The 57,671-nt window shown below is 69.6% G+C and carries 44 protein-coding genes, 2 tRNA genes and 1 pseudogene (1 of these 47 running past the window's edge); 34 read left to right on the top strand and 13 right to left on the bottom strand.

From position 1 onward, the window contains the following. From ACFCZF_RS18085 to ACFCZF_RS18075, 3 genes and pseudogenes are all read left to right on the top strand, one after another. Window positions 1-233: the 3' portion of an EamA family transporter gene (locus tag ACFCZF_RS18085; protein ID WP_376672492.1), read on the top strand. It extends 721 nt beyond the left edge of the window; only the last 233 of its 954 coding nucleotides appear in the window; its start codon lies beyond the left edge, outside the window; it ends in the stop codon at window positions 231-233. Between the two features lie 43 nt (window positions 234-276). Beyond that, window positions 277-1,215, top strand: coding sequence for a DMT family transporter (locus tag ACFCZF_RS18080; RefSeq protein WP_376672491.1), 939 nt, complete (start codon window positions 277-279; stop codon window positions 1,213-1,215). A gap of 29 nt (window positions 1,216-1,244) precedes the next feature. Next, window positions 1,245-2,132 (top strand): annotated as a pseudogene (locus ACFCZF_RS18075) (LysR family transcriptional regulator); the annotation flags it as partial. Between the two features lie 333 nt (window positions 2,133-2,465). On the opposite strand, the gene pepN (ACFCZF_RS18070) reads toward ACFCZF_RS18075, so the two are convergent. Continuing rightward, window positions 2,466-5,054, bottom strand: coding sequence for an aminopeptidase N (gene pepN, locus ACFCZF_RS18070; RefSeq protein ID WP_376672490.1), 2,589 nt, complete (start codon window positions 5,052-5,054; stop codon window positions 2,466-2,468). A 112-nt stretch (window positions 5,055-5,166) separates the two neighbouring features. Here pepN (ACFCZF_RS18070) and ACFCZF_RS18065 point away from each other — a divergent pair, with 112 nt between their 5' ends. After that, window positions 5,167-5,652 carry a DUF1203 domain-containing protein gene (locus ACFCZF_RS18065; protein ID WP_376672489.1) on the top strand — a complete coding sequence of 162 codons (486 nt, stop codon included), beginning with the start codon at window positions 5,167-5,169 and terminating at the stop codon, window positions 5,650-5,652. A 10-nt stretch (window positions 5,653-5,662) separates the two neighbouring features. Here ACFCZF_RS18065 and ACFCZF_RS18060 read toward each other — a convergent pair whose 3' ends face one another. Next, window positions 5,663-6,679 (bottom strand): aspartate-semialdehyde dehydrogenase, encoded by a 1,017-nt coding sequence (locus ACFCZF_RS18060; RefSeq protein WP_376672488.1) that lies wholly within the window; start codon window positions 6,677-6,679, stop codon window positions 5,663-5,665. Between the two features lie 350 nt (window positions 6,680-7,029). Here ACFCZF_RS18060 and ACFCZF_RS18055 point away from each other — a divergent pair, with 350 nt between their 5' ends. Next, window positions 7,030-7,566, top strand: coding sequence for an RNA polymerase sigma factor (locus tag ACFCZF_RS18055; protein WP_375912820.1), 537 nt, complete (start codon window positions 7,030-7,032; stop codon window positions 7,564-7,566). Between the two features lies 1 nt (window position 7,567). After that, a complete protein-coding gene (locus ACFCZF_RS18050; protein WP_376672487.1) occupies window positions 7,568-8,317 on the top strand; it encodes a hypothetical protein in 750 nt (249 codons plus the stop codon). 66 nt (window positions 8,318-8,383) lie between these two features. Here the strand turns inward: ACFCZF_RS18050 and ACFCZF_RS18045 are convergent, their stop codons facing one another. Further along, a complete protein-coding gene (locus tag ACFCZF_RS18045; RefSeq protein ID WP_376672486.1) occupies window positions 8,384-11,692 on the bottom strand; it encodes a S8 family serine peptidase in 3,309 nt (1,102 codons plus the stop codon). A gap of 250 nt (window positions 11,693-11,942) precedes the next feature. Here ACFCZF_RS18045 and ACFCZF_RS18040 point away from each other — a divergent pair, with 250 nt between their 5' ends. Both ACFCZF_RS18040 and ACFCZF_RS18035 read left to right on the top strand, forming a co-directional pair. Then, window positions 11,943-12,428: an NUDIX domain-containing protein gene (locus ACFCZF_RS18040; RefSeq protein WP_376672485.1), complete on the top strand. Its 486-nt coding sequence runs from the start codon at window positions 11,943-11,945 to the stop codon at window positions 12,426-12,428. Window positions 12,429-12,556: 128 nt separating this feature from the next. Next, window positions 12,557-13,693 carry a serine hydrolase domain-containing protein gene (locus tag ACFCZF_RS18035; protein ID WP_376672484.1) on the top strand — a complete coding sequence of 379 codons (1,137 nt, stop codon included), beginning with the start codon at window positions 12,557-12,559 and terminating at the stop codon, window positions 13,691-13,693. A gap of 104 nt (window positions 13,694-13,797) precedes the next feature. On the opposite strand, the gene ACFCZF_RS18030 is transcribed toward ACFCZF_RS18035, so the two are convergent. Beyond that, entirely contained in the window at window positions 13,798-14,874 is a 1,077-nt protein-coding gene (locus tag ACFCZF_RS18030; RefSeq protein ID WP_376672483.1) for a hypothetical protein, read from the bottom strand. A gap of 205 nt (window positions 14,875-15,079) precedes the next feature. Beyond that, window positions 15,080-17,659 (bottom strand): aminopeptidase N, encoded by a 2,580-nt coding sequence (gene pepN / locus ACFCZF_RS18025; protein ID WP_376672482.1) that lies wholly within the window; start codon window positions 17,657-17,659, stop codon window positions 15,080-15,082. A 161-nt stretch (window positions 17,660-17,820) separates the two neighbouring features. Between pepN (ACFCZF_RS18025) and ACFCZF_RS18020 the strand changes: the two genes are divergently transcribed. Next, entirely contained in the window at window positions 17,821-18,459 is a 639-nt protein-coding gene (locus ACFCZF_RS18020; protein ID WP_376672481.1) for a DsbA family protein, read from the top strand. An 18-nt stretch (window positions 18,460-18,477) separates the two neighbouring features. Here the strand turns inward: ACFCZF_RS18020 and ACFCZF_RS18015 are convergent, their stop codons facing one another. Further along, on the bottom strand, window positions 18,478-18,705 hold the full coding sequence (locus tag ACFCZF_RS18015; protein WP_376672480.1) for a hypothetical protein: 228 nt from the start codon (window positions 18,703-18,705) through the stop codon (window positions 18,478-18,480). A gap of 370 nt (window positions 18,706-19,075) precedes the next feature. On the opposite strand from ACFCZF_RS18015, the gene ACFCZF_RS18010 reads away from it, so the two are divergent. Then, a complete protein-coding gene (locus ACFCZF_RS18010; RefSeq protein WP_375912796.1) occupies window positions 19,076-19,861 on the top strand; it encodes an SAM-dependent methyltransferase in 786 nt (261 codons plus the stop codon). Between the two features lie 137 nt (window positions 19,862-19,998). Here ACFCZF_RS18010 and ACFCZF_RS18005 read toward each other — a convergent pair whose 3' ends face one another. After that, complete coding sequence (locus ACFCZF_RS18005) at window positions 19,999-20,640, bottom strand: superoxide dismutase (protein WP_375912793.1); 642 nt, start codon at window positions 20,638-20,640, stop codon at window positions 19,999-20,001. A 170-nt stretch (window positions 20,641-20,810) separates the two neighbouring features. Further along, complete coding sequence (locus ACFCZF_RS18000; RefSeq protein WP_376672479.1) at window positions 20,811-22,196, bottom strand: amino acid permease; 1,386 nt, start codon at window positions 22,194-22,196, stop codon at window positions 20,811-20,813. Window positions 22,197-22,525: 329 nt separating this feature from the next. Between ACFCZF_RS18000 and ACFCZF_RS17995 the strand changes: the two genes are divergently transcribed. Next, the gene (locus ACFCZF_RS17995; RefSeq protein ID WP_376672478.1) at window positions 22,526-23,107 is read left to right on the top strand and encodes a biotin transporter BioY; all 582 of its coding nucleotides are present in this window, start codon (window positions 22,526-22,528) and stop codon (window positions 23,105-23,107) included. A gap of 72 nt (window positions 23,108-23,179) precedes the next feature. On the opposite strand, the gene ACFCZF_RS17990 is transcribed toward ACFCZF_RS17995, so the two are convergent. Then, on the bottom strand, window positions 23,180-24,667 hold the full coding sequence (locus ACFCZF_RS17990) for an amino acid permease (protein WP_376672477.1): 1,488 nt from the start codon (window positions 24,665-24,667) through the stop codon (window positions 23,180-23,182). A gap of 218 nt (window positions 24,668-24,885) precedes the next feature. Between ACFCZF_RS17990 and ACFCZF_RS17985 the strand changes: the two genes are divergently transcribed. Both ACFCZF_RS17985 and ACFCZF_RS17980 read left to right on the top strand, forming a co-directional pair. Then, window positions 24,886-25,371 (top strand): ribose-5-phosphate isomerase, encoded by a 486-nt coding sequence (locus ACFCZF_RS17985; RefSeq protein ID WP_376672476.1) that lies wholly within the window; start codon window positions 24,886-24,888, stop codon window positions 25,369-25,371. Between the two features lie 349 nt (window positions 25,372-25,720). Beyond that, a complete protein-coding gene (locus tag ACFCZF_RS17980) occupies window positions 25,721-26,545 on the top strand; it encodes an Fpg/Nei family DNA glycosylase (RefSeq protein ID WP_376672475.1) in 825 nt (274 codons plus the stop codon). A 12-nt stretch (window positions 26,546-26,557) separates the two neighbouring features. Here ACFCZF_RS17980 and ACFCZF_RS17975 read toward each other — a convergent pair whose 3' ends face one another. Beyond that, complete coding sequence (locus ACFCZF_RS17975) at window positions 26,558-27,820, bottom strand: GNAT family N-acetyltransferase (protein WP_376672474.1); 1,263 nt, start codon at window positions 27,818-27,820, stop codon at window positions 26,558-26,560. 162 nt (window positions 27,821-27,982) lie between these two features. On the opposite strand from ACFCZF_RS17975, the gene ACFCZF_RS17970 reads away from it, so the two are divergent. Both ACFCZF_RS17970 and ACFCZF_RS17965 read left to right on the top strand, forming a co-directional pair. Continuing rightward, on the top strand, window positions 27,983-29,185 hold the full coding sequence (locus tag ACFCZF_RS17970; RefSeq protein ID WP_376672473.1) for a PP2C family protein-serine/threonine phosphatase: 1,203 nt from the start codon (window positions 27,983-27,985) through the stop codon (window positions 29,183-29,185). A 13-nt stretch (window positions 29,186-29,198) separates the two neighbouring features. After that, window positions 29,199-29,699 (top strand): HD domain-containing protein, encoded by a 501-nt coding sequence (locus ACFCZF_RS17965; RefSeq protein WP_376672472.1) that lies wholly within the window; start codon window positions 29,199-29,201, stop codon window positions 29,697-29,699. Between the two features lie 50 nt (window positions 29,700-29,749). Here ACFCZF_RS17965 and ACFCZF_RS17960 read toward each other — a convergent pair whose 3' ends face one another. Continuing rightward, on the bottom strand, window positions 29,750-30,931 hold the full coding sequence (locus ACFCZF_RS17960; protein ID WP_376672471.1) for an acyltransferase family protein: 1,182 nt from the start codon (window positions 30,929-30,931) through the stop codon (window positions 29,750-29,752). 664 nt (window positions 30,932-31,595) lie between these two features. On the opposite strand from ACFCZF_RS17960, the gene ACFCZF_RS17955 reads away from it, so the two are divergent. Beyond that, on the top strand, window positions 31,596-31,790 hold the full coding sequence (locus ACFCZF_RS17955) for a hypothetical protein (protein WP_371671544.1): 195 nt from the start codon (window positions 31,596-31,598) through the stop codon (window positions 31,788-31,790). 62 nt (window positions 31,791-31,852) lie between these two features. Here ACFCZF_RS17955 and ACFCZF_RS17950 read toward each other — a convergent pair. Next, window positions 31,853-31,923, bottom strand: a tRNA-Gly gene (locus ACFCZF_RS17950). A gap of 163 nt (window positions 31,924-32,086) precedes the next feature. Between ACFCZF_RS17950 and ACFCZF_RS17945 the strand changes: the two genes are divergently transcribed. The 5 genes from ACFCZF_RS17945 to clpX all read left to right on the top strand — a co-directional run bounded on the left by ACFCZF_RS17945 (window position 32,087) and on the right by clpX (window position 37,336). Continuing rightward, a tRNA-Pro gene (locus ACFCZF_RS17945) sits at window positions 32,087-32,163 on the top strand. A 325-nt stretch (window positions 32,164-32,488) separates the two neighbouring features. Then, window positions 32,489-33,916 carry a trigger factor gene (tig, locus tag ACFCZF_RS17940; protein WP_376672470.1) on the top strand — a complete coding sequence of 476 codons (1,428 nt, stop codon included), beginning with the start codon at window positions 32,489-32,491 and terminating at the stop codon, window positions 33,914-33,916. Window positions 33,917-34,458: 542 nt separating this feature from the next. Next, a complete protein-coding gene (locus ACFCZF_RS17935) occupies window positions 34,459-35,064 on the top strand; it encodes an ATP-dependent Clp protease proteolytic subunit (protein WP_193776311.1) in 606 nt (201 codons plus the stop codon). A gap of 123 nt (window positions 35,065-35,187) precedes the next feature. Continuing rightward, window positions 35,188-35,868, top strand: coding sequence for an ATP-dependent Clp protease proteolytic subunit (locus ACFCZF_RS17930; protein ID WP_310873402.1), 681 nt, complete (start codon window positions 35,188-35,190; stop codon window positions 35,866-35,868). Between the two features lie 181 nt (window positions 35,869-36,049). After that, a complete protein-coding gene (clpX, locus tag ACFCZF_RS17925; RefSeq protein ID WP_376672469.1) occupies window positions 36,050-37,336 on the top strand; it encodes an ATP-dependent Clp protease ATP-binding subunit ClpX in 1,287 nt (428 codons plus the stop codon). A 73-nt stretch (window positions 37,337-37,409) separates the two neighbouring features. Here clpX and ACFCZF_RS17920 read toward each other — a convergent pair whose 3' ends face one another. Beyond that, window positions 37,410-38,381, bottom strand: coding sequence for a hypothetical protein (locus ACFCZF_RS17920; protein WP_376672468.1), 972 nt, complete (start codon window positions 38,379-38,381; stop codon window positions 37,410-37,412). Window positions 38,382-38,519: 138 nt separating this feature from the next. On the opposite strand from ACFCZF_RS17920, the gene ACFCZF_RS17915 reads away from it, so the two are divergent. The 13 genes from ACFCZF_RS17915 to ACFCZF_RS17855 all read left to right on the top strand — a co-directional run bounded on the left by ACFCZF_RS17915 (window position 38,520) and on the right by ACFCZF_RS17855 (window position 57,373). Continuing rightward, window positions 38,520-41,171, top strand: a complete 2,652-nt coding sequence (locus ACFCZF_RS17915) for a valine--tRNA ligase (RefSeq protein ID WP_376672467.1) — start codon at window positions 38,520-38,522, stop codon at window positions 41,169-41,171. A gap of 169 nt (window positions 41,172-41,340) precedes the next feature. Next, window positions 41,341-42,864 carry a bifunctional folylpolyglutamate synthase/dihydrofolate synthase gene (locus tag ACFCZF_RS17910; protein WP_376672466.1) on the top strand — a complete coding sequence of 508 codons (1,524 nt, stop codon included), beginning with the start codon at window positions 41,341-41,343 and terminating at the stop codon, window positions 42,862-42,864. A gap of 8 nt (window positions 42,865-42,872) precedes the next feature. Continuing rightward, a complete protein-coding gene (locus tag ACFCZF_RS17905; protein WP_376672465.1) occupies window positions 42,873-43,229 on the top strand; it encodes a DUF4233 domain-containing protein in 357 nt (118 codons plus the stop codon). A 130-nt stretch (window positions 43,230-43,359) separates the two neighbouring features. Beyond that, entirely contained in the window at window positions 43,360-43,773 is a 414-nt protein-coding gene (ndk, locus tag ACFCZF_RS17900) for a nucleoside-diphosphate kinase (protein ID WP_007449819.1), read from the top strand. Window positions 43,774-44,091: 318 nt separating this feature from the next. Next, window positions 44,092-45,111, top strand: a complete 1,020-nt coding sequence (locus ACFCZF_RS17895; RefSeq protein ID WP_007449816.1) for a rod shape-determining protein — start codon at window positions 44,092-44,094, stop codon at window positions 45,109-45,111. Window positions 45,112-45,293: 182 nt separating this feature from the next. Next, a complete protein-coding gene (gene mreC / locus ACFCZF_RS17890; RefSeq protein ID WP_376672464.1) occupies window positions 45,294-46,313 on the top strand; it encodes a rod shape-determining protein MreC in 1,020 nt (339 codons plus the stop codon). 13 nt (window positions 46,314-46,326) lie between these two features. After that, window positions 46,327-46,998, top strand: a complete 672-nt coding sequence (gene mreD / locus ACFCZF_RS17885) for a rod shape-determining protein MreD (protein WP_375922034.1) — start codon at window positions 46,327-46,329, stop codon at window positions 46,996-46,998. 97 nt (window positions 46,999-47,095) lie between these two features. Further along, window positions 47,096-49,405, top strand: coding sequence for a penicillin-binding protein 2 (gene mrdA, locus ACFCZF_RS17880; protein ID WP_376672463.1), 2,310 nt, complete (start codon window positions 47,096-47,098; stop codon window positions 49,403-49,405). After that, window positions 49,402-50,601, top strand: a complete 1,200-nt coding sequence (gene rodA, locus ACFCZF_RS17875) for a rod shape-determining protein RodA (RefSeq protein ID WP_375922040.1) — start codon at window positions 49,402-49,404, stop codon at window positions 50,599-50,601. Before mrdA ends, rodA begins: the two co-directional genes overlap by 4 nt. 91 nt (window positions 50,602-50,692) lie before the next feature. Further along, entirely contained in the window at window positions 50,693-52,642 is a 1,950-nt protein-coding gene (locus ACFCZF_RS17870) for a TIGR03960 family B12-binding radical SAM protein (protein WP_376672462.1), read from the top strand. A 420-nt stretch (window positions 52,643-53,062) separates the two neighbouring features. Continuing rightward, entirely contained in the window at window positions 53,063-53,884 is an 822-nt protein-coding gene (locus tag ACFCZF_RS17865; RefSeq protein WP_376672461.1) for an SAVMC3_10250 family protein, read from the top strand. A gap of 32 nt (window positions 53,885-53,916) precedes the next feature. After that, window positions 53,917-56,034: an AIPR family protein gene (locus tag ACFCZF_RS17860; protein WP_376672460.1), complete on the top strand. Its 2,118-nt coding sequence runs from the start codon at window positions 53,917-53,919 to the stop codon at window positions 56,032-56,034. Then, window positions 56,027-57,373, top strand: a complete 1,347-nt coding sequence (locus tag ACFCZF_RS17855; protein WP_376672459.1) for a protein kinase — start codon at window positions 56,027-56,029, stop codon at window positions 57,371-57,373. Before ACFCZF_RS17860 ends, ACFCZF_RS17855 begins: the two co-directional genes overlap by 8 nt. The last annotated feature ends 298 nt before the right edge of the window (window positions 57,374-57,671 follow it).

Here is a 57,671-nt window from a genome sequence, read left to right as displayed (position 1 = left end):
TCCTCGGCCCGCTCTCGCCGCTGACCGCCGCCGTCGTCGGCTGGGCGGCGCTCGGCCAGGCGCTGACGCCGGTCCAGTTGGTGGGCATGGCGCTGGCCTTCGGGGCGACGGCCGCGGGGCAGCTCGCGTCGCGCGCGGAGGCGGCCGAGCCCGCCCCCATATCTTTCAGTTCTTCTTCAAAGAACGGTCGAAAAGATTCGATGGACCTGACGGGTCCGGCGCTGCGACGGTAGTCCCACCGCGATCGTCGCCCACCGCCCACCTGAAAGGACCTCCGTGGCCGTAGCCGACCCCCGGACCAGCACCACCCCCGCGCACACCCCCGCAGCGGCGCCCGCAGCCCCCGCCGCCCCCGTCGCCCTCGGGCTCGCCGTGCTCGCCACCCTCGTCTGGTCCGGGAGCTTCGTCACCTCCCGCGCCCTCGGCGACAGCGTGCCGCCCGTCCAGCACGCGTTCTGGCGCTGGGTGGTGGCCCTCGCGGTCGTCGCCCCCTTCGGCGCCCGGCGGGCCTGGCGGCAACGTGACCTGATCCGGCGCCACCTCGGCTTCGTACTCCTGGCCTCCCTCCTCGGCGTGACCGTCTACAACACGCTGGTCAACCAGGCCGGCGTCACCACGCCCGCCGCCAACATGGGCATGATCATGGCGGCGTCCCCGGTCCTGATGGCCGTCTTCGAACGGGCCGGCGGCGTACGGCTCGGCGCCCGCCGGGTCGCCGGGCTGCTCGTCGCCTGCGCGGGCGTGCTGCTGCTGGTCGGAGGCGGGGCGTCCTTCTCGGCCGGCGACCTGTGGATGATCGCCGCCGCCTGCTGCTTCGGGTCGTACAGCGCGCTGCTGCGGCGCAGGCCCGCCGGTCTGGACGGAGCGGGGTTCCTCTTCACCACGTTCCTGTTCGGTACGGTCCTGCTGCTGCCCGCCCAGGGCGTCAGCCTCGCCGTCCGGGGCGGCTTCAGCCCGACACCGGGCACCGTCCTGCCCCTCCTCTACGTCGGTGTCGCCTCCTCCGCGGTCGCCTTCTTCGCGTGGAACAAGGCGATCTCCCTGATCGGTCCGTCCCGCGCCGGGGTCGTCTACTACCTCCAGCCGGTGTGCGTCGCCCTGCTGTCCTGGGCGCTGCTCGCCGAGCCGACCGGCTGGGCGCAGGCGGGCTGCATGGCGCTGATCCTCGGCGGCGTCGTCCTCGGCGCGGCCACGGGGGCCGGGCCGCGTCGGTGACGGGGGCCGCCCGCGGATAGGTTGCCGCCATGGCCGACTGGGACATCCGCAAGCTGCAGATCCTGCGGACGCTGCGGGAACGGGGCACGGTGACCGCGACGGCCGAGGCGCTGCGCATGACGCCGTCCGCCGTCTCCCAGCAGCTGACGAACCTCTCCAGACAGCTCGGGGTGGAGCTGCTCCAGGCCCAGGGCAGACGGGTCCGGCTGACGGACGCGGCCCGGCTGGTGCTGCGGCACGCCGAGGCGGTGTTCGAGCAACTGGAACGCGCCGACGCCGAGTTGGCGGCCTACGTCCACGGGGAGGCCGGCGAGGTGCGGGTCGGCGCCTTCTCCACCGCCGTACCCGCCCTCGTCGTACCGGCCGTGACCGCGCTGCGGGCGACGCACCCCGGGATCGCGGTGCGCGTGCGCGAGGCCGAGGCGCAGGAGGCGTACGAACTGCTGGCCGCCGGCGAGGTGGACCTCGCCCTGTCGCTGGCCGCGCAGGCGCCGAGCGCCGCCGACCCGCGCTTCACCCGCGTCCCCCTCCTCGCCGACCCGCTGGACGTCGCCCTGCCCGGCGACCACCCGCTGGCCCGCGCGGACGGGCTGCGGCTGGCCGACCTCGCCGCCGAGCCGTGGATCTTCGGCGGCAGCGGGCCCTGGTCCGACATCACGCGGGCGGCCTGCGAGGCGGCCGGGTTCCGGCCCGACCAGGCCCACGCGGCGGCCGGCTGGACGGCGATCCTCGCGATGGTCGAGGCGGGCATGGGCGTCGCCCTGGTCCCGCGCATGGCGGCCGTGCCGCGGGACGGGGTCGTCATGCGCGAGCTGCGCGCGGACCGCCCGGTGCGGCACGTGGTCGGCGCGGTGCGCAAGGGGGCCGAGGAGAGCGCGGCGGTGGGGCGGGTACTGGACGCCCTGCGGACGGCCGCGACCCCCACCTCCGACAGCCCGCGGGCGCCCTCCGACGGTCCCCAGGTCCCCTCCGACGGTCCCCAGGTCGCCTCCGACGGCCCGCGGGCGTCCTCCGACGGTCCCCAGGTCGCCTCCGACGGCCCGCGGGCGTCCTCCGACGGTCCCCAGGTCGCCTCCGACGGCCCGCAGGTCGGGGTCGCTCCCGACGGCCCGGGGCCCGCCCCGCGCGCCGGGCAGGCCCCGGCCTGACCTCGCTAGGGAAACCGGGCAGGCCCCGGCCTGACCCCGCTGGGGAAAGGGGAGGGGGCGCCCGGTGCGACGAGCACCGGACGCCCCCTGGAGACGTAGCGCCTACTCGCCGGAGGCCTCCGCGTCCGCCGCCTGCGCCCGCAGCGCGCGCTCGACGCCCGAGCGGGACTCCGAGACCAGCCGGCGCAGGGCCGCGTTGGGCTCGGCGGAGGACAGCCAGGCGTCCGTGCGGTCCAGGGTCTCCCGGGACACCTGCACCGCCGGGTACAGGCCGACCGCGATCTGCTGGGCCATCTCGTGCGAACGGGACTCCCAGGCACCCTTGAGCGCCTCGAAGTACCGCTCCGTGTACGGCGCCAGCAGCTCGCGCTGGTCGGTCTGGACGAAGCCGGCGATGACCGCCTCCTGCACGGCGTTCGGCAGCTTGTCGGACTCGACGACCGACTCCCAGGCCTCCGCCTTGGCCGCCTCGGTCGGCCGGGCGGCACGCGCGGTGGCGGCGTGGCGCTCACCGGCGGCCGTCTTGTCCCGCTCGTACTCGGACTGGATCTCCGAGCCGCCGAACCGGCCCACGGCCGCGAGCCGCTGCACGAACGCCCAGCGCAGCTCGGTGTCGACGGCGAGGCCCTCGATCGTCTGCGTGCCGTCCAGCAGCGCGTCCAGCAGGTCCAGCTGCTCCGGCGTCCGCGCCGTCGCCGCGAACGCGCGCGCCCAGGCCAGCTGGTGGTCGCTGCCCGCCTCGGCGGCCCGCAGGTGCGCCAGCGTGGCCTCCGTCCAGCGGGTGAGCAGCGACTCGCGGGCGGTCGGTGCGGCGTACTGGTCGACGGCCAGCTTCACCTGGCGGTGCAGCGACTGCACGACACCGATGTCGGACTCCTTGCCGATGCCGGACAGCACCAGCGACAGGTAGTCGCGGGTCGCCAGCTCCGCGTCCCGGGTCATGTCCCAGGCGGACGCCCAGCACAGTGCGCGGGGGAGGGACTCCGTGAAGTCGCCCAGGTGCTCGGTGACGACGGCGAGGGACTGCTCGTCGAGGCGGACCTTCGCGTACGACAGGTCGTCGTCGTTGAGGAGTACGACCGCCGGACGGGGCTTGCCGACCAGCTGCGGTACGGCCGTCAGTTCGCCGTCCACGTCCAGCTCGACGCGCTCGCCGCGCACCAGCTTGCCGCCGGCGTCGAGGTCGTAGGCGCCGATGGCGATGCGGTGCGGACGCAGCGTCGGCTCGCCCTTCGCGCCAGCGGGCAGCGCCGGGGCCTCCTGGCGGATCGCGAAGGCCGTGATGACACCGTCGGCGTCCGTCTCGATCTCCGGGCGCAGCACGTTGATGCCGGCCGTCTCCAGCCACGCCTTCGACCAGGTCTTCAGATCGCGGCCGGAGGTCTCCTCCAGGGCGCCCAGCAGGTCGGACAGGCGCGTGTTGCCGAACGCGTGCCGCTTGAAGTACGCCTGCACGCCCCGGAAGAACGCGTCCTCACCGACGTACGCGACGAGCTGCTTGAGCACCGAGGCGCCCTTGGCGTACGTGATGCCGTCGAAGTTGACGAGCACGTCGTCCAGGTCGCTGATGTCCGCCATGATCGGGTGCGTGGACGGCAGCTGGTCCTGCCGGTACGCCCAGGTCTTCATCTGGTTGGCGAACGTCGTCCACGAGTGCGGCCACTTCGAGCCGGGCGCGTCGGCCTGGCAGGCGGCCTCGGCGTAGGTGGCGAACGACTCGTTCAGCCACAGGTCGTTCCACCACTCCATGGTGACCAGGTCGCCGAACCACATGTGCGCCAGCTCGTGCAGGATCGTGGCGGCCCGCACCTCGTACGCGGCGTCCGTCACCTTCGAGCGGAACACGTACTGGTCGCGGATGGTCACCGCGCCCGCGTTCTCCATCGCGCCCGCGTTGAACTCGGGCACGAAGAGCTGGTCGTACTTCTTGAACGGGTACTGGTAGTCGAACTTCTCCTGGAACCACTCGAAGCCCTGCCGGGTCACCTCGAAGATGGCGTCCGCGTCGAGGTGCTCGGCGAGCGAGGGCCGGCAGTAGATGCCGAGCGGGACGGACTGCCCGTCCTTCTCGTACACGCTGTGCACGGCGTGGTACGGGCCGACGATCAGCGCCGTGATGTACGACGAGATGCGCGGGGTTGGCTCGAAGACCCAGACGTCGTCCTGCGGCTCGGGCGTGGGCGAGTTGGAGATGACCGTCCAGCCCTCGGGCGCCTTCACGGTGAACTGGAAGGTCGCCTTGAGGTCCGGCTGCTCGAAGCTCGCGAAGACGCGGCGCGCGTCCGGCACCTCGAACTGCGTGTACAGGTAGGCCTGGTCGTCGACCGGGTCGACGAACCGGTGCAGGCCCTCACCGGTGTTGGTGTACGCGCAGTCGGCGACCACGCGCAGGATGTTGCGGCCCGGCAGCAGCCCCGGCAGGGCGATGCGGGAGTCCTGGAACACCTCGGCGGCGTCGAGGGAGTCGCCGTTCAGCGTCACCTCGTGGACCGTCGGCGCGACCAGGTCGATGAAGGACTCGCCGCCACTCTCGTCGCCGGTCTCCGCGACGTCGAAGCGCACCGTGGTCACGGACCGGTAGGTGCCGCCCTCCTGCGCGCCGGTGAGGTCGAGATCGATCTCGTACGAGTCAACGGTCAGCAGCTTCGCCCGCTGCCGCGCCTCTTCGCGAGTCAGGTTTGTGCCAGGCACGCGGTCATCTCCTCGTTATGTGTGGGTTGCGCCATCCTTCCACGTGGCCCGCACGGAGCGCGATGTCCATTTCCCGCCGGTGGACGGGCCGGGCGGGCGCGAGTGTGGACGCATGGAGAGCTACACCGCACGGCCCGTCGCGCCGGCCGTCCTCAAGGAACTGCGCGCCACCGACGACGCGGGCCGCGTGCCCGTCCCGGTCACCGACGACGAGGGCGGCGCGCCGCTGCGCTGCTGCCTGCGCCGCAGCCGCCCCGGCGAGCCGATCGCCCTGGTCTCCTACGCCCCGCTGCGCCGCTGGGCGGCCGGGACGGGCGTCGACCCGGGCGCGTACGACGAGCAGGGGCCGGTCTTCGTCCACGCCGAGGAGTGCCCGGGACCGGAGACGGACAGCCTCCCCTTCACGAACTCGCACCGCACCCTCCGCCGGTACTCGGCCGACGGGCGCATCGTCGGCGGGCGGCTGGTCGAGGCCTCCGAAGGACCCGACGGCTTCGGACCCGCCCTCCGGGAAGCGTTCGACGACCCGTCCGTGGCGCTCGTCCACGTCCGGGCCGTCGAGTACGGCTGCTTCCTCTACGAGGTGAGGCGGGGCTAGCCCCAGGGGCCTAGCCCTTCAGCTCCGCCGCCACCAGCTCCGCGATCTGCACCGCGTTCAGGGCCGCGCCCTTGCGCAGGTTGTCGTTGGAGACGAACAGGGCGAGGCCGTTGTCCACGGTCTCGTCCTGGCGGATGCGGCCGACGTACGACGGGTCCTGACCGGCCGCCTCCAGCGGGGTCGGCACCTCGGTGAGCGCGACGCCGGGGGCACCGGCCAGCAGCTCCTTGGCGCGCTCCACGCTGATCGGGCGGGCGAAGCGGGCGTTGATCTGGAGGGAGTGGCCGCTGAAGACGGGCACGCGCACGCAGGTGCCGGAGACCTTCAGCTCCGGGATCTCCAGGATCTTGCGGGACTCGTTGCGGAGCTTCTGCTCCTCGTCCGTCTCGTGCAGGCCGTCGTCCACGAGGGAGCCGGCCAGCGGCAGCACGTTGTACGCGATCGGCGCCACGTACTTGTCCGGCTTCGGGAACTCCACCGCCGAACCGTCGTGGGTGAGCTTGGGGGCGTCCGCGCCGACCTTCTGGACCTGGTCGAACAGCTCGTCCACGCCGGCCAGACCGGAACCGGACACGGCCTGGTAGGTGGCGACGACCAGCGCTTCGAGGCCGGCCTCATGGTGCAGCGGACGCAGGACCGGCATCGCGGCCATCGTCGTGCAGTTCGGGTTGGCGATGATGCCCTTGGGGCGGTCGGTGATCGCGTGCGGGTTCACCTCGGACACCACCAGCGGGACCTCGGGGTCACGGCGCCAGGCGGAGGAGTTGTCGATCACGACCGGGCCCTGGGAGGCGACCTTCTCGGCCAGCGCCTTGGAGGTGGCGCCGCCCGCCGAGAACAGCACGATGTCCAGCTCGGAGTAGTCGGCGGTGGCCGCGTCCTCCACCGTCACGCCGTCCAGCTCCTTGCCGGCGCTGCGGGCCGAGGCGAACAGGCGCAGCTCGGTGACCGGGAAGTTCCGTTCGGTGAGGATCCTGCGCATGACCGTGCCGACCTGACCGGTGGCTCCGACGATTCCGACCCTCACGGTGACTCCTTCTCCGTTTGTGCGCGTGTCTTCACGCGCGCTTTGCTCGGCCGAGACTTTTCCATCATGGGGCGAAGCCCGGCCCACCTGTCCAATTCTTTGCGCGGTGTGCCCGCACCCTGGGACGCGGCGGTCAGGACAACGGGCGCGGTCCTTCGGCGGCAACCCCGGCTGAGCTGCATGAATTCCCCTCGACCGGGCCCCGCGCCGCAAGCTGTGCTGTTCCGCCCCTGCCCATCCCTTCCCACCCCACACGACGATGTGACGTATGCCTCGCACCAGGTCTCCGCCGGCCGGGCGAACGTTTCGGGCCCCGCCGGCGTCATAGGGGAAACGTGGCTGGGGGAGGGGTGGCTGTGCTGCGCAGAAAGGCCCGCCGCGGCCAGGGGGACGGCGTACTCGACGATCCCCTGGACGCGGCCCAGGAACGCCGGGTGCGGGCGGTGCTCGCGCTCGGCGGGGTGCCGCAGGCGGACCTGCCGGACGGGGTGCAGCAGGTCCGCCTGCGGTTGCTGGAGCGGACGGCGAGCGGACGCGAGGCGCCGCGCGACGTGTCCGCGTGGGCGGCGGTCGTCGCCTCCAACCTGGCCATGGACTGGCACCGGGCCAGGCGCCGCCAGGACCGGCTCGGCGAGCGCCTGGCGGCGCTGCGCCAGGCGGAGCACCCGTCCGGCGAGGACACCAGCCTGCTCTCCCTCGCCGTCGCCCAGGGACTGGACGAGCTGCCCGACGCCCAGCGCCAGGTCCTCGTCCTGCGTTTCTACGCCGACCTGCCGGTGCGCGGCATCGCCGAGGAGCTGGGCATCCCCGAGGGCACGGTCAAGAGCAGGCTGCACACGGCGGTACGGGCGCTGCGGGCCCGCCTGCACGAGGACGAGGTGGTGTGAGATGGCCGCCGAACAGCATCCCGCCGAACGGCATCCCGGTGGGCACGACGCGCTGATGGCCGCGATCACGGGCGAACCGCCGCCGCCCGGGGCGGGCGCGGACGCCGATGCCGAGTACCGGTCGGCGGCGGCCGACGTGGCGCTGCTGCGGGAGCAGCTGGGGATCATCGGGCGATCGCTGAGCGAGCCGCCTCCCCGCCCCGAGGCCTCCCCGGTGCGGGAGCCCTCCCGCCGCCCCCGGCGCCGTCCGCTCGCCGTCGCCTTCGGCGCCCTCGCGGTGGCCTGCGCCGGTGTGGTGGTTACGGGGCTCGGGTGGCTGGTGGTGCAGGGCGGGAACGGAGCCGAGGACGCGGCGAGCGGCAAGGCCGCGGCGAGCGACGAGCAGGCGGACTCCGCCCAGTCCGGTGGCGTCGCCTTCGGCAGCCCCCGCTACCTCGCCTGCGCCCGTCTGGTCGCCGAGGGCACGGTGACCGGCGCCGAACCGGTGCCGGGGACCGGGCAGCACCGGATCACCCTGGACGTGGCCCGCTCCTACAAGCCGCGGGAGGGGCCCGGGAAGGCGGGCGAGCGGATCACGTTCGTCCTGGACGACACCACCGCCCGGCTCGCCGTGGGCGACCGCGCGCTGATCGGCATCCCCCTGCACGGCGACAGCCCGGACGCCGTGATCACCGGCGCGGAGGCCATCGCCGCCGAACGCGCCTGGATCACCGCGTCCCTGCCGGAATCCCGCACCCTCACCTGCGACTGACCCCTGGCATGCGGAAAGGGGCGGGCACCCCGCAGAGCGCCCGCCCCTCCCGCATACCGCACCGGACTACGGCACGACCTTCCCGATCCGTACGCTGCCGAGGCCCGCGGCCGTGCCGTGGGCGTTCACCAGCTGGACCTGCCCGAAGAACTCACGGCCCGCCGGAGCGGCGGCCAGCGCCGTGACGCTGCCGGAGACCGTCGCGGAGTCGCCCGTGCCGAGCTTCACCGGCGCCGAGCCGTCCACGGTGACCGAGCCGAGGGACGCGGCGAAGTACACGTCCCGGTAGTCGTACTCCGTGCTGCCCGACGGCACCGCGTAGCCCACGACCTCGACGGTGTAGGCACCGGCGGCCGGCTTCGGCACGGAGACCGACTCCTCCGAGTCGCCGTCGGCGGACTGGCCGACGACGTTGCCGTCCTTGTCGTAGACCGTCAGGTCCAGGTCGGCGGCGGCGTCGGAGACACCCCCGATGGCCACGTCCAGCGACTCGGCGCCCTCGGGCACCTCGACCGTGGACGTGGTCGTCTCGCCCTGCTCGATCGACGGGCGGGACGTCTCGGCCGAGCCGAGCGGGCCGCCGACCAGCTTGCCGTCGATCGGGCCGTACTGGTTCGTCACCTTCCAGGACGCGTCGGCCGGGGTGCCCACCTCGGCCTCGGGCACGGTCACGACCTCCGGGTCGAAGGTGGCGCCGAGGACGGTGACGTCCAGCTTGTACGGGTTGTCCAGCAGCGGCGAGGTGCGCCGCGACTCGACCTCGATCTCCCAGACGCCGGGCTGCGGGTCGGCGTACGCGCGCACGTCGGGCCGGCAGCCGTTGCCGTCGAGGTAGTTGTTGTAGCAGTACGGCGTAGAGGTGTTGTCGACCGGGACGCCGTACGGGTGGATGGCGATGAACCGGGTCTGGCTCTCACCCTTCAGCCCGCTCATCGCCACCTCCAGCGCCTTCGCGCCCTCGGGGACGGTCACGAAGTACGACTCGGTGTCGTTGCGCTGCACGGAGTCCTTGGCGGAGAAGTCGTACTCCAGCGGGGCCGATGCCACGACCGTGGTCAGGACCAGCTTGTCGGTGCCCTCGGTGCGCGGGTCGTCGACCTCCAGGATCGCGCTCTTGAGACCCTCGGAGCGCGGCTTCGCCTGCACCTTGACGGTCACCGGCTCGTTCAGCGGCAGCCTCACCTCGTCGGAGCCGACGATCCGGAAGGTGCGCCCGGCGTTGTTCCCGAAGTGCAGCTCGTGCCGGATCGCGCGGTCCTCGCCGGACGTGCGGGTGAGCGTGATCTCGTACGTCTTCTTCTCCCCGGCCTTCAGGCCGCCCTCGCGGTCGTAGAGGCCGGTGCCGTGGCCCGGGGTCTTCAGGAACTGGTCGATCGCGGTGTCGACCGGCGCCTTCACCGTGTACTCGTGGGCGGTGGCGCCCTTGCGGATCGCACGCCAGGCGTCGGGGATGTTGATCAGGCCCGCGCCCTCCTCGTACGCCTGCACGCCCCTGATGTGGTCGGCGGTGGAGGTCAGCGCCGTGCGCAGCTTGGCGGGAGTGAGGTCGACATCCGCCTGCTTCGCGGCCGACAGCAGCAGCGCCGAGGCGCCGGCGGCCTGCGGGGACGCCATCGACGTGCCCTGGAGCATGCCGTAGCCGGCCGGGAGGTCGTAGCCCGCCTCCGGGACCGGGGCGCCGGGCGCCCAGGTCTGGATGGTGTTGACGGCGGCGCCGGGCGCGGTCAGCGTCGGCGTGAAGCCGCCGTCCTCACGCGGGCCGCGCGAGGAGAACGGCATCATCGCGTACTTGGTCCTCACCGCGGAGCCGTAGTTGGCGGCCCAGGTCTCGCGGGAAATGGACGCGCCGACCGAGATCACCTTGTCGGCGAGCGACGGGTCGCCGATGGTGTTGGCGCCGGGGCCGGAGTTGCCCGCGGAGATCACCAGCTGGACGCCGTAGGTGTCGATGAGGCGCGTGTACAGCGCGGCGCGGGCGTTGTTGCCGTCGTTGAGCGCCGGGAGGCCGCCGATCGACATGTTGACGATGTCGACGCCGCGGTTGACGACGAGGTCGATCATGCCCTCGGTGAGCGCGACGTTGGTGCAGCCGCCGCTCCAGGTGCAGGCGCGGGACGAGACGATCTTCGCGCCGGGCGCGGCACCGTCCATCCGGCCGCCGAACAGGCCGTTGGCGGCGGCGAGTCCGGCCACGTGCGAGCCGTGCGAGCCCTCGATGACGCCGATGTTGACGAAGTCGGCCTTCGCGCCGGCCGCGTTGTAGACGACGTCCTCGCGGATCTCGACGACGAACGGCTGGCGCTCCGCCACGTCCGTCTTCGGGTCGTCGGTGCCGAAGTACCCGATCTGGAAGCCGTCCTTGTACGGCTTCATCGGGGTGTCGTCGGCGAAGTCGTGGTTGTCGTTCAGGTCGACGCGGACCGTGCCGGCCTGCGCGTCGTAGAGGACGCCCCAGGAGTCGGTGGTGTCGCCGTCCCGGTTGGCGTCGCCCCCGGCGTCACCGCCGGTGGTGTACGACTCCAGGAAGGTGCTCACCTGGTACGAGCCCGCGGGCGCCGTCCAGGTCTCGCCGCCGAAGGTGAAGGTCGGCCCGGAGACGGAGGTGAGCATGGGGCGCCAGGTCCGGTCGCCGTCGACGACCGGGTCGGTCGCGGTGACCCAGTCGACGATCTTTCGCTCGCCGGTGGTGGTCTTCTGCAGCGCCGGGTGGGCGAGGTCGACGCCCGAGTCGAGGATGCCGATGGTGACGCCGCGGCCGTCCGCCTTCGGGTACTTCTTCACGAAGTCGACGGCGCCCGTCTCGAAGGACGGGTTGTACGGGTTCTCGGCGGGGGTGCGGCGGTCCGGCGCCGGGTAGGAGCGGCCCTTGTGGTGCTCGGCGCCCTTCGCCCGGTCGGCGCTCGGCGTCGGGTCGTCCAGCGGGATCTCGTCGCGCAGGTCGATGCCGTGCACGGAGGAGAGCTTCGCGGCGGCGGCGATGGCCGAGTCCGCCTCGGCGGTGGGCACGGTGGCGCGGACGTAGCCGAGCTTGTCGTACGTCCGGCCGACGGACCCGCCGCCGACCGCGTCCAGCTTCTTCGCCACCTGCTCGGTCTGACCCGGTGCGGTGGCGACCATCATCGTGACGTTCTTCGTGCCGTCGGCCTTCGCCTCGGCGAGCAGGTCCGCGTCGTCCGAACCGAGCTTGTCGGGCGCGGACTTGACGGAGGCGTCGGCGGGCGCGTCGACGGGGGGAGTGGTCCCGGGGCTGTCGGCGGCCAGGGCCATGGGTATCGGACCGACGGCGCAGAGCGCGGCGACGAGGCCCGTGGCGACGGCGATGCGGGCCGCGCGTCTCGCGCCCGGTATCGGTTCGCGCTGGGGGGTGTGGGTCATCGGCATCCCTTGTAGGTAAAGGAACGTGCGTGAACGACCGGGGCCGATCGGTCCTGGCCGCGGCAGTCCGGAATCCGATCCCGGACGACCGCTCAGCCTTACGTAAGGGTTCACTGTTTGGGGAGAGTTGTCCGGGACGGGATGGAGCCATGGCGTACTTCCGCCATACGCCATCGGGGACACAAGGGGCGGGCTGTGACAATCCTGTGAGCCGCGCCCGGGTCGTGGCCGGGCGGGGTAGCGTCCCGGAGTGCTGCGCAAACTGAGGGTGGCGGCCTACGCCATATGCGTCCGCGACGGACAGGTCCTGCTCGCCCGGTCACCGGGCCCCGGCGGGGTCCCCGAGTGGGTGCTGCCGGGCGGCGGCATGGAGCACGGCGAGGACCCCCACGACACCGTCGTGCGCGAGGTCGAGGAGGAGACCGGCTACCGCGTCGAGCCCACCGCCCTGCTCGGCGTCGGCTCCCACCGCGTCACCCGCCCCGGCCGCGCCGGACTCGGAGGGCTCCTGCGGCGAACCGTCGACCAGCACGCCGTACAGCTCGTCTACGAGGTCCGGGTCACCGGCGGTGACCTGCGGTTCGAGGTCGGCGGCTCGACGGACCTGGCGGCCTGGCAGGACCTGACCGCCGTCCCGGGGCTGACCCGGGTGCCGATGGTCGACATCGGCCTGCGGCTGTGGCGCGAGAGGCCGCCGTCGGGACGGGCGGAACGCCCGCGTGCCGAGGAGGGCTGAATCGCGCTCAACCACTCCAGTGCGCGGCAACCTTCACGCCGCCCGTCCGGTCCCTCCCCCCGACCGAGCAGGGCAGAGAACGCAGAGAACACAGAGAACACACAGGACGCGGATCGATGGGGGAAGACATGACCGTACGCGTACGAACCACCCTGGTGGCGGCCACCGCCGTGGCACTGTCGGTGGCGGTGGTGGGCCCCGCGGTGGCGGCGCCGGCCGCCGGAGGCCACGACGCGACCCGCCGCGCCATGGAGGCCGCGGTCGCGGACGGCGTGCCCGGCGTGACCGCGACCGCCCGGGACGGACACCGCACGTGGTCCGAGACCGCCGGGGTGGGCGATTTGCGGACCGGTGAGCCGCGTTCGGAGCGGGACCGCTACCGGGTCGGCAGCATCACCAAGACCTTCGTCGCCACCGTCCTGCTCCAGTTGGAGGCCGAGGGCCGGCTCTCGCTGGACGACACGGTGGACGAGTGGCTGCCGGGCGTGGTCGAGGGCAACGGCCACGACGGCGGCCGCATCACATTGCGCCAACTCCTCAACCACACCAGCGGCGTCTACAACTACACGGCCGACGAGGAGTTCGCCCGCACCCACTTCGCCAAGGACGGCTTCTTCGAGCACCGCTACGACACGGTGACACCGCGGGAACTGGTCGGGGTCGCCATGGCCCACAAACCGGACTTCGAGCCGGGCGCCTCCTGGAACTACTCCAACACCAACTACGTCCTGGCCGGCATGGTGATCGAGGAGGTCACCGGGCGCCCGTACGGTGACGAGGTGCGCCGCCGCGTCATCGAGCCGCTGAAGCTGCGCGCCACGTCCGTTCCGGGCACCCGGGCCGGCCTGCCGCAGCCGAGCAGCCGCGCGTACTCCAAGCTGGACGGGACGGCCACGGGCCCGACGTACGACGTCACGCGGCTCAACCCGTCCATCGCCGGTTCGGCGGGCGAGATGATCTCCAGCTCCGCCGACCTGAACCGCTTCTACACCGCCCTGCTCCGCGGCCGGCTGCTGCCCGCCGAGCAGCTGACCGAGATGACGACCACGGTCCCGGTGGCAAAGGGCGCAGGTTATGGCCTCGGTCTGATGAAGAGGGAACTCGGCTGCGGAGTGACCGTCTGGGGCCACGGCGGCGGCATCCACGGCTCCTCGTCGGAGGCGGTGACGACCAAGGACGGCCGGCACGCGCTCGCCTTCAACTTCAACGGCGACTGGGCGGGCGACAGCGACGCGGTGATCGAGGCGGAGTTCTGCGCCGAGTAGCGGCGCCACGCACGAGGAGGGGCCACGCACGAAGAGGGGCCACCGGCACAGCGGTGGCCCCGGTGGCCCCTCCTCTCCCCTCCTGGTGCCGCCCCGGTCCGTCACTATCGGGGCAGCACCACGACATACGCGGCGGGTTCCCTGTCCCCGGCCGCCATCAACGCCGTACGCACGACGGCCGCCTGGTGTTCCGGGCAGTCCCGCAGCTTGCGCGGCGTGAGGTGCACGACCGTGATGCCCAGCCGTTCCAAGTGCTCGCGCTTGCGGGCGTATTCCGCCCAGACCGCGTCGTCCTCCTGCTGCCGGTGGGCGCGCGTGTCCAGCTCCAGCGCCACCGAGTGCTCGGGCCAGAAGGCGTCGACGCCGCCGAGGTGGGGGCCGCCGGGCAGGCGCAGGTCGACGTTCCAGACCGGTTCCGGCAGACCGTGTTCGCGCACCGTCCGGTACAGGCGCTGCTCGGCCAGCGCCCGCCCCTCGGCGACCAGCGAGTCCACCGCGTCCACCACGTGCGGGCGGCTGAGCAGCCGGGCCCGGTTCAGTTCCCGTACCACCGCCGCCGGTTCGCAGTGCCCGCCGCGCACCGCCTCCGTCAGCAGCCGGCGGACGACGCCCGCGTCCGTCAGCTCCGCCACCGCGTCGGCCAGGGCCCGCGCCACCGGCGCCACCGGAACCCCCGTGACCTCCACGGGGGTGGGCAGCGCGGTCGTGCGGACGATCCGCGCGCAGCCCGTCGTGCGCAGCCGGCGCAGTCTCGGCACCAGGACGTCGATGGCGTCCAGCGACGGCAGAGGGGGAGCGGCGGAGAAGCCGTACAGCGTCAGCGCGGCCAGGCCCGTGATCATCGCCTCCGCGTAGGCGGGGACGGGCGTCTCCGCCCCGCCCGGCTGGACCGGCACGGAGGCGGGGACACCGGCGGACGCACCGCCGTGTCCGCCGGCGGTCCGCTCCCGCGCCGCGTACAGCAGCACCGCGTGCAGGCGCTCCTCGCTGGTCGGCGGGCCCGGGTGGAGCAGGACGACGTTGGGGAGCAGCTGCTGCCAGGGCCCGCCGGGCCGGCACTGCTCGCCGGTCTCGGCGGCGGAGACACCGTGCGCCCGCAGCTGGGCGGCCGTCAGCAGCCGGCGCCGGCCGTTGGCCAGGTGGTGGAGCGGGCGGGGGGAGAGCGGGGTGTTGTGCGTCATGACCGGGGGTTTCCCGCGCTCGAACCGCCCCTTAACCGCTGTTACACGCTCATCGCCGAATCCGGACAGGACCGCCCTAAAGGACGGGTGTTCGGATGCCGAAAACCCCTGGTCCGCCGAGGTGGGGGCCAGGGGTTACGGCTGCTATTGACTGAATTCCGTAACGATGACGGAACGCCCAATCATTGGCCAGAGGTCGGTGTGATCAGCGGCCCGCCGCCGCGTCGCACGCCTGACCCCGCAACGCCCGCGCCAGGTCGTCCCGCGCCTCCAGCACCAGCCGGCGCAGCGCGGGCGCGGCCCCCTCGTGCGCGGACAGCCACGCGTCCGTCGCGTCCAGGGTGTCCTGGGAGTCCCGCAGGGACGGGAACAGGCCCCGGACCACGTCCATCCCGATCTGGATGGACCGCTCGGCCCACACCCGCTCGATCGCCGCGAAGTACTTCTCGGCGTACGGCGCGATCAGCTCCCGCTGCGAGGCCTGCGCGAAGCCCGCGATGGTCGCCTCCACCAGGGCGTTCGACAGCGCGTCCGACTCCACGACCTGCGCCCAGGCCTGCGCCTTCACCGCCGCCGACGGACGGGCCGCCAGGCAGCGGATCTGGTGGCGCTTGCCGGAGGCCGTGTCGTCGCGGGCCAGCTCGGCCGCCAGCACGCCCTCGTCGGCCTCGCCGTGCGCGGCGAGCGGCTCCAGGAACGCCCAGCGCAGCTCCTGGTCCACGTCCAGGCCGTCGATCTTCTCCGTGCCCTCCAGCAGTCCGCGCAACAGCCCCAGTTCCGCCTCGTCGGACGCCACCGCCGCGAAGAACCGCGCCCACGCCAGCTGCTGCTCGCTGCCCGGCGCCGCGTCCCGCAGCTGACGCAGCGCGCCCTCGCCGAGCAGCCGGCCGCCGGCCAGACGCCAGTCGGGGGCCGCGTAGTGCGTCAGCGCCGAGTTCGCCCAGGCGTGCAGCATCTGGAGGACGCCGATGTCGGACTCGCGGCCCGCGAAGCGCAGCACCAGGCCGATGAAGTCCCGCGCCGGGAGCAGCGCGTCCCGGGTCATGTTCCACAGCGCCGACCAGCACAGGGCACGGGCCAGCGGGTCGGTCAGGGAGCCCAGGTGGTCGCGCAGCGTCGCCAGCGAGGTCTCGTCGAAGCGCGTCTTGCAGTACGTCAGGTCGTCGTCGTTGACGAGCACCAGCTCGGGCGCCTCCGCGCCGGCCAGCTCCGCCACCACCGTGCGCGGCCCGTCGACGTCCACCTCGGCGCGCGCGTACCGCTCCAGGGCGCCGTCGCCCGTACGCCGGTACAGGCCCACCGCGACGCGGTGCGGGCGCAGCTCCGGGTGCGACTCCGCAGCCTCCTGCACCACCGCCAGTTCGTCGACGCGGCCCTCGGCGCTCAGCAGCACCTGCGGGGTCAGCGAGTTGACGCCCGCCGTCTGGAGCCAGGACCGCGCCCAGGCGCCCATGTCCCGTCCGCTGGTCTCCTCCAGCACCGAGAGCAGGTCACCGAGGCGCGTGTTGCCGTACGCGTGCCGCTTGAAGTAGCGCCGGGCGCCCTCCAGGAACGCGTCCTCGCCGACGTACGCCACGAGCTGCTTGAGCACGGAGGCGCCCTTGGCGTAGGTGATGCCGTCGAAGTTGAGCTTGGCGTCCTCCAGGTCGCGGATGTCGGCCGTGATCGGGTGGGTGGACGGCAGCTGGTCCGCGCGGTAGGCCCAGGCCTTGCGGCGGTTGGCGAAGGTGATCCAGGCGTCCTTGAAGCGGGTCGCGCCGACGTTCCCGAAGGTGCCCATGAAGTCGGCGAACGACTCCTTCAGCCACAGGTCGTCCCACCACTCCATGGTGACCAGGTCGCCGAACCACATGTGCGCCATCTCGTGCAGGATGACGTTGGCCCGGCCCTCGTAGGACGCCCGCGTCACCTTGCCCCGGAAGATGAACTCCTCCCGGAAGGTGACCAGTCCCGGGTTCTCCATCGCGCCGAGGTTGTACTCCGGCACGAACGCCTGGTCGTACTTCCCGAAGGGATACGGGTAGTCGAAGTGGTCGTGGAAGAAGTCCAGGCCCTGCTTGGTGACCAGGAAGACGTCGTCGGCGTCGAAGTGCGGCGCCAGGCCCTTGCGGCACAGGGCGCCGAGCGGGATCTCCAGCCGCGTGCCGTCCTCGAGGACGCGCTCGTAGGAGTCCGTCACGTAGTGGTAGGGACCGGCCACGACGCACGTGATGTACGTCGAGATCGGCTTCGTCTCCGCGAACCACCAGACGCCGTCGGCGCGTTCACCGGCGCCGTTGCTCCACACCGTCCACTCCTCGGGCGCCCGCACCTCGAAGCGGAAGGGCGCCTTGAGGTCCGGCTGCTCGAAGTTCGCGAAGACCCGCCGGGAGTCGGCCGGCTCGTACTGCGTGTACAGGTACACCTCGCCGTCCTCGGGGTCGACGAAGCGGTGCAGGCCCTCGCCGGTGCGGGAGTAGGCGCACTGGGCGTCGACGACCAGTTCGTTGTCGGCGGCCAGGTCCTCCAGGGCGATCCGGGAGCCGTCGAAGACCTCGCTCGGGTCGAGGTCGCGGCCGTTGAGGGAGACCGCGGTGACGCTCGGTGCGATCAGGTCGGCGAAGCTGCTCGCGCCGGGTTCGTTGCAGCGGAAGCGGATCGTGGTGACGGACCGGAAGGCGCGCGGGCCGTCGCCCTCCGCCGCACCGGCGGCCGAGCGCACGTCGAGGGACACCTCGTACCCGTCGACGGAGAGCAGGGCGGCCCGCTCCCGGGCCTCGTCGCGGGACAGATTCTCACCGGGCACGGGCGGCACTCCCTCGGGTGGTGTTCAGTATGCGGACAGCACCGATCCTGCCATGTGGCCCTGACGCGCGGCAGCCGGGAACGGCCGGGCGGTCCGGGAATGGCCGGAGCGGCCGGCGGGTTGCCTGGAGGAACGCTCGGTTGCGCCTCATGAGGAGAGACATGTCGGAGAAGACGCCCGTCGACTTCTGGTTCGACCCGCTGTGCCCCTGGGCCTGGATGACCTCACGCTGGGTCCTGGAGGTGGAGAAGGTCCGGGACATCGAGGTCCGCTGGCATGTGATGAGCCTCGCCGTCCTGAACGAGGACAAGATCGACGAGCTGCCCGAGGAGTACCGGGAGATGCTCCGGACCAAGGCCTGGGGGCCGGTCCGGGTCGTCATCGCCGCCCAGGAGGAGCACGGCGCCGAGGTGCTCGGCGACCTCTACACGGCGCTCGGCACCCGCTTCCACAACCAGGGCGAGGGCCCGGAGAAGGAGCCGGTCGCCGCCGCCCTGAAGGACGTCGGCCTGCCCGAGTCCCTCATGGACCACTGGGACTCCACCCCCTACGAGCCCCAGCTGCGCGCCTCCCACAAGGAGGGCATCGACAAGGTCGGCCAGGAGGTCGGCACCCCGGTCATCGCCGTCCCCGGCGCCGACGGCGAGCAGCTCGCCTTCTTCGGCCCGGTCGTCACCCCGGCCCCCAAGGGCGAGGACGCCGCGAAGCTCTGGGACGGCACCCTCGCGGTCGCCTCGGTGCCCGGCTTCTACGAGATCAAGCGCACCCGCACCAAGGGCCCGGACTTCAGCAACCTGTAGCGGCCACTGTCACCAGGGTCACTTCTCCCCGTCGGCGGCCTGCCTCCGGAACCTCTCCGGCAGCAGGCCGCCGTCGCGCTGCTTGTCCCAGCGCTGGAACCTGACACAGCCGGCGACGTCGCAGCGCCAGTAGTCGTGCACGTACGGGATCTTCAGCTGCTCCTTCACGGCCGCCTTCTCGGCGTCGTCGAGCGGGCGGAAGTCCTGCATCCCCCCGCAGGTGGGGCAGGCCAGGCTCTTCCTCATCGGCTCCTCCGCAGTGCCCGTGGGACCGGGACGTCGGCGACACGGCGCCGGTCCCGGGACGGCAGTACAGCGCGTGGCCCGCGCACCGCGCCAGAGGCGGGACCGGAGGAACCGGGGCCCGTACGGCGCGCGGTGCAGGCACGCGCGCCGGTGGCGGTCATCGCGGCGCGCCGGTGAACACGCCGCCCCGGACGGGCGATTGGGTCCAGGACGCGCGGTCCGCCCCCCGGAGCCGTACGCTCGCCACGACGACCCCGGCGGCGTACAGCACCCACGACGTAGACCCACGACGTAGACCCACGACGTAGACCCACGACGTAGACCCACGACGTAGACCCACGACGTAGACCCCATGAGGGAGACAGACCCCATGACGGAGATCGACACCTCTGTTCCGCACTCGGCCCGGATCTGGAACTACTGGCTGGGCGGCAAGGACAACTACCCCGTGGACGAGGCGGCCGGCGACGCCTACACCGCCGTCTTCCCCGGCATCGTCACCATCGCCCGCAGCAGCCGCGCCTTCCTCGGCCGCGGCATCCGGTACCTGGTGCTGGAGGCGGGGGTACGCCAGTTCCTGGACGTCGGCACCGGGCTGCCCACCGTCGACAACACCCACGAGGTCGCCCAGCGGCACGCCCCCGAGGCGCGGATCGTCTACGTCGACAACGACCCGCTGGTCCTCGCGCACGCCCGCGCCCTGCTCACCTCCACCCCCGAGGGCACCACCGCCTACGAGGACATCAGCCTCTTCGAGCCGGAGCGCATCCTGGAGGCCGCCGGCCGCACCCTGGACCTGACCCGCCCCACCGCGCTCATCCTCAGCGGCATCCTCGGCCACGTCGCCGACCACGACCAGGCCCGCGACCTGGTCCGCCGCCTGATGGCCGGCCTGCCCTCCGGCAGCTACCTGTGCGTCAACGACGGCTCGCGCGGCACCGACCCGGACTACGAGGCGGCCCAGGACGGCTACAACGAGACCGGCGCGGTCCCGTACTTCCTGCGCCCGGTCGAGCGGATCGAGGCGTACTTCGAGGGTCTCGAACTGGTCGACCCCGGCGTGGTGTCCGTCCCGCTGTGGCGCCCGGACCCGGCCCCGGACGGCACGGCACCGCGGCCGATCGGCCAGCACGGCGGCCTCGCCCGCAAGCCCTGACGCCCCTGTGCGGACACCTGGGCGCACACAGAAAGCCCCCGCGAGTCACGTCCTCGCGGGGGCTTCCCTTCTTCCGCCTGCCGCCGTGAAGGGTGAGAAGACGATCACGAGGCAGGACGACTCGGGAACTCAGCCGGTCACGGCGCCAGCAGCAGCGTGTTCGTACGGGACTTGGCGGCCTCGTAGCGCTTCGCCACGTCCTGCCAGTTGACGACGGCCCACATGGCGTCGATGAAGTCGACCTTCTGGTTCTTGTACTGGAGGTAGAAGGCGTGCTCCCAGGCGTCGAAGACCAGGATGGGCGTGGCGCCCTGGCCGACGTTGCCCTGGTGGTCGTAGACCTGCTCGACGATCAGGCGACCACTCAGCGGTTCGTACGCCAGCACACCCCAGCCGGAGCCCTGGGTGGTCGCGGCGGCCTTGGTGAGCTGCGCCTTGAAGCCGGCGAAGGAGCCGAAGGACTCGGCGATCGCGTCGGCCAGGTCGCCCACGCCGTCCGCCTGAAGCGGTTCGCCGCCGCCGTCACCGGTCATGTTGTGCCAGTAGATCGAGTGCAGGATGTGCCCGGAGAGGTGGAAGGCCAGGTTCTTCTCCAGGCCGTTGATCGATCCCCACGTCTCCTTGTCGCGCGCCTCGGCGAGCTGCTCAAGGGTGTCGTTGGCGCCTTTCACATAGGCGGCGTGGTGCTTGTCGTGGTGCAGCTCGATGATCTCGGGGCTGATCACGGGGGCCAGCGCGGAGTAGTCGTACGGCAGTTCAGGAAGTGTGTAGACGGACATGGCGGATCCCCTCCGACCTCTTATTGCAAAAGGCTTGCAAGTGCACGCTAGCAGCAAGAGGCCGGAGGAGGAGTGCGGGGGACGACCGGGCGTGCCGTGGCATGCGAAAGGGCCCCCGCACGGATCCGTCTCCGTGCGGGGGCCCTCGTAGAGCTCGGGGCGACGCTGCCTCAAACGCGCGCCCGCCGCCGCTGCCGGGCATAGCCGGCGGCCGCCAGGACCAGCGTCATCCCGCCCGTCGAGTACAGCTGCACCCGCGTGTCCGGCTCGCGGGCCATCAGCACGAAGACCGTGGCCATGGCCGCCAGTGCCACCCAGGTCAGCCACGGGAAGCCCCACATGCGCACGACCAGCTTCTCGGGCGCCTCCCGCTCCAGCCGGCGGCGCAGCCGCAGCTGGGAGACGGCGATGAAGATCCAGACGACCAGGATGACCGCGCCGATCATGTTCAGCAGCCAGGAGAAGACGTCGTCCGGCCGCCAGTAGCTCAGCAGCACGCAGCCGAAGCCGAAGAGGGAGGAGACGAGCACCGCGATCCGCGGCACCCCGCCCGACACCCGGCCCAGCGCCTTCGGGCCCTGGCCGCGCTCGACCAGCGAGTAGCCGATGCGGGAGGCGCCGTAGATGTTGGCGTTCATCGCGCTGAGCAGGGCGACGAGCACGACGACGTTCATGAGCTGCCCGGCGCCGGGAATGCCGAGTTCGTCGAGGGCGGCGACGTACGGGCCCTTCTCCACGACCTCCTTGGAGTCCCACGGCACCAGGGTCACGATGACCGCCATCGAGCCGATGTAGAACAGCGCGATCCGCCACATCGCCGTCCGCACGGCGCTCGCCACGCCCTTGACCGGGTTCTCCGACTCGGCCGCCGCGATGGTCACCGTCTCCAGGCCGCCGTAGGCGAACACCGAGGCGAGCAGGCCGATGATCAGACCGTTGCCGCCGTTCGGCAGGAAGTCGCTCAGGTGGGAGGTGCCGGGGGAGTCGGTGCCCGGCAGGACCCCGGCGATCGCCAGCACGCCGAGGACGAGGAACAGCGAGATTGCGCCGACCTTCAGGGCGGCGAACCAGAACTCGAACTCGCCGAAGTTCTTCACGGCGGCCAGGTTCGTCCCGCAGAACACCACCATGAACAGCGCCACCCAGGCCCACTCGGGCGTGCCCGGCAGCCAGCCGTGCACGATCGCCGCCGCGCCGATGCCCTCCAGGCCGACGGCCGTGCACAGCAGCACCCAGAACGCCCAGCCCGCGGTGAAGCCGGCCCAGGGGCCGATGGCCCGCTCGGCGTGCGCGGAGAAGGAACCCGACGACGGATACGCGGCCGACATCTCGCCCAGCATCCGCATCACCAGCATCACGAGGAGGCCGGAGAGGGTGTAGGCGACGACGATCGACGGGCCGGCGGCGGCGATGCCGGCCCCGGAGCCCACGAACAGCCCGGCGCCGATCACGCCACCGAGGGCGATCATCGACAGATGGCGCTGCTTGAGGCCGTGGGAGAGGGAGGCGTCGTCGTCCGACTTCGGCGGCGTACCGGTGGTGGTGCTGTTGGACATGGAGCGGCTCGTCCGATGTGTGGGGGGCGGGGGCGGCAAAAACGCCCACAGTCTCCGGTCTCGCGCCGGTCGGCGACAGCGGTTGCCCACGATGCGGACGATCCCGATACGGAACGTGATCGTCCGAATGCATCGTTCCGCTTCCGGGTGACGCCCACCTCCCCTCCTCGGTGACCGGTGTCACGCGGAAACACGTGTATCCCGCCGTCTTTGTCGGGAGCCCACCAAGCTGGTGATCAGGCCTTTGTCGGGCGCTGCTGGTGATCGGGCCCGATCCGCTGGGATAGCGTCGCGGTGTCCCGACATGTCCACACCACCGCGGAGTCCCCATGAGCACCGCTGCCGTCCCCGCCCGATCCGGGCAGGTCCTCGCCGACCTCATCCCCTCCTCCCGTGTCCGGGACGTCGCGCTCGTCGCCGGCGGTGCCGTGCTCACCGGCGTCGCGGCGCAGATCGCGGTGCCCGTGCCGGGCTCCCCGGTGCCGGTGACCGGCCAGACCTTCGCGGCGCTGCTCGTCGGCACCTCGCTCGGCGCCCGCCGCGGCCTCCTCTCGCTCGCGCTGTACGCGCTGGTCGGCATGGCGGGCGTGCCGTGGTTCGCGGAGGGCGGCTCCGGCACCGGCGCCCCGTCCCTCGGCTACGTCTTCGGCATGCTGCTCGCCGCCACCGTCGTGGGCGCCCTGGCCCGCCGCGGCGCCGACCGCTCGATGCTCCGCATGGCCGGCACGATGCTGCTCGGCGAGGCGATCATCTACGCCGTCGGCGTCCCGTATCTGGCCCTTGCCGCCGACATGTCCCTCACGGCGGCGATCGCGGCCGGCCTCACCCCGTTCCTGATCGGGGACGCGCTGAAGGCCGCCCTGGCGATGGGCGTGCTGCCCACGGCCTGGAAGCTGGTCGACAAGCGGTAGGACGCCGTAGACGCACGAGAAGGGGCCGGCCCGATTTTCGGGCCGGCCCCTTCTCGTGTACCGGGGCGAGCGTCAGTTCCCGCCGCCGAGGCCCTCCCGCGCGGCGGCCTCCTGCGCGGCGACCCGCTGCTGGACGACCCGCTGCTGGACGACCCGCTGCTTGACGAAGGCGACCGCGAGGACGAGCGCCGCCACGAGCAGCGACAGCAGCACGGTCGTACGCCCGTTGTGCTCGGTGTCGGTCAGCATGTAGCCGAGCACGAAGACGATCACGCCGGCGGCCGCCCAGGTCAGGTACGGGAACAGCCACATCCGCACCACCAGCTTCTCCGGCGCCTCCGCCTGGATGATCTTCCGCATCCGCAGCTGCGAGAAGCAGATCACCAGCCACACGAAGAGGGCCACGGCGCCGGAGGAGTTGACGAGGAAGAGGAAGACGGAGTCGGGGAACTCGTAGTTGAAGAACACGGCGACAAACCCGAACACCACGGACACGAGGATCGCCGTCCGCGGCACACCGCGCCGGGTGGTCCGGGCGAACGCCTTGGGCGCGTCACCGCGCGCACCGAGCGAGAAGGCCATCCGAGAGGCCGTGTACAGCCCGGAGTTCAGACAGGACAGCACGGACGTCAGCACGATGAAGTTCATGATCTGACCGGCGTTCGCGATCCCGAGCGAGTCGAGGGCGGCCACGTAGGAGCCCTGGTCGATGATCGACTGTGAGTCCCAGGGCAGCAGCGCGATGACGACGAAGATCGAACCGAGGTAGAAGACGGCGATACGCCAGATGATGCTGTTGGTCGCCTTGGTGACGGCCCGCTGCGGGTCCTCGGACTCGCCGGCGGCCAGGGTGGGGATCTCACTGCCCATGAACGAGAAAACGACGAGCAGCACACCGGTCAGGATCGCCCCCGCCCCGTTCGGCAGGAATCCGCCGTGCTCCGTCAGATTGGCCAGCCCCGCCTGCTCGCTGTCGACGCCGGGCAGCAGCCCGAAGACGGCCAGCCCGCCGACGACGATGAACGCGGCGATCGCGACGACCTTGATCCCGGCGAACCAGAACTCGAACTCGCCGTAGGAGCCGACCGAGGCGAGGTTGGTGGCGGTCAGCACGACCATCACGATCAGCGCCCACCCCCACTGCGGCACGGCCGGTATCCACCCTTCGAGGATCTTGGCCCCGGCGGTCGCCTCCACGGCCAGCACCACGACCCAGAAGAACCAGTACAGCCAGCCGATGGAGAACCCGGCCCAGGGCCCGAGCGCCCGGTCGGCGTGTGCGGAGAAGGAACCCGAGGTCGGATTGGCGGCGGACATCTCCCCGAGCATGCGCATCACCAGCACCACGAGGGTGCCGACAAGCGCGTACGAGAGAAGGATGCCGGGCCCCGCGGTGGCGATTCCCGAACTGGATCCCACGAACAGTCCGGCCCCGATGACACCGCCAATGGCGATCATCGAAAGGTGGCGGTTCTTGAGCCCTGCCTGGAGCCCGGACCCGGGTTCTCCGGGGCCTTCGGGCCCGTTCTCGGGCTTCGTCAGGGTCGGCTGCGAAGTCATGGGGGTGGTTTTCCTTTGCGCCGGTCGAGCAAGGTCCCGTACGAGCGGTGTACGAGCGGTGTACGAGCCGGACCAGTGAAACGGAGGTGAACGGATTCGGGAACCTTTGATTCCGGATCGTTACTTGAGCTTTGCCTGAGCTTCCATTGTTTCACCTGCCCTTTTCAGACCCGACACCCGACGCAGCCGCCCCGTGACCCCCGTGTCACACTCAACCCATGCGCGTGTATCTCGGCTCCGACCATGCGGGCTACGAACTCAAGAACCACCTCGTCGAGTGGCTCAAGGCGGCGGGCCACGACCCCGTCGACTGCGGCCCGCACATCTACGACGCCCAGGACGACTACCCGCCCTTCTGCCTCCGCGCCGCGGAGCGGACGGCCGCGGACCCCGACGCCCTCGGCATCGTGATCGGCGGTTCCGGCAACGGCGAGCAGATCGCGGCGAACAAGGTGAAGGGCGTGCGCGCGGCGCTGGCCTGGAGCGAGGAGACGGCGTCCCTCGGCCGCCAGCACAACGACGCCAACGTCGTCGCGGTCGGCGCCCGCATGCACACGCGGGAGGAGGCGACGAAGTTCGTCGAGACCTTCCTCGCCACCCCGTTCTCCGGCGACGACCGCCACATCCGCCGCATCGACATGCTCACGTCCTACGAGACGACGGGCGACCTGCCCCCCATCCCGCCGCACCACCCGCAGCAGTAGCGCGAAGCGCCTCCGGCGGTGCCTTTCCCCGGTGCGGGTGCGGGTGCGTCGGGGCGGGCACGGCCCGGGTCAAGGTGACGGGCGGCGCCGGGACGCTTGAAGCTGCGCCGGGGGTGCTGGAACGTGCGCCCGGGGGCGCTGGAACCTGCGCCGGGGGCGCTGGAACCTGCGCCGGGGACGCTGGAACCTGCGCCGGGGACGCTGGAACGTGCGGCCGGGCCAGGTGCTCCAGGGGTGCAGGGGACGGAGTCCCCGCCGGGGGCCGGGGCGGAGCCCCGGGGTGAGTCTCGCCTCTCGACCGACCGAGTCGGGTGGGCGGGTGGGCCAAGGCAAGGAAGGAAAGGACACCGTGCCAGAGGGGCACACCATCCACCGGCTGGCCCAGGACTACGCCGCCGCCTTCGCCCGGACGGCAGTCCACGTCACCAGCCCCCAGGGCAAGTTCGCCGACGCCGCCGCCCTCCTCACCGGCACCCCGCTCACCCGCACCGAGGCCCACGGCAAACACCTCTTCCTCGGCTTCGGCGCCGCCGAGCCCGCCGAGTGGGTCCACATCCACCTCGGCCTCTTCGGCAAGGTCACCTTCGGGAAGACCCCCGCGCCCCCGCCCACGGACACCGTCCGCCTCCGCCTGGCGAACGACACCGCGTACGTCGACCTCCGCGGCCCCACCGCCTGCGCCCTGATCACGGAACCGGAGAAGCAGGCGATACACGACCGCCTCGGCCCCGACCCCCTGCGTCCGGACGCCGACCCCGGGGCCGCGTACCGCCGCGTCTCCCGCAGCCGCACCACCATCGCCGCGCTGCTCATGGACCAGAAGGTCATCGCCGGCGTCGGCAACGTCTACCGCGCCGAGGTCCTCTTCCGCCACGGCATCGACCCGTACCGACCCGGCAGGGACCTCACCCCCACCGAGTGGGACACGATCTGGCACGACCTCACCGACCTCATGCGCGAGGGCGTCCGGAACAACCGCATCGACACCGTCCGCCCGGAACACACCCCCGAGGCCATGGGCCGCCCGCCCCGCGTCGACGACCACGGCGGCGAGGTCTACGTCTACCGCCGGGCCAACCAGTCCTGCCACCTCTGCGGCGACGCGATCCGCACCGCGGACCTCGCCGCCCGCAACCTCTTCTGGTGCCCGACCTGCCAGCGGAACCCTCAATAGGTTCGACCGCCGTCAGAACCCGTGCGGCAGCCACGGCGCGACGTCCGACCCGAACCCCACCGAAGCCTCCGCCAGCGCCCCCCGCCGCAGCTCCCGTATCCGCCCGGCCGCGCCCAGCGAGACCAGGCTCACGCCGCCGAGATACGCCGCCCCCAACTCCCGTACCGTCAGGGCCAGATCCGCCGCGTCGGACGTCCGCTCGCAGGACGCACCCTTCGCGTCCCCGGTCAGCCGCCAACGCCCCTCGTTCCAGGGGCAGAAGGCGTCCTCGACCTCGAACACCACGTCCACCGGCGCCTGATACGTCCGCGCCGCCAGCGCGGCCCCCACGTCCACCAGCCGTACGTACAAGGCGTCCCGCAGCACCGGCCGGCACCGCCGGATGTCCGACACCTGGTGCTGCCACGCCTCGTCGACCGGCCGCCCGCGCGCGGTCAGCACCGACGTCAGGTCGATGTCGAACAGGAACCGCCACAGCGCCGCCTCGGTCGCCGGATCCAGCCCGGCCAGGTCCTCCACGACCACCGTGCCGCCCGGCCCCTCGTTCCCCCAGGCCGGCCGCACCCGGAACCGCGCGTACCCCGTGACCTCGCCGTCCCGCCGGGCGACCACGCACTGCAGTGGTGACGCCCCCTCCCGCTCGCTCTCCGGGTCCAGCAGCCCCATCCGCTCCCAGCCGGGCCGCCGGGCCAGCATCCCGGGCCGTCCGGGCACCAGCCGCGCGTACACCGCCTCGCACACGTCGAGTACGTCCGCGGGCGCCGCGTACCGAAGCCGTACGTCATCCGTGCCGTCCGGCACGGACAGCCGGACCCGGTTCGTATCGATCTCCGCGTTGATCTGGAAGGTCGCGGCGCCGTACCCGAACCTGCCGTAGATCGCCGGTTCGGAGGCCGTCAGCACGGCCAGCGGCTCGCCCCAGGACCGTACGTCGTCCAGCTGCCGCCGCATCATCGACGTCAGCACACCCCGGCGCCGGTGCGTGGCGGCGACGCTCACCATCGTCACGCCCGCCGCGGCCACCTCCGCACCGCCCGGCACGGTCATCCGGAAGCCGAACGCCCCCGCCGTCCCGACGCAGTCGTCGCCCTCCCAGACGCCGAGTGAGCGGTCGACCTCGGTCAGGGCGTTGAACAGCGCCAACTCCTCGGCGGACTCCGGGACCCCGCTGAAGGCACGGATCAGCGTCCCGTACCACTGGTCCCACTCGTCCTGCCGCAGTACCCGCAGCTCGGTCGTCAGGTCGTCGTCGCCTTTTCCCCTGGAACGTTCCATGGACCATGCGTACCAGGGCCGCGCGGGCCGGGCGAGACAATTTCCGACAGGTTGCGGCGCGGCGGCCGTTCGTGAAGTTCACTGTGAAGTCGGGCCCCGGACGGGGGACAAGTAGGACCTCCCGTGCCAAGCGCCCGGTCCGATGGATAGGGTCCCGAACTAATGGCAGCAGGACGACAGCGGCGCGCGGAAGCCGACACGTTCACGGCCCGGTGGAAGAAGCAGTGGCACCGGGCCCGCGTCGGCATGCGCAGATCCGCCGTCGACTACTTCCGCGGCGACGGCTCGGACTGGATCGCCCTGGCCGGACTGCTGCTGATGATCCCCGTCATCGCGGCCACCACGATGGCGAACTCCGTGTGGTGCTCACCGGCCGCGCTGGTCCTGCCGATCGTCGCGGGCGGCCTGCTGCTGCGCCCGGCGAGCCTGCTCGGCCTGTACGCGGCGGCGGCCACGGCGCTGATCGTGGAGTCGGTGCAGCTGGGCCCGTACACCGAGGGCCCCTCCCGGGTCACCCCCGGCGTGGTCCTGGTCGTCGCGGCCTGCGGCTTCTTCGGACTGCTGGTCGCCCAGTTCCGCAGCCGGGTCGGCGTGCCCTGGCGGCGCGGCGGCACCATGCTCTTCGACCTGCGCGAACGCATCCGGGTCCAGAGCAAGCTGCCGGGGCTGCCGCCCGGCTGGCACCGCGAGATGGCGCTGCGTCCGGCCGGCGGTCAGTCCTTCTCCGGCGACTTCGTCGTCGCGGCCCGCACGAACGGCGGCCGGACGCTCGAGGTGGTCCTCACCGACGTCTCCGGCAAGGGCATGGACGCGGGCTCACGCGCCCTGCTGCTGTCGGGCGCGTTCGGCGGACTGCTGGGCAGCCTGCCCCCGCACGCCTTCCTGCCGGCCGCCAACGGCTACCTGCTCCGCCAGGACTGGGACGAGGGCTTCGCCACCTCCATCCACCTCGTACTGGACCTCGACTCCGGCGACTACGAGTTGTACTCCGCCGGACATCCGCCGGGCCTCCAGCTCAGCGCGGGCACCGGCCGCTGGGAGGAGAAGACGGCCGAGGGGCCGCTGCTGGGCGTGTACGACGGTGCGCAGTTCGACCCGGTGAAGGGGGCACTGCGTCCCGGAGACGTGCTGATGCTGTTCACCGACGGCCTGGTGGAGACCTCGGACCGCGACATCGCCGAGGGCATCGACCGCCTCACCGGCGAGGCCGACCGCTATGTCGCGGGCGGCTTCCACGGCGCCGCCTGGCATCTGATCGAGGCGGTCGCCAAGGACGTCAACGACGACCGGGCGCTCCTGCTGCTCTGCCGGGAGGGCCCGACGGCCCAGTCCCCGACGGCCCAGTCCCCGACGGTGGCGGACTGACACACTGGACAGCGTGTCCCACACTCCGTCACCACCCTCACCGTCCTCATCACCCCCCGAGCCGCTCTCCCTGGCCGACGTCGAGGCCACCGCCCGTGCCGCCCACGCCGGACAGACCGACAAGGCGGGGCGGCCGTACGCCGAACACCTGCGGGCCGTCGCCGAGGGCGTGCGGCGGCGCGGCGGGGACGACGAGCAGATCGCGGCGGCCTGGCTGCACGACGCCGTCGAGGACGACGCGCTGTCCGAGCGATGGCTGAGCGAGGCCGCGCTGAGCCGCCGTACCAAGGACATCGTCCTCGCCCTCACCAAGCGGGCCGGGGAACCGCCCGAGGCGTACGCCGCGCGCATCCTCGCCACGCCCGGCGCACCGCTGGTCAAGGAGGCGGACCTGGCACACAACGCCGACCCGGCGCGGCTCGCGGTGCTGGACACGGCGACCCGCACACGACTGACCGAGAAGTACGCACGGATGCGCGCACTTCTCGGTCTGGTCGATCCTCGGTCTGGTTGATCCTCGGTCTGGTCGATCCGGATGAGGGTGTCTGAAGCGGAAAGCCGGCTTCAGACGGAGACCTTCTCGCCGGCCTCGCTCGGCGCGCGCGCCTCGCGCACCTCTGTCTCCTCCGCTTTCTCCCGCCTCTCGCGACCCCGGGCGGCCTCGCCCGGATCCCGCTTGAACAGCCACTCCATCCTCGGCTCCACCACGCACCGCAGGGCCCGTTGGACGGGCTTGGTGCACAGCAGGGTGATGACGGTGGCTCCGAGGACGGTGAGCCCGATCTCCCCGAGCGGCGAGTCCAGCACGGGGTGGGAGAACCAGCCGGCGTAGCTGCCCTCCTTCACCAGGAAGCCGTGCACCAGGTAGCCGTAGATCGTGCCCGCGCCGAGCGCCGTGAACCACATGCGCCGGCCCGGCACCCAGGCGAAGAAGCACGCGGACAGCACCAGCGAGCAGCCGAAGAGGGCGAGCGTCAGCACGGGCCCGGTCCACCAGGGGGCGCCGGTGTCCTGCACGGCGGCGTTCCGGTAGAACCAGCCGGTCTCCATGCGCGGCACCGACCACCAGGCGACGGCCACCGCGGCCGCGACCACCGGCACGGACACGATCCGCACCGAGCGGCGGCGTACCAGCTGGAAGTGCTCGGGGCGCAGCACCAGGCCCAGCACGAAGCAGGGCAGGAACTGCAGCACCCGCTGCATGTTCAGGTCGTTGCCGACCGTGGGCGTCACGGAGGCCAGCGCGGCGATGCCCAGCGCGATCGGCAGCGGCCAGCGGACCGTCTGCCAGATGGGCGTGGTCAGCCGCCAGACGAACAGCGCGCACAGGAACCACAGAAGGTACGTGGGGTCCAGCAGGCTGATGTCGTTGGCCGGGTCCTCGCTGACGCGGCGGTGCAGAGCGTAGGCGACCTCGAAGACGAGGTAGGGGACGGCGACACCGGTGATCAGGCGTTTGACGCGCTTGGGGCTCAGATCGAAACTGCGCGAGAAGTAGCCGGAGATGATGATGAACGCCGGCATGTGGAACGTGTACAGGACCCGGTACAGGGTCTCGACGGTCCGGTTCCCGTCCAGGATCTGTCCCCAGGCGTGACCCACACCGACCAGCACGATCGCCAGGTACTTGGCGTTGTCGAAGAACGCGTCGCGCTGCCGACTCGGCTGTGCCTGCCGGTTCGGTGCCTGCTGGTCCGAGCGGGACGGCGACTTCCGGTCGCCGTGCGGTCGCAGCGAGCTCGTCATGCAACCCCCCGCCAAAAACTCGGCGGGTCGTAGCAGGACCTCGCTGCTCTGGTGGGGGACGAGGCAGCGTAGAACATCTGAGGCACCCTAGCGTTCTCCCTGTGTTTCCGTAAAACCCTCGACGTCATTCCTGCATTCGCCTCCCGAGTACCTTGCGAGTACCCGGTATTTCGGGGAACTCGACCTCTCCGGTCGCGTGACGGCTCCCACACCGAAGTGCGTCGCCGCGCACGGAACGAGCTCCCTGGCCACCCCACTTGTCACGACTCGTCGTGACTAAGCAGTGCATAAGACCGGCGGGCGACTCCCCTGGAATGTCCCCTTCAATGCGCTTACGTGGCCCGTCGACGTCTCTGTGAACTCCCTGTGAAGTACCCGGCGATGTGCGCCCCGCGACAATTCGAAATATCTGCGAACGCGTTGTGTGGGCATCGAAACGAAGTGGCCGGAATTCCCCGCACGAGTGCCCTGTCGAATTTCTGTACGGGGTGCGATGGTTGGGTACGTCCGCGCGCGGGGGAGGTGCGCCGTCCCGGGAACCGGCCGGATGATGTGTCACCCGCCGCATAGCGGGGCCCGGTTGGTGGCACGATGGTTCTGGCGGGGGTGTGCTGCGCTGCACCTCCGGGCCGGGAGAGCGGACCGACCTAGGGTGTGATCAGTTGTGGCCATTTCACTGTCAGTGGTGCTGCTGTTGGCAATCATCCTGGTGGTGCTGCTGCGAGGAGGCTCCCTCAAGGCGGGCCCGGCCGTCGTCGCGGTCCTCTTCGGCTTCTTCCTGGCCTCGACGGGCATGGCCGACGACATCCAGCGGTTCCTGGACTCGATAGCGGAGACGCTGAACTCCATCCAGTTCTAGCCCGGGGCCGCACAAAGGCCTCCGGCCCGGTACCCTGGGGGACCGGGCCGGAGGCCTCTCGGAGCGGGCGACGGGAATCGAACCCGCGTAGCTAGTTTGGAAGACTAGGGCTCTACCATTGAGCTACGCCCGCACAGCGCGCGCCGCAGGTCGCTGACCGCGGCACTGCACGCATCGTAGCGGGTCGGCCCCCCTCACCGCACACCCCTTCCGGTCCGCGCCGGACCTTCACGGACGCTCGGGAAACTCGGCGGTCCCCGACGCCTGGCGGCATGTACCCTACGTGTCGCACCAGACGGGGTGTGGCGCAGCTTGGTAGCGCGTCCGCTTTGGGAGCGGAAGGCCGTGGGTTCAAATCCCGCCACCCCGACCAACCACCGAGACCGCGGTCGCGACCGCCCACCGGCCACCCATCGGCCGGTGTCGGCCGGCATCGGTTTTTCACCGGCCGTTCACCGGCCATCCGTGGGGCGATCCCCGGTCTCCGGTCGGGCCGTCCGGCCGATCGACTCGGAAGATCCCCCTGTGATCGGCGGTGATTCCCGTGATCGCCTTTTGGGCCGTGTAGTCGCTGCCGTTACTATGCAAGCTGCACGCCCGTGTGTCTCAGCGTCTGAAGTCTCCGGGCGGCGAAATTTGCCGGATGCCGCTCTGGCTCCGGCAGAACCCAAGAAGTCAGCCACCAAGGAGACCGAACCGTGAAGAGCGCCGTGGAGACCCTGAACCCGACCCGGGTTCGGCTCACTGTCGAGGTGCCCTTCGAGGAGCTCAAGGACAGCCTCGACGCGGCGTACAAGAAGATCAACCAGCAGGTCACGGTGAAGGGCTTCCGCAAGGGCAAGATCCCGGCCCGAGTCATCGACCAGCGGTTCGGCCGCGGTGCGGTTCTGGAGGAGGCGGTCAACGACGCGCTTCCGAAGTTCTACACCGACGCGGTCAACGAGGCCGAGCTGAACCCGCTCGGCCAGCCCGAGGTCGACATCACGGAGCTGAAGGACGGCGAGACGCTGAACTTCACCGCCGAGGTCGACATCCGCCCGGCCATCGAGATCCCGGACTACTCCGGCATCGAGGTCGAGGTCGACGCCGTCGAGGTCAGCGACGAGGACGTCGAGAAGGCGGTGGAGCAGCTGCGCGAGCGCTTCGCCTCCACCTCCCCGGTCGAGCGTGCCGCCGAGGACGGCGACGTCGTCACCCTCGACCTGCAGGCCAAGGTCGACGGCGAGGTCCTCGAGGACGGCGTCGCCGACGGCGTCTCCTACACCATCGGCTCCGGCGAGCTGCTGGAAGGCATCGACGACGCCGTGACGGGCGTGGAGGCCGGTGGCGAGGCCACCTTCACCTCCGAGCTCAAGGGCGGCTCGGCGGCCGGCAAGGAGGCCGAGGTCACCGTCAAGGTCACCCAGGTCGCCAAGCGCGAGCTGCCCGAGCTGGACGACGACTTCGCGCAGCTCGCGTCGGAGTTCGACACGCTGGAGGAGCTGCAGGCCGACAGCCGCAAGCGCCTGGCCAACACCAAGCGGTACGACCAGGCCACGCAGGCCCAGGAGCGCGTGCTCGACAAGCTCCTCGAGCTGGTCGAGGTCCCCGTCCCCGAGAAGCTCCTCGAGGACGAGGTCAACACCCGCAAGCACAACCTGGAGCACCACCAGCTCGGCCAGATGGGCCTGGACCTCGAGAAGTACCTGGAGCTCCAGGGCAAGACCGTCGAGGAGTTCGAGACCGAGACCCGCGAGGCCGCGGTCAAGGGCATCAAGACCCAGTTCGTCCTCGACGAGCTGGTCAAGCAGGAGAACCTCAACGTCAGCCAGGAGGAGCTCACCGAGCACCTCATGCGCCGCGCCGCCTCCTCCGGCATGTCCCCCGACCAGTTCGCCCAGGCCGTCGTCGAGCAGGGCCAGGTCCCGCTCCTCGTCGGCGAGGTCGCCCGTGGCAAGGCCCTGGCCGTCGTGGTCGAGAAGGCCACGGTCAAGGACACCAACGGCGAGGTCGTCGACCTGGAGGACGAGGAGGACGAGACGGAGGCCGCGGAGACCGTGGAGGCCGCCGCCGAGTCCGCCGAGTCCGGTGACGACAAGGCCGAGGAGAAGGCCGAGGAGAAGTCCGAGGAGAAGACCGAGGGCTGAGCCCCACGGCACCTTGTAAGACGTGCGACGGGCTCCGGGGCGACAACGCCCCGGAGCCCGTCGGCGTACGGCACGGTTGCGCGCCGAGGGGCCATGGCAGCGCGCCGAGGGGCGGGGCACGGGGCCGTGTCGATGTGCGGCCCCGCCGCGCGGACGCGAGCACCCCGCCCGGCCCGCGGCCGCGGACGCTCGCGCCCGAACCGCGTGCGAAGACCCCGGCTCCCCGGCTCCCCGGCACGCCGACGCCCGGTGCCCCACGGAGTACGTGGCCGGTGCCGTGCGCGACCACCGTGTCGGCATGCGGGCGACGTACCGAACCGCCCACGGCGCGCGCGAGCCCCCTGCTCACCCAGCGGAGCGACATGCGCTCACAGCGAACACCCGCGGAACCGGGATGGCACCGCAGGGCCTGCGCGTTAGGGTCCATGAATACGAGGGCAGGGGAGTCCCCGAAACCGGCCGGACGGCCCCGCGCCCCGGCAGAACACGTGAGACGGCCCGGCGCCGTCGTAAGACGAGCAGGTGGATACGTGACGAATCTGATGCCCTCCGCCGCCGGCGAGCCCTCCATCGGTGGTGGCCTCGGCGACCAGGTCTACAACCGGCTGCTCGGCGAGCGGATCATCTTCCTCGGCCAGCCGGTCGACGACGACATCGCCAACAAGATCACCGCACAGTTGCTGCTCCTTGCCGCCGACCCGGACAAGGACATCTTCCTGTACATCAACAGCCCCGGCGGCTCGATCACGGCCGGCATGGCGATCTACGACACCATGCAGTTCATCAAGAACGACGTGGTGACGATCGCGATGGGGCTGGCGGCCTCGATGGGGCAGTTCCTGCTCAGCGCGGGCACCCCGGGCAAGCGCTTCGCGCTCCCGAACGCCGAGATCCTGATCCACCAGCCCTCCGCCGGCCTGGCCGGCTCCGCCTCGGACATCAAGATCCACGCCGAGCGGCTGCTGCACACCAAGAAGCGCATGGCGGAGCTGACGTCCCAGCACACCGGTCAGACGATCGAGCAGATCACGCGCGACTCGGACCGCGACCGCTGGTTCGACGCCTTCGAGGCCAAGGAGTACGGCCTCATCGACGACGTCATCCCCACGGCCGCCGGCATGCCGGGCGGCGGCGGCACGGGGGCCTGAGCCGCTCCCGCGGGCCCCGGGTCCACCCGGGCCCCGCGGAGCCGAGCCCAGCCCTGCGCGGGCCCAGTGCGCCCCTCCAGCCGGCCCCGAGCCGACCGCCTCAGCCCCTTCCCAGGAGAAACTGTGAACGACTTCCCCGGCAGCGGCCTGCACGACCGCATGCGTGCCGAGTACACCGGCCCGTCCGCCGAGTCCCGCTATGTGATCCCGCGCTTCGTCGAGCGCACCTCCCAGGGCGTTCGCGAGTACGACCCGTACGCGAAGCTCTTCGAGGAGCGGGTGATCTTCCTCGGCGTCCAGATCGACGACGCCTCCGCCAACGACGTCATGGCGCAGCTGCTGTGCCTGGAGTCGATGGACCCCGACCGGGACATCTCGATCTACATCAACAGCCCCGGCGGCTCCTTCACGGCGCTCACGGCCATCTACGACACGATGCAGTTCGTGAAGCCCGACATCCAGACGGTCTGCATGGGCCAGGCGGCCTCCGCCGCCGCGATCCTGCTGGCCGCCGGCACGCCGGGCAAGCGCATGGCGCTGCCCAACGCCCGCGTCCTGATCCACCAGCCGTACAGCGAGACCGGCCGCGGCCAGGTCTCCGACCTGGAGATCGCCGCCAACGAGATCCTCCGGATGCGCGCCCAGCTGGAGGAGATGCTGGCCAAGCACTCCACCACGCCGGTCGAGAAGATCCGCGAGGACATCGAGCGCGACAAGATCCTCACGGCCGAGGACGCCCTGGCCTACGGCCTGGTCGACCAGATCATCTCCACCCGGAAGATGAACAACGAGTCGGTTCGCTGACCCGGAGCGGGTATCGTCTGCTGCTCCTTGGCACGGTCCACGTCAAAGTGAACCGTGCCAAGGGGGGCCCGGACGGGGGGCCCGGCAAGGTACCGTCGGACATAAGGCAGCACCAGGAGTCCGCCGGCCGTTGACGTGACGTCGACGTCCGGGAGTCTCCCAGGCGAAGGGGAAGCACACCGTGGCACGCATCGGTGACGGCGGCGATCTGCTCAAGTGCTCGTTCTGCGGCAAGAGCCAGAAGCAGGTCAAGAAGCTCATCGCAGGGCCCGGTGTCTACATCTGCGACGAGTGCATCGACCTCTGCAACGAGATCATCGAGGAGGAGCTGGCGGAGACCAGCGAGGTGCGCTGGGAGGAGCTCCCCAAGCCCCGCGAGATCTACGAGTTCCTCGACGGGTACGTCGTCGGCCAGGAAGCCGCCAAGAAGGCGCTCTCCGTAGCGGTGTACAACCACTACAAGCGCGTCCAGGCCGGCGAGAACGGCGGCGCCCAAGGCCGCGAGGACGCCATCGAGTTGGCGAAGTCCAACATCCTGCTGCTGGGCCCCACCGGCTCCGGCAAGACCCTCCTCGCCCAGACCCTGGCGCGCATGCTGAACGTCCCCTTCGCGATCGCCGACGCCACGGCGCTCACCGAGGCCGGTTACGTCGGCGAGGACGTCGAGAACATCCTGCTCAAGCTGATCCAGGCGGCCGACTACGACGTCAAGAAGGCCGAGACCGGGATCATCTACATCGACGAGATCGACAAGGTCGCGCGGAAGAGTGAAAACCCGTCGATCACGCGAGACGTCAGCGGCGAAGGCGTCCAGCAGGCCCTGCTGAAGATCCTCGAGGGCACCACGGCCTCGGTCCCGCCGCAGGGCGGGCGCAAGCACCCGCACCAGGAGTTCATCCAGATCGACACGACGAACGTCCTGTTCATCGTGGGCGGCGCCTTCTCGGGCCTGGAGAAGATCATCGAGGGTCGGGCCGGCGCCAAGGGCATCGGCTTCGGCGCGACGATCCGCTCCAAGCGGGAGCTGGAGTCCAAGGACCAGTTCGAGTCCGTCATGCCCGAGGACCTGGTCAAGTTCGGCATGATCCCCGAGTTCATCGGCCGGCTCCCCGTCATCACCTCGGTCCACAACCTCGACCGCGAGGCCCTGCTCCAGATCCTGGTCGAGCCGCGCAACGCGCTCGTCAAGCAGTACGAGCGCCTCTTCGAACTCGACGGCGTCGAGCTGGACTTCGAGCGCGAGGCCCTGGAGGCCATCGCCGACCAGGCCATCCTCCGCCAGACCGGCGCCCGCGGCCTGCGCGCCATCATGGAGGAAGTCCTCCAGGGCGTCATGTACGAGGTCCCCTCCCGCAAGGACGTCGCCCGCGTCGTCATCACGGCCGACGTGGTCCTCTCCAACGTCAACCCGACGCTGATTCCGCGGGATTCGCGGGGGCGGGGGCCGGGGGAGCAGAAGACGGCATAGCCGTCACCGTACGAACGAACGCGGAAGGGGCCCGGTCGACCGACCGGGCCCCTTCCGCGTTGTCGCCGCGATGTCAGGCCTTGACGCGGACTTCCTTGCGGAGCTTGGCGGTGATCTCGGCCGCCTCGGCGGGATCGGTCTTCTTACCAGCCGCGATGTCCAGGTAGCTCATCGGCATGGCGAAGCCGAGGGTGCTGTGGTCGCCCCAGACGCAGTACGTCATGGTCATCGACTTCGGCTCGTTCTCTCCGCCGTTCGAGTTGTCGACCTTGGCCTCCTGGCACTTCAGGATGGCGCCGTCGAGGGACTCGGGCTTGTACTCCTTCGGGTCGCCCTGCAGCGTGACGTCCTGGTCGCTGCCGCCCTCCTGGCTCTCCTTCTTCATGTTCGCGAACATGGCGTCGACGGCCTTCTCCGGATCGTCGATCGTGCCGTAGACGCCGCCGAACATGAGCTGCTTGCTGGCCAGCGGGTTCTCCTCGTTCTTCGCCGTGTACGAGGCGCTCACGTCCTTGGGGTCCGTCACCCCCCACTGCTCGGCGTCCTTCATGTCGCCGGCGTCCATGGTGCCGCTGTCGCTCTTCTCCTTCGTGTAGTCGCCGAGCACCGTCGCCGGAGTCGTCAGCTTGTGCGGCCCGTCGTCGGCGATGTCCGAGCCGCCCGCACCCCCGCCCCCGCCGAACACGAAGTACGCCCCCACGCCGATCGCCGCCACGACGGCGACCGCGCCGATGATCAGGCCCGTCTTCTTCTTGCCGCCGCCCGGCGCCGGGGGCTGGGGCATGCCGTACGGCTGCTGGCCGTAGGGGGGCTGCTGGCCGTACGGAGCCTGCTGGCCGTACGGCGGCTGCTGCGGCGGGACGCCGCCCTGCTGCGGCTGCTGCGGGTAGCCGTAGCCCGGCTGCGCGGGCGGGGGCGTCTGCTGGGGGTAGCCGTAGCCGGGCTGGGGGGCCTGCGGCGGCTGCTGGCCGTACGGTCCCGGTTGGCCGTACGGTCCGGGCTGCTGGGGCTGCCCGCCGTACGGGCCCGGCTGGTTGTGACTCATTTTCTGGGTTCCCCTCCAGATGCTTACGTGGTGCTCACATCCTGACGCAGACCTGGCGTGCGCAGGTCACCGGGGGGCGCACCGTTACAAAGGAAACGCGTTTCGGGACAGGGTCGTGACGCCCTTAAACTGACCCCCGTGACCGAGAACTCTCAGCAGCCGCAGCCCGCACCCACCACCGAACTGCCGACCCAGTACGCGCCGGCCGAGGTAGAGGGGAAGCTGTACGAGCGCTGGGTGGAACGGGGTTACTTCGAGGCGGACGCGGACAGCGACAAGCCTCCGTACACCGTCGTCATCCCCCCGCCGAACGTCACGGGCAGCCTGCACCTCGGGCACGCCTTCGAGCACACGCTCATCGACGCCCTGACCCGCCGCAAGCGGATGCAGGGGTACGAGACGCTGTGGCAGCCCGGCATGGACCACGCCGGTATCGCCACGCAGAACGTCGTCGAGCGGGAACTGGCCAAGGAGGGCAAGTCCCGGCACGACCTCGGCCGGGAGGCGTTCGTCGAGCGGGTCTGGCAGTGGAAGAGCGAGTCCGGCGGGCAGATCGGCGGCCAGATGCGCCGCCTCGGCGACGCCGTCGCCTGGTCGCGTGAGCGCTTCACGATGGACGAGGGCCTGTCCCAGGCCGTCCAGACCATCTTCAAGCGGCTCTACGACGACGAGCTGATCTACCGCGCCGAGCGCATCATCAACTGGTGCCCCAGGTGTCTGACGGCCATCTCCGACATCGAGGTCGAATACCAGGACGACGACGGCGAGCTCGTCTCCATGAAGTACGGCGACGGGGACGAGACGATCGTCGTCGCCACCACCCGTGCCGAGACGATGCTCGGCGACACGGCCGTCGCCGTCCACCCCGAGGACGAGCGCTACCAGCACCTGATCGGCAAGCTCATCAAGCTGCCGCTGACCGACCGCTCCATCCAGGTCGTCGCCGACGAGCACGTCGACCCCGAGTTCGGCACCGGCGCGGTCAAGGTGACGCCCGCCCACGACCCGAACGACTTCGAGATCGGCCGGCGCCACGACCTGCCCGCCATCGCGGTCATGGACGAGCACGCGATCATCACCGCCCACGGTCCCTTCCAGGGCCTGGACCGCCTTGAGGCCCGTTCCGCCATCGTCGCCGCGCTGCGCGCCGAGGGCCGGATCGTCGCCGAGAAGCGGCCCTACGTCCACAGTGTCGGCCACTGCTCGCGCTGCAAGACCACCATCGAGCCGCGCCTGTCCATGCAGTGGTGGGTCAAGGTCGGCCCGCTGGCGAAGGCGGCCGGTGACGCCGTCCGTGACGGTCGCGTCAAGATCCATCCGCAGGAGATGGAGAAGCGGTACTTCGACTGGGTCGACAACCTCCACGACTGGTGCATCTCGCGCCAGCTGTGGTGGGGCCACCGCATCCCGGTCTGGTACGGCCCGGAGGGCGAGGTCGTCTGCGTCGGCCCCGACGAGGAGCCGCCGGCGGGTGAGGGCTGGCGTCAGGACTCCGACGTCCTCGACACCTGGTTCTCCTCCGGCCTGTGGCCGTTCTCCACGCTGGGCTGGCCGGAGCAGACCGACTCGCTCGCGAAGTTCTACCCGAACTCCGTCCTGGTCACCGGCTACGACATCCTCTTCTTCTGGGTCGCCCGGATGATGATGTTCGGCCTGTACGCGATGGACGGCACCCCGCCGTTCCACACCATCGCCCTGCACGGCATGGTCCGTGACCAGAACGGCAAGAAGATGTCCAAGTCCTTCGGGAACGTGGTCAACCCGTTGGACTGGATGGACAAGTACGGCTCCGACGCGCTCCGCTTCACCCTGGCGCGCGGCGCCAACCCGGGCGTCGACGTCCCGATCGGCGAGGACTGGGTCCAGGGCTCCCGGAACTTCGCCAACAAGATCTGGAACGCCACCCGCTTCGCGCTGATGAACGGCGCCACGGTCGAGGGCCCGCTGCCGGACGCCTCGAAGATGTCGTCGACCGACCGCTGGATCCTCTCCCGCCTGAACTCGGTGGTCGCCGAGGTCGACGCGCACTACGAGGACTACCAGTTCGCCAAGTTGTCCGACGCGCTGTTCCACTTCGCCTGGGACGAGGTCTTCGACTGGTACGTCGAGCTGTCCAAGACGACGTTCCAGGCGGGCGGCGAGCCGGCCGAGGTCAGCAAGCGCGTCCTCGGTGAGGTCCTCGACGTCACGCTGCGGCTGCTGCACCCGGTCGTTCCCTTCGTCACCGAGACGCTGTGGACGACGCTCACGGGGGGCGAGTCGGTCGTCATCGCCGAGTGGCCCTCCGCTGTGTTCGTTCCTGGGGCTGACGCCCCGGGCGGCTTCCGGGACGCCGACGCCGAGCGGGAGATCGAGACCGTCCAGTCGGTGATCACCGAGGTCCGCCGCTTCCGCGCCGACCAGGGCCTCCAGCCCGGCCAGCGGGTCCCGGCCAGGCTGACCCTGGCGGGCACCGCGCTCGCCGCGCACGAGGCGGCCGTCCGGCAGCTGCTGCGGCTCCAGCCCGAGGGCGACTCCTTCACGGCCACGGCGACCCTCCCGGTCGCCGGTGTCGAGGTCGCGCTCGACCTCTCGGGTGTCATCGACTTCGCCGCCGAGCGCAAGCGGCTCGCGAAGGACCTCGCCGCCGCCGAGAAGGAGAAGGCCCAGGCCACGGCCAAGCTGGGCAACCAGGCCTTCCTCGCCAAGGCGCCGGATCAGGTCGTGGACAAGATCCGGGGCCGGCTGGCCAAGGCGGACGAGGACATCGCCCGCATCCAGTCCCAGCTGGAGAAGCTGCCGCAGGCGTAAACGCCGGTACGACGACGAAGGTCCTCGGAGCATTCGGCGCCGGGGACCTTCGCCACTCAGGGGCGCGGGGAACTGCGCGACCAGCCACAACGGCGCTGCACTCGCCGCTGCGGACAAGCCACCCCACTCCGTGGGCGCCCCGTCGGTCGACCTCCGTAGACTGGTCCCCGTGAGTGACAACCCCGGCGAGAACGACCAGCCCGACCCCGCTGACCCCACCGACTCCTTCGAGGAGATCATCGCGGCGGAGACGACCCGCGACCCCGATCTCGCCGTCATCGAAGCAGGCAGCCGCACCCTGCGCACCCAGGGCGGCCCCCCGCAGGCCGACGTGCCCGCGCGGCCGGAGGATCCCGAGGTGGACAAGGCCCTGCGCGAGGTGGAGACGGAGCTCGCGACGCGCTGGGGCGAGACCAAGCTGGAGCCGTCCGTCGCCCGGATCGCCGCGCTGATGGACGTGCTGGGCGAGCCGCAGCGGTCGTACCCGTCCATCCACATCACGGGGACCAACGGCAAGACCACCACCGCCCGCATGATCGAGGCCCTGCTCGGCGCCTTCGAGCTGCGCACCGGGCGGTACACCTCGCCGCACGTGCAGTCGGTCACCGAGCGGATCAGCCTGGACGGCGCGGCGATCTCCGCCGAGCGGTTCATCGAGACGTACGAGGACATCAAGCCGTACGTCGAGATGGTGGACGGCAGCCAGGAGTACCGGCTGTCCTTCTTCGAGGTGCTGACCGGCATGGCGTACGCCGCCTTCGCCGACGCGCCCGTCGACGTGGCCGTCGTCGAGGTCGGGATGGGCGGCTCCTGGGACGCCACCAACGTCATCGACGGGGACGTCGCCGTCGTCACCCCCATCGACCTGGACCACACCGACCGGCTCGGCGAGACGCCCGGCGCGATCGCGACCGAGAAGGCCGGCATCGTCAAGCAGGACGCCACCGTGATCCTGGCCCAGCAGCCGGTGGACGCGGCGCAGGTGCTGCTGAAGAAGGCCGTGGACGTCAACGCCACCGTGGCCCGCGAAGGGCTGGAGTTCGGCGTCGTGGCCCGGCAGGTCGCCGTCGGCGGGCAGCTGATGACCCTGCGCGGACTCGGCGGCGAGTACACCGAGGTCTATCTGCCGCTGCACGGCGCCCACCAGGCGCACAACGCGGCCGTGGCGCTGGCCGCCGTCGAGGCGTTCTTCGGCGTCGGCGCGCAGCGTCCCGAGCCGCTGGACATCGACACCGTGCGCAAGGCCTTCGCCGCCGTCGCCTCACCGGGGCGGATGGAGGTCGTCCGGCGCTCGCCGACCGTTGTGCTGGACGCCGCGCACAATCCGGCCGGTGCCCGGGTCACCGCGGAGGCGGTCGGGGAGGCGTTCCAGTTCAGCCGGCTCATCGGCGTGGTCGGCGCCAGCGGTGACAAGAACGTGCGGGGGCTGCTGGAGGCCTTCGAGCCGGTCTTCGCCGAGGTCGTCGTCACCCAGAACTCCAGCCACCGCGCGATGGACGCCGACGAGCTGGCGGGAATCGCCGTCGAGGTGTTCGGCGAGGACCGCGTCCAGGTCGAGCCGCGGCTGCCGGACGCCCTGGAGGCCGCGATCACGCTGGCCGAGGAGGAGGGCGAGTTCGCGGGCGGCGGTGTGCTCGTCACCGGTTCCGTCATCACCGTCGGCGAGGCCCGACTGCTCCTCGGGAAGGGCTGAGAATTCACGTGCGTACGCTCTGTGCTTCGACTCTGATCAGCGAGTTCCTCGTGATCGGCTTCGCCGGACTGGTCGCCATGAAGGACCCGGACCTGTCCACGGGGACGGTGTGGACGGTCAGCGGCATCGCCATGTTCCTGTGCGTCGCGCTGTGCGGCGTGGTCACCCGGCCCGGCGGCGTCGCCTTCGGCTGGGCCCTGCAGATCGCGCTGATCGCCTCCGGCTTCGTCGTGCCGTCCATGTTCTTCCTGGGCGCGATCTTCGCCGCCCTGTGGTGGGCCTCCGTGCACTACGGACGGAAGATCGACGAGGCGAAGGCGAGGTTCGCGGCCCAGGCCGACGCGGCCGCGCCCGACGCCGCCTGAGGTCGTCCGACGCCGTCCGACACCGCCTGAGGCCGTCCGACGCCGTCCGACGCTGCGTGAGGGGCGCCGCGACACGCCCGGTAACCTCAAACATCACCCGCACAACCGCACACCCCCAAGGGAGCCCGTCGTGACCCAGCGCAGCCTCGTCCTCCTCAAGCCCGACGCCGTCCGTCGTGGCCTGACCGGCGAGATCATCAGCCGTATCGAGCGCAAGGCCGGCTGGCAGATCACCGCGCTGGAACTGCGCACCCTGGACGCCGAGACGCTGGAGCAGCACTACGGCGAGCACAAGGGCAAGCCCTTCTACGAGCCGCTGGTCGAGTTCATGGCGTCCGGCCCGGTCGTCGCCATGGTCGTCGAGGGTGAGCGGGTCATCGAGGGCGTGCGCGCGCTGGCCGGCCCCACCGACCCGATCGCCGCCGCTCCCGGCTCCATCCGCGGGGACTTCGGCGTGATCGTCCGGGAGAACCTGATCCACGCCTCCGACTCCGAGGAGTCCGCCGAGCGCGAGCTGAAGATCTTCTTCCCCGGTCGGGTCTGAACCTTCTTCGGGACACGCCGGACGGCCTTTTTTCTGACACGCCGTCAGCCGAATGGCCGAGGCGGAGCCGGGGCGGTCGCGTAAAAGCGACCGCCCTGTGGCATATGCACGCCTGATCGGGGGAACGGATGCCCCCGTTGGCCCGTCTCCACAAGCGAGGCGCCGTGCCATCTGCTGACAATGGCGAAGACCCTCGCGCAGTGTTCGCGAAAGCGCGTCTACGATGGAAGCCTCCACGCGTCACTGCACCCACTTCGCCTACCTGAAAAGCCCTCAAAAGCTCCTGGGAAGGCCAGTCGAATCCTGATGGGGAACTCAATGTCGTTCATCGGCCGTGACATGGCTGTCGACCTCGGGACCGCCAACACGCTGGTGTACGTCAGGGGTCGCGGGATCGTACTCAACGAGCCGTCCGTCGTCGCGATCAACACCAACACCGGTGGCATCCTCGCGGTCGGCGCCGAAGCGAAGAAGATGATCGGGCGCACGCCCGGCAACATCGTTGCCGTGCGCCCGCTGAAGGACGGCGTCATCGCCGACTTCGAGATCACCGAGCGGATGCTCCGCTACTTCATCCTGAAGATCCACAAGCGGCGGTATCTGGCTCGGCCGCGGGTCGTCGTCTGTGTGCCCTCGGGCATCACGGGCGTCGAGCGCCGCGCCGTCATCGAGGCGTCGTCCCAGGCCGGCGCCCGTCAGGTGCACATCATCGAGGAGCCCATGGCCGCGGCCATCGGCTCCGGCCTGCCGGTCCACGAGGCCACGGGCAACATGGTGGTGGACATCGGCGGCGGCACCACGGAGGTCGCGGTCATCTCGCTCGGCGGCATCGTCACCGCCCAGTCCATCCGTGTCGCGGGTGACGAGCTGGACAACGCGATCATCCAGCACGTGAAGAAGGAGTACAGCCTTCTGCTGGGTGAGCGCACGGCCGAACAGATCAAGATCACGATCGGTTCGGCGTACGACCTCGACTCCGACGAGCACACCGAAATCCGCGGCCGGGACCTCGTGTCCGGGCTGCCCAAGACCGTCGTCATCTCGGCCGCCGAGGTGCGCAAGGCGATCGAGGAGCCGGTCAACGCGATCGTCGACGCCGTCAAGACGACCCTCGACAAGTGTCCGCCGGAGCTGTCCGGCGACATCATGGACCGGGGCATCGTCCTGACCGGCGGCGGCGCGCTGCTGCGCGGGCTCGACGAACGGCTGCGCCGGGAGACCGGGATGCCGATCCACATCGCCGAGGACCCGCTGGACAGCGTGGCACTCGGCAGCGGCAAGTGCGTCGAGGAGTTCGAGGCACTCCAGCAGGTGCTGGACGCCTCGCCCCGCAGATGACGTAACACTTCGGTTCCGCCGTACGAGACGATCTCCTCTCGTGCGGCGGATCGTTGATATAGAGGGTTCCGGTACCGGATGCGCCTGAAGCGCCCGGCGTACCGAATCAGCTGAATTCCTGAACACCGCCACGTACATTCCGAGATTCCCGAATTTCGACGAGGAAGGCACGGCCGCCGCACGTGAGGGACACGAAAGAGAGCCGGCTGCTCCTGGTGCTGCTGATCGCCATCGCGTTCGCACTGATCACGGTGGACATCCGCGGTGGGGAGGACTCCCCGGTCGACGGTGCCCGGCAGGCCGCGGCGGGCGTCTTCGGTCCGATCGAGAACGGGGTGTCGTCCGCGGTCGACCCGGTCGGCAACGCGGTCTCCGCGATCCGCGACTCCGGCGACCGGCACGACCGGCTCTCCGAGCTGGAGACGCAGAACGCGGCCCTGAAGGCGAAGCTCGGCAGCGACGAGCGCGGCCGCAGCCGCCTGAAGCAGTTCGACAAGATGCTCGGGCTGGCCGGCGCCGGCCAGTACGGCATCAAGGGTGCCCAGGTCATCGCCATAGGAGCCGCGCAGGGCTTCTCCTGGACCATCACCATCGACGCCGGCGCCGACGACGGCATCAAGCGCGACATGACCGTCCTCAACGGCGACGGCCTCGTGGGGCGCGTGACCACCGTCGGCCCGGGCACCGCCACCGTGCTGCTCGCCAACGACCCCGACTTCACCGTCGGTACCCGGATGGAGGCCAGTGACGAACTCGGCTTCGCCTCCGGCCAGGGCGGCCGGCCCCTGCGCGTCGAACTCCTCAACGGCAAGGCCGACGTCAAGAAGGGCGACCGCCTGGTCACCTTCGGCTCCCAGGCCGACAAGCCGTTCGTGCCCGGCGTGCCGGTAGGCGTGGTCTCCCGCATCGACCCCTCCGGCGGCGACCTGACCCGCACCCTCGACGTCACGCCGTTCGTCAGCTTCACCAAGCTCGACATCGTCGGCGTCGTCGTCCAGGCACCGCAGAAGGACCCGCGCGACACGGTGCTCCCGGACAAGCCGAAGCCGAAACCCACGCCGACCGTCACGGTGACCGTGACCCCGTCCGCCGGGGCCGGCACCGACGGCCAGCCGCAGAACGAAGAGAACGAGCAGACCGAGCAGAACCAGCAGACCGAGCAGAACCAGCAGATCGAGCAGAACCAGCAGACCGAGCAGTAGGAGTTCTCACCCCATGCGCGTCAACCGGATCCTGCTGTCCGTCGCCCTGGTCGTCGTCGCCCTGGTGCTCCAGGTGAGCGTCCTCGCCCGCCTCCACCTGCCCGGCGCCGTCCCCGACCTGCTGCTCCTCACCGTCCTCGGCCTCGCCCTGGTCTACGGCCACGTCGGCGGCGCCCTCGTCGGCTTCGGCGCCGGACTGCTCGCCGACCTCGCCCCGCCCGCCGACCACGCCGCCGGCCGCTACGCCCTGGTGCTCTGCGTCATCGGCTACCTCGCCGGCCTCGCCAAACCGGAGAACGGCCGGCTCAGGACGGCCACCGGCCCCATGGCCGTCGTGGTCGTCGCCGCCCTCGGCACCACCCTGCTCTACGCCGGCGTCGGCGCCCTCGTCGGCGACACCGCCGCCCGCCATGTCGGCCTGCCCAGCCTGCTGTTCACGGCCGCCCTGTACGACCTGCTGCTCGCGCCCTTCGTCGTCCCCGGCATCATGGCCCTGGCCAGACGCGCCGAGAACGATCCGCTGGCCGAGACCAACTCCGCCGGCCAGAACACCGACATCGCCTCCGGCTGGCTCTCCGGCGGCACCGGCCTGCGCATCGGCAACCAGCGCAACGGACTGCGGGTGAAGGCGGCGCGGGCGCGGGTCGCCCGCGCCGGACGCATCAAGGGGGTCAAGCGGCTGTGACGACGCGGCAGTACACGACGCGGCAGTACACGACGCGGCCGTGCGCGACGCGGCCGTACCCAAGGACCACGCACCTCACGAGGGGGAGGCAGTCGCGGTGACCAACATCCCCGAGACCGGCCGCAGCACACGCGTCCAGACCCGGCTCGTCGTCATCCAGATCCTCGTCCTCTCCCTCCTCGCCACCCTCGGTGGCCGGCTCTGGTACCTCCAGATCCGCCAGGGCGACGAGTACGCCGCGGAGGCCTCCGGCAACCACGTCCAGCAGGTCGTCCAGCCCGCGCCCCGCGGCTCGATCCTGGACGCCCGCGGCGTGGCGCTCGCCGACAACGAGACCCGGCTCGTCGTCTCCGCCTCCCGCACCGACCTGCTCAAGATGAAGGACGACGGCAAGGCCGTTCTCACCAAGCTCGCCGGGGTCCTGGGCATGAAGCCCCAGGAGGTCATGGACAAGGTCCGGCTGTGCGACGCCGAGACCCCCCAGCCCTGCTGGAACGGTTCGCCCTACCAGCCGATCCCCGTCACCGACGAGGCCACCCCCAAGCAGGCCCTCCAGATCCGCGAACGAGCCGAGGACTTCCCCGGCATCACCGCCGAGCCCGAGGCGATGCGCCGCTACGCCGCCCCCGGCGGGTCCAACACCGCGCAGGTCCTCGGCTACCTCTCGCCCGTCACCGACGAGGAGATCCAGAAGGCCCAGGACACCGACTCGCCCTTCCTGCGCTCGGACCAGGTCGGCCGCTCCGGCCTGGAACGCCAGTACGACAAGGCGCTGCGCGGCAAGGCCGGCGTCACCCGCTACGAGGTCGACAACCTCGGCCGCGTCATCGGCGAGGCCGAGTCCGACCCCGGCGTGCCCGGCTCCACCCTCGTCACCAGCATCGACGCCCGCGTCCAGCGGGTCGCCGAGTACGAGCTGAACGAGGCGATGAAGGAAGCCCGCAAGCAGTACGACGACAACACCGGCGAGAACTACAAGGCCGACGCCGGCGCCGTCGTGGTGATGGAGGCCAAGACCGGCCGCGTCGTCGCCATGGCCTCCAACCCGACGTACGACCCGAACGCCTGGGTCGGCGGCATCGACGCCGCCGACTACAAGAAGCTCACCGGCAAGGACTCCAACTACCCGCTGCTCAACCGGGCCACCCAGGGCCAGGCCGCCCCCGGCTCGATCTTCAAGGTGATCTCCACGTCCGCCGCCGTAGAAGCCGGCTACGACTTCGACGGCCGCTACGACTGCTCCAGCTCCTACTCCGTCGGCGGTCAGGTCTTCAAGAACTACGAGTCCGCCAGCTACGGCCCGATCAGCCTCGGCCGCGCCCTGGAACTCTCCTGCGACACCGTCTACTACCGCCTCGCCCACCAGGAGTGGAAGAAGGACGGCGGCAACAAGCCGAAGAACCCCAACGACTACTTCTACAAGGCCGCCCACGAGTTCGGCCTCGGCAAGAAGACCGGCATCGACCTCCCCAACGAGGTCACCGGCCGCGTCCCCGACCGCCAGTGGAAGCAGGACTACTGGGAGGCCAACAAGGACGCCTGGTGCAAGTCCGGCAAGAAGGACGGCACCTACGTCGAGAAGCTCGCGTACGAGGGCTGCCTCGAAGGCAACAGGATGCGCGCCGGTGACGCCATCAACTACTCCATCGGCCAGGGCGACACCCTCACCACCCCCATCCAGATGGCCACCATCTACGCGGCCATCTCCAACGGCGGCACCCTGTACGACCCGACCATCGGCAAGGCGGTCGTCAGCCCCGACGGCAAGGAGATCCGCGAGATCGAGCCCGAGTCGCACGGCAAGCTGCCGATAAGCAAGACCACGCTGGCCAAGATGGACGACGCCCTCGAAGGCGTCGCCACCCGCGGCACCGCCGCCTGGCGGTTCGCACAGGACGGCTGGCCGCAGGACAAGATCCCGATGCACGCCAAGACCGGTACGGCCGAGGTCCACGGCAAGCAGACCACCTCCTGGTTCGCCACGTACACCGACGAGTACACGATCGTCATGACGATCTCCCAGGGTGGTACCGGCTCCGGCGCCTCCGGTCCCGCCGTCCGCAACATCTACGACGCGCTGTACGGCGTCTCGGAAGAGGGGGAGGTCGACAGCAAGAAGGCGCTGCTGCCCGAGCCGCAGGCGAAGCTGCCGACGATCAAGGCGGACGGCACCATCCCCGCCCCGAAGATGTCCAAGGACGCCGTCAAGGACCTGCAGCCGAAGGAGAAGGCCTCCCCGGAGGAGGAGTACGCCCCCGTCGAGGGACAGGAACAGGGAGCGACGACGCCGACGCAGAACGGGGACAACCGCGACACACGCCGCCATCGACGACGCGGCGGCACGGGCCGGCGCGGCGGCGGAACCCGCGGTGCGGGCAGAAGCGGAAGCCGGAGGGCGCGCGCATGACCGGTTCCAACAGCTTCCAGGTCTCCGGATACGGACCCGAGAAAGCCGGGTGGACCCGACTCCTCGCCCGGGACTCGATGGCGCGCCGGCTCGACTGGCCGATACTGCTGGCCGCCGTCGCGCTCTCGCTGATGGGCTCGCTGCTCGTCTACTCCGCGACCCGCAACCGCACCGAGCTCAACCAGGGCGACCCGTACTACTTCCTGACCCGGCACCTCCTGAACACCGGCATCGGGCTCGCCCTGATGGTCGGCGTCGTCTGGCTCGGCCACCGCGCCCTGCGCACCGCCGTGCCGGTCCTCTACGGCGCGTCCGTCTTCCTGATCCTGCTGGTGCTCACCCCGCTCGGCTCGACCATCAACGGCGCCCACTCCTGGATCAAACTCCCCGGCGGCTTCTCCCTGCAGCCCTCGGAGTTCGTGAAGATCACGATCATCCTGGGCATGGCGATGCTGCTGGCCGCCCGCGTCGACGCGGGGGACCGGCCCAACCCGGACAACCGGACCGTGCTCCAGGCCCTGGGCCTGGCCACCGTGCCGATGCTGATCGTGATGCTCATGCCCGACCTCGGCTCGGTCATGGTCATGGTCATCATCGTGCTGGGCGTGCTGCTCGCCTCCGGCGCCACCAACCGCTGGGTGTTCGGACTGATCGGCGCCGGAACCGCCGGCGCGCTCGCCGTCTGGCAGCTCGGCATCCTCGACGACTACCAGATCGCCCGCTTCGCCGCCTTCGCCAACCCCGAACTCGACCCCGCCGGCGTCGGCTACAACACCAACCAGGCGCGCATCGCCATCGGCTCCGGCGGCCTCACCGGCTCCGGCCTCTTCAACGGCTCACAGACCACCGGCCGCTTCGTACCCGAACAGCAGACCGACTTCGTCTTCACGGTCGCCGGAGAGGAACTGGGCTTCCTCGGCGCGGGTCTCATCATCGCCCTGCTCGGCGTGGTGCTCTGGCGCGCCTGCAAGATCGCCCGCGAGACCACCGACCTGTACGGCACGATCGTCGCCGCCGGGATCGTCGCCTGGTTCGCCTTCCAGACCTTCGAGAACATCGGCATGACGCTCGGCATCATGCCGGTCACCGGCCTGCCGCTGCCCTTCGTGTCGTACGGCGGCTCGTCGATGTTCGCCATCTGGATAGCGGTCGGCCTGCTCCAGTCGATCACGGTGAAGAGACCGATGTCGGCTTGAGCACGCGCCCGCCGCACGGGCGGTACGGGGGACCTCCTTCGCCGGGTTAGGCTGGATGGTCCCCCTTGTCAGCACACGAAGGTTCCGTGAGATGCCTGCCGAAGCCGCCGAGTCTGTGAAGTCTGTGTTTCCGCAGCTCGAAGCTCTGCTCCCGCATGTGCAGAAGCCGATCCAGTACGTCGGCGGAGAGCTCAACTCCACGGTCAAGGACTGGGAATCCTGTGACGTCCGCTGGGCCCTGATGTACCCGGACGCGTACGAGGTCGGTCTGCCCAACCAGGGCGTCATGATCCTCTACGAGGTACTCAACGAGCAGCAGGGCGTCCTAGCCGAGCGCACCTACAGCGTGTGGCCGGACCTGGAGGAGCTGATGCGGGAGCACACCGTCCCGCAGTTCACCGTCGACAGCCACCGCCCGGTGAAGGCCTTCGACGTGTTCGGCCTCTCCTTCTCCACGGAGCTCGGCTACACGAACATGCTGACCGCCCTGGACCTGGCCGGCATCCCGCTGGAGTCCAAGGACCGCGGCATCGACGACCCCATCGTCCTGGCCGGCGGACACGCGGCCTTCAACCCCGAGCCGATCGCCGACTTCATTGACTGCGCGGTCATCGGCGACGGCGAGCAGGCCGTCCTGGAGATCACCGCGATCATCCGCGCCTGGAAGGCCGAGGGCCGCCCCGGCGGCCGCGAGGAACTCCTCCTCCGCCTGTCGAAGACCGGCGGCGTGTACGTCCCCGGCTTCTACGACGTCGAGTACCTCCCCGACGGCCGTATCGCCCGCGTCGTCCCCAACCGCTCGGGCGTCCCGTGGCGCGTCTCCAAGCACACCGTCATGGACCTCGACGAGTGGCCCTACCCCAAGCAGCCCCTCGTCCCGCTGGCCGAGACGGTCCACGAGCGCATGTCGGTGGAGATCTTCCGCGGCTGCACCCGCGGCTGCCGCTTCTGCCAGGCCGGCATGATCACCCGCCCGGTGCGCGAGCGCTCCATCACCGGCATCGGCGACATGGTCGAGAAGGGCCTGAAGGCCACCGGCTTCGAGGAGGTCGGTCTCCTCTCGCTCTCCTCCGCGGACCACTCGGAGATCGGCGACGTCGCCAAGGGCCTCGCGGACCGGTACGAGGAGGACAAGATCGGCCTGTCCCTCCCCTCCACCCGCGTGGACGCCTTCAACATCGACCTGGCCAACGAGCTGACCCGCAACGGCCGCCGCTCGGGCCTCACCTTCGCCCCCGAGGGCGGCTCCGAGCGCATCCGCAAGGTCATCAACAAGATGGTCTCGGAGGACGACCTCATCCGGACCGTCGCCACGGCGTACGGCAACGGCTGGCGCCAGGTGAAGCTGTACTTCATGTGCGGCCTGCCCACCGAGACCGACGACGACGTCCTCCAGATCGCCGACATGGCCACCCGCGTCATCCAGAAGGGCCGCGAGGTCTCCGGCTCCGGCGACATCCGCTGCACGGTCTCCATCGGCGGCTTCGTCCCCAAGCCCCACACCCCCTTCCAGTGGTCCCCGCAGCTCTCCGCCGAGGAGACCGACGCCCGGCTCCAGAAGCTCCGCGACAAGATCCGCGGCGACAAGAAGTACGGCCGTTCCATCGGCTTCCGCTACCACGACGGCAAGCCCGGCATCGTCGAGGGCCTCCTCTCCCGCGGCGACCGCCGCACCGGCGCCGTCATCCGCGCCGTCTACGAGGACGGCGGCCGCTTCGACGGCTGGCGCGAGCACTTCTCGTACGACCGCTGGATGGCCTGCGCCGACAAGGCCCTGGAGCCCTTCGGCGTCGACGTCGACTGGTACACCACCCGCGAGCGCGGCTACGAGGAGGTCCTCCCCTGGGACCACCTCGACTCCGGCCTCGACAAGGAGTGGCTCTGGGAGGACTGGCAGGACGCCCTCGACGAGACCGAGGTCGACGACTGCCGCTGGACGCCGTGCTTCGACTGCGGGGTGTGCCCCCAGTTCGACACATGGCCACAAACGGGCCCGACGGGCAAGAAGCTGCTGCCGCTGACGGTCAAGAAGTCCGGCTGACCAGCCAAAACGGGGGCTAGGGGTGACTGAGCCACTGCGGCGCATCGCTGAGGCTGTGGCGGACGCCACAGAGGATGAGGTGGCCGCGGTGCTCGGTTCGCTCGGATCGCTGAAGGCACGGCAGGCGACTCGAGACGCTGCACGGACGCCTTTGCCGGCCTCTGGCGGGCACGGGAGCATCCAGTCCGAGGTCGAGTGGGTCTAGTCGCGATACGGGAGCCTGGGCGGGTGGGAGACGAGTCCGCCCCGGACTGCAGTCCTCCTGCACGGTTCCCTCCCGGCCATGAAGTCGGCAGCTCTTGTGCACGTCTCATAAGTCCCGCACCGTTCCAGCGGACGAAAGATGGCACACGCTGCGAAACACACTCCGCCGGACCACTGCCTGCGAGAGACTGATCACCTGCCTCTTACCACGACTCTATGCAAGGCTCCCGGAACGACTTTGCGAAGTGGTGGGTGAAGCCCTGGCAGGGAGTGGCAAGATGTACGTACATCATCATCCGGGGGGCGGGCATGCGTGAGTTCTTGTATCTATCTGACGGGAAGCTGCGTCAGTTCCTTCCGGAACCGCGCCGCTTCCGTCGGCCTAGTGCCATTCGTTTGAACACTCCAGTGGGCGGTGTGGACGTCGAGACACAGGCTGCAACGGATGACCGTGCCAGGTTGATGCATTTGCGTCAGGTGGACAAGCACCTCGACAAGCGGGCTCTATGGTTCACGGAACCAGATCTGTGCCAAGGGCAGTGGGTGTGGTTTGAGGCGCCTCTGCGCTGCGTCACCCTTCGCGGTGAATACCAGCACATGGTGCTCTTCGTGGATCCGGCATCTGGAGAAGAACCCGAGTACGAGCAAGAGACAGACTGTCGGCTCCTACTCCACGGGTCTGCTCACCACCTCATGGGGTACGTTCCAGTAGCTATCGATGGACCTCCGTTGGAGGGCATCACCGGTGGGTCGAGTATTGCTACCACCTTCATGACATCCGCTGGGCACGTCGTGAGATCACTTTCACTCGAGCACGACTCGACGGAGCTGGGTCTACCTGCTCCAGATATTGACCTAAGTGGAGATGCCGTTCGCAGTCTGATAGCGGCTCTCGACGTCCAGAGCACCGCGACCGGCCGCGCGGGAAGGATGTGTGGATACGCGCGGATAACGGCAGACCTGCCAGCCACTAACGCCGCTGAGCGCTGCATCGTAGCAAGTCCCTTGGCTGTGGAGTACGCATATAGCCAGGCATAGGAAACGCGACGGAGGGAGCGACGATGGGAGGGGTGAACGTGGACGATGCCGCTGACGCAATGCCTGTTCAGATGCGGCAGGTGCGCAATTATCTGACCCAAACTTTCGCTCCCTTGATCGACACTGGTGATGTGGCGCACGTTTCGACACATGTGCGGGACCGTGTACTACTTTCACGAGCTCTGGCCGCCCAAGCGGTTGTCATTGTCACCGGCTGCAATTCAGAGGAGGCCGCGGCCGCCGTAACGGACGGCGCAGACGACTACGGAATCGACGCCGTCGCCTTCTCGGCGAATGGATCTGAAATTTGGTTCATCCAAGCAAAATGGAGCGACAGAGGGCGAGCGAGCCTTACGGAGCATAACGCTCTGCAGCTAGTAGCTGGATTGCAGCGCTTGGCTCGTCACCGGTATAGCGGAAATAATTCGCGCATCAATCGCCTGCTAGACCGGATTGACGATGCACTGGGTTCACCGCTCAGTACCGTGCATTTGGTTGCCGCTATAGCTGGAGATGGCTATCTGACTGAAGAAGCCGAAGAGCGACTAGTCCAGGTGGGGCAGGACTTCGGCTTCGACGGTCGGACTAGGGTCCAAGTCCACACCCTGGGACTGGCTGACTTCTATTCCGCAGCACAACTTCGTGAGACACCCATGCCGGTGGATATCACAGCGACTTTTCCTCAAGGCTGGCATGCGATCGGCACGCCCTACCAGGCGTATCAAGGCGCTGTTTCAGCGGGTGAAGTCTCCGCATGGTATGAGACTCACCGTACACTTCTATTGCCTCCTTCTCTGCGACAGTACGGCGCTGATCGGATTAACCAATCACTCCTTACGCAGTTGCTTACCGAACCTGACTTGTTCTGGTATTTTAATAATGGAGTCACGGTGCTGTGTGACTCAATCGAGGTGCAGTACTTTGCTCGGCGTGCGCAAGGGCAGCCCGTTCGACTGCAAATGAAGAATGCTCGCGTTATCAGCGGAGCGGAAACCGTTGCATCGATTGCTCACGCAGTGTCACAAAGAGTCGAAGTGGCAGACGAGGCTATGGTCTCGCTACGTATTATCTGTGTCGGCGATGCATCGCAAGATTTGGTCACTAGACTCACCCATACCTCGGGAGATGAAAGAAAAACAGATCCACTGAATATGGTTGCACTTGATCCAAAGCAGCTGCGAATTCGTGACGAGTTTGCCACGAAGCTAAGTAAACATTACGTCTTCAAGAGGGGGGCTATCGCTCCAGTGCCGAGCGCAGGATGCTCTGTACAGGAAGCGGCGCTTGCTCTCGTCTGCGCGCACCCGGATACTTCGCTAGTTGTCCGGACAAGCGCCGACACCGATTTTCTATGGCGCTCCTCCCCTAATGGCGCGTACAACCGATTGTTCGGCAGCCCTCCGAGTAGCCAACAGATATGGCAATCGGTGTTGATACTGCGGCAGGTGCAAACTGCGCTGGCAAAAGTGGGATCCACACAGTCCGTGATTCCTTGGGTCCGTGAGGTGATCGAGCACGGTGAGCTCTTGGCGGCGCATCTCGTCTTCCAAACCATCGGCCCAGAGACTCTTGAGGAATGGGAGCCCAATGCTGGCGAGCGTGAGGCTTGGGTTGAGGAGTGGACCAAGGAGACCGCGCTCCTTCTAGCTTCGTCCGTAGAGCACCTTTATGGCCGAAGTGTCTTTCTCGCGAGTGTGTTTACGGATGAACATAAGTGCCGACGTCTAGTAGAAGCGGTAGTGCGTGGCCTCTCCTCTGGCAATGAGCTGGTAATTCGCTCAACTCGCACAAGGCGTCGTAGTAGCGTTTCAATCCTTGTCGACCACGGTCGCATAGCAGAGGGAACGCGTCTCGTTTATCGTCCTAGCAACCCAATCGAAGAGCGCGCTATCGGGGATTGGCTGAGTGAAGATCCTACGCGCTATCTAGCCACATGGACGAATGATCGGCGGAGGCCCTTGATCTGGGAGGTTGATCAGCGGGCATACTCGCCTACGGGACTGGTGATGCGCATCTGGCGCGAAGCTAAATGGGCCGAATCTCCAGCCGCAGTCCGAGGTCCGGCCTGCTGGACGGTGCCAGGAGATGGGACACTTGCTGAAATCGCAGAGCGTCTTACAGCTGTCCTAAGGCATAACGGTGATGACTGACGTGGGACCTATCGGAGACCGTTATGAACTGCGCCGCCTCATAGGCCAGGGGAGCATGGGGCAGGTTTGGCAAGCAAACGACAAGCAGTTGAAGCGTCCTGTTGCCGTTAAAGTAATCAACCCTGAGCGGCTTACTGGACCTGTTGATGGTCTCACAGCGGAGGATATGGCCGCCCGGTTCCGCCGCGAGGCTGAATTGGGTGCACGTTTCAGCCACCCCAATATTCCTGTGCTTTTTGATGCACATGTTCTTGGTAGCCCGAAAGACCTTTTCATGGTTTGGGAGTTGGTCCTAGGGAAGGATTTGGAAAAGATTATCAAAGGTGGACGCCTGCCGATTGCTCGGGCGTTATCTATAGCTCGGCAGATTGCTGACGTTCTCCAATGTATTCATGCAGATCCCGTGATTCATCGGGACCTTAAACCGGCCAATATTATGCTGACCGACACCTGGCGAGTGAAGGTTCTTGACTTCGGGGTGGCAGCCGTTTTCGGGACTGCCAACCCTCGACTTACCCAAGTCGGTCAGCTTCTGGGTACGGTCAATTATATGGCGCCGGAGCAATTTGGCGGCACGATTGATCCCAAGGTTGACCTTTACGCCTTGGGGTGCGTCCTTTATGAAATGTTGACAGGGGAGCCACCGTTTACTGGTGCTTATGCGGTTGTCATGGATGAGCACCGTAAGCGTCCACCCACGCCGGTTCAAATATTGAGGCCAGACATCCCGGAGGGAGTGGCGGCGTTGGTGATGGCCCTACTTGCCAAGGAAACTGGCGGTCGCCCTGCTTCTGCTAGGTCTGTTTATGAACAACTGACGTCATACTATGCCGCCATGGAGGTCAGATCGGATCCACACGAGAGGAAACTGAGCGACTTCTTGGACGATGGGTCTTCAGCTAAAAAGCTTCCCATCAGGACGCGTATGGGCGCAGCTCTTGCTCTCTTTGATGATGGTCACTTTGGTCGAGCGTTGCCAATCTATAAGGAGCTTAGTGACGAGCTGGCCACGACTGAAGGTGAAGCGGTCTACGACGCATTCACTTGTCGCGCCCAAGCGGCGTACTGTGATATGCGTCTAGGGAATAAAGAGCAGGCTCTTTTTGCTTATGAGAGCTTGGTTCAAGACCTTTCTTATGGTGAAGATTCTGAGGAGTTGCGACTCCAGTGCAGTGCTTACATTGGGCTGTTGCAAGAGTCGATGGGGCGCGCAGAGGAGGCGCTGAACACGCTGGCAACTCTTTATCCGCTTCTATCTGCCCGTTTGGGTAAGGAGGCGTCCCATACGTCTGACGTGCGGGCGGCACTCAACCGACTCAGAAGTGTTTCGTACCTCTAGGGCGTTATTGCGAGAGTGACGCTGAACTCGGTGTTTGTGCCTTACGGTGGGTGAGTTGAGGGGCAGCGTCGGGTTAATACTGGACACGGCGATTGCGGGTGGGATGCCCTTTGGGTACCCACGTGGGTCTTCCATAGTGACGTGTTAAGCGAGGACAGCTGACTGGCCTGATCCTCGTTTCAACGGGGCTTCCTAGGTACGGTCTAGGTGTGCTGTTCGGGCAGGTTGGTGACGCGGCTGGCTGGTGTGTGGCCGCCGATGCCGGTGTGGGGTCGGTGGTAGTTGTACCAGTCCAGCC

Source organism: Streptomyces sp. NPDC056296, from assembly GCF_042268605.1.
Lineage (GTDB): Bacteria > Actinomycetota > Actinomycetes > Streptomycetales > Streptomycetaceae > Streptomyces.
The sequence above is the reverse complement of the archived record's forward strand: the minus strand, read 5'-3'. Positions and strand labels throughout refer to the sequence as shown.

What these genes read in the sequence shown, in the direction of transcription:
- ACFCZF_RS17960 (WP_376672471.1), bottom strand. Translation starts at nt 30,931, where the DNA reads ATGACGAGCTCGCTGCGACCGCACGGCGACCGGAAGTCGCCGTCCCGC.
- ACFCZF_RS18000 (WP_376672479.1), bottom strand. Translation starts at nt 22,196, where the DNA reads ATGTCCAACAGCACCACCACCGGTACGCCGCCGAAGTCGGACGACGAC.
- ACFCZF_RS18030 (WP_376672483.1), bottom strand. Translation starts at nt 14,874, where the DNA reads ATGACGCACAACACCCCGCTCTCCCCCCGCCCGCTCCACCACCTGGCC.
- ACFCZF_RS17975 (WP_376672474.1), bottom strand. Translation starts at nt 27,820, where the DNA reads ATGGAACGTTCCAGGGGAAAAGGCGACGACGACCTGACGACCGAGCTG.
- ACFCZF_RS18010 (WP_375912796.1), top strand. Translation starts at nt 19,076, where the DNA reads ATGACGGAGATCGACACCTCTGTTCCGCACTCGGCCCGGATCTGGAAC.
- ACFCZF_RS17990 (WP_376672477.1), bottom strand. Translation starts at nt 24,667, where the DNA reads ATGACTTCGCAGCCGACCCTGACGAAGCCCGAGAACGGGCCCGAAGGC.
- ACFCZF_RS17870 (WP_376672462.1), top strand. Translation starts at nt 50,693, where the DNA reads ATGCCTGCCGAAGCCGCCGAGTCTGTGAAGTCTGTGTTTCCGCAGCTC.
- ACFCZF_RS17935 (WP_193776311.1), top strand. Translation starts at nt 34,459, where the DNA reads ATGCCCTCCGCCGCCGGCGAGCCCTCCATCGGTGGTGGCCTCGGCGAC.
- ACFCZF_RS18065 (WP_376672489.1), top strand. Translation starts at nt 5,167, where the DNA reads ATGGAGAGCTACACCGCACGGCCCGTCGCGCCGGCCGTCCTCAAGGAA.
- ACFCZF_RS18005 (WP_375912793.1), bottom strand. Translation starts at nt 20,640, where the DNA reads ATGTCCGTCTACACACTTCCTGAACTGCCGTACGACTACTCCGCGCTG.
- ACFCZF_RS17970 (WP_376672473.1), top strand. Translation starts at nt 27,983, where the DNA reads ATGGCAGCAGGACGACAGCGGCGCGCGGAAGCCGACACGTTCACGGCC.
- ACFCZF_RS17985 (WP_376672476.1), top strand. Translation starts at nt 24,886, where the DNA reads ATGCGCGTGTATCTCGGCTCCGACCATGCGGGCTACGAACTCAAGAAC.
- ACFCZF_RS17920 (WP_376672468.1), bottom strand. Translation starts at nt 38,381, where the DNA reads ATGAGTCACAACCAGCCGGGCCCGTACGGCGGGCAGCCCCAGCAGCCC.
- ACFCZF_RS17865 (WP_376672461.1), top strand. Translation starts at nt 53,063, where the DNA reads ATGCAAGGCTCCCGGAACGACTTTGCGAAGTGGTGGGTGAAGCCCTGG.
- ACFCZF_RS17895 (WP_007449816.1), top strand. Translation starts at nt 44,092, where the DNA reads ATGTCGTTCATCGGCCGTGACATGGCTGTCGACCTCGGGACCGCCAAC.
- mreD (WP_375922034.1), top strand. Translation starts at nt 46,327, where the DNA reads ATGCGCGTCAACCGGATCCTGCTGTCCGTCGCCCTGGTCGTCGTCGCC.
- rodA (WP_375922040.1), top strand. Translation starts at nt 49,402, where the DNA reads ATGACCGGTTCCAACAGCTTCCAGGTCTCCGGATACGGACCCGAGAAA.
- ACFCZF_RS17995 (WP_376672478.1), top strand. Translation starts at nt 22,526, where the DNA reads ATGAGCACCGCTGCCGTCCCCGCCCGATCCGGGCAGGTCCTCGCCGAC.
- ACFCZF_RS18015 (WP_376672480.1), bottom strand. Translation starts at nt 18,705, where the DNA reads ATGAGGAAGAGCCTGGCCTGCCCCACCTGCGGGGGGATGCAGGACTTC.
- ACFCZF_RS17855 (WP_376672459.1), top strand. Translation starts at nt 56,027, where the DNA reads ATGACTGACGTGGGACCTATCGGAGACCGTTATGAACTGCGCCGCCTC.
- ACFCZF_RS18045 (WP_376672486.1), bottom strand. Translation starts at nt 11,692, where the DNA reads ATGACCCACACCCCCCAGCGCGAACCGATACCGGGCGCGAGACGCGCG.
- ACFCZF_RS18050 (WP_376672487.1), top strand. Translation starts at nt 7,568, where the DNA reads ATGGCCGCCGAACAGCATCCCGCCGAACGGCATCCCGGTGGGCACGAC.
- ACFCZF_RS18020 (WP_376672481.1), top strand. Translation starts at nt 17,821, where the DNA reads ATGTCGGAGAAGACGCCCGTCGACTTCTGGTTCGACCCGCTGTGCCCC.
- ACFCZF_RS18035 (WP_376672484.1), top strand. Translation starts at nt 12,557, where the DNA reads ATGACCGTACGCGTACGAACCACCCTGGTGGCGGCCACCGCCGTGGCA.